Annotated in this window: 61 protein-coding genes, 1 tRNA gene and 2 pseudogenes (1 of these 64 cut by a window edge); 43 read left to right on the top strand and 21 right to left on the bottom strand. The window is 60.6% G+C overall.

The genetic code is table 11. The features are described 5' to 3' along the window. A pseudogene (locus ACP7D4_RS03310) lies at positions 1-371 on the bottom strand (IS4 family transposase); the annotation flags it as partial. A gap of 85 nt (positions 372-456) precedes the next feature. Then, positions 457-660, bottom strand: a complete 204-nt coding sequence (locus tag ACP7D4_RS03305; RefSeq protein WP_426207767.1) for a hypothetical protein — start codon at positions 658-660, stop codon at positions 457-459. Positions 661-1,382: 722 nt separating this feature from the next. Here ACP7D4_RS03305 and ACP7D4_RS03300 point away from each other — a divergent pair. From ACP7D4_RS03300 to ACP7D4_RS03265, 8 genes are all read left to right on the top strand, one after another. Next, positions 1,383-2,417 carry an NAD(P)H-dependent flavin oxidoreductase gene (locus ACP7D4_RS03300; protein WP_426207766.1) on the top strand — a complete coding sequence of 345 codons (1,035 nt, stop codon included), beginning with the start codon at positions 1,383-1,385 and terminating at the stop codon, positions 2,415-2,417. Between the two features lie 28 nt (positions 2,418-2,445). Continuing rightward, a complete protein-coding gene (locus tag ACP7D4_RS03295) occupies positions 2,446-4,068 on the top strand; it encodes a GMC family oxidoreductase (RefSeq protein WP_426207765.1) in 1,623 nt (540 codons plus the stop codon). A gap of 126 nt (positions 4,069-4,194) precedes the next feature. Further along, a complete protein-coding gene (locus ACP7D4_RS03290) occupies positions 4,195-4,962 on the top strand; it encodes an ABC transporter ATP-binding protein (RefSeq protein ID WP_426105863.1) in 768 nt (255 codons plus the stop codon). After that, a complete protein-coding gene (locus ACP7D4_RS03285; RefSeq protein ID WP_426105861.1) occupies positions 4,962-5,669 on the top strand; it encodes an ABC transporter ATP-binding protein in 708 nt (235 codons plus the stop codon). The genes ACP7D4_RS03290 and ACP7D4_RS03285 overlap by 1 nt, the downstream gene beginning before the upstream one ends. 161 nt (positions 5,670-5,830) lie before the next feature. Continuing rightward, positions 5,831-7,039: an ABC transporter substrate-binding protein gene (locus tag ACP7D4_RS03280; protein ID WP_426105859.1), complete on the top strand. Its 1,209-nt coding sequence runs from the start codon at positions 5,831-5,833 to the stop codon at positions 7,037-7,039. Between the two features lie 99 nt (positions 7,040-7,138). Next, a complete protein-coding gene (locus ACP7D4_RS03275; protein ID WP_426105858.1) occupies positions 7,139-8,017 on the top strand; it encodes a branched-chain amino acid ABC transporter permease in 879 nt (292 codons plus the stop codon). Positions 8,018-8,051: 34 nt separating this feature from the next. Beyond that, on the top strand, positions 8,052-9,038 hold the full coding sequence (locus ACP7D4_RS03270; protein ID WP_426207764.1) for a branched-chain amino acid ABC transporter permease: 987 nt from the start codon (positions 8,052-8,054) through the stop codon (positions 9,036-9,038). A 259-nt stretch (positions 9,039-9,297) separates the two neighbouring features. Then, a complete protein-coding gene (locus ACP7D4_RS03265; RefSeq protein ID WP_426207763.1) occupies positions 9,298-9,510 on the top strand; it encodes an alpha/beta fold hydrolase in 213 nt (70 codons plus the stop codon). 3 nt (positions 9,511-9,513) lie between these two features. On the opposite strand, the gene ACP7D4_RS03260 is transcribed toward ACP7D4_RS03265, so the two are convergent. Further along, the gene (locus tag ACP7D4_RS03260) at positions 9,514-10,671 is read right to left on the bottom strand and encodes an iron-containing alcohol dehydrogenase (protein ID WP_426207762.1); all 1,158 of its coding nucleotides are present in this window, start codon (positions 10,669-10,671) and stop codon (positions 9,514-9,516) included. Positions 10,672-10,806: 135 nt separating this feature from the next. On the opposite strand from ACP7D4_RS03260, the gene ACP7D4_RS03255 reads away from it, so the two are divergent. The 23 genes from ACP7D4_RS03255 to ACP7D4_RS03145 all read left to right on the top strand — a co-directional run bounded on the left by ACP7D4_RS03255 (position 10,807) and on the right by ACP7D4_RS03145 (position 32,033). After that, entirely contained in the window at positions 10,807-11,577 is a 771-nt protein-coding gene (locus ACP7D4_RS03255) for a sulfite exporter TauE/SafE family protein (RefSeq protein ID WP_426207775.1), read from the top strand. Between the two features lie 155 nt (positions 11,578-11,732). Next, positions 11,733-13,664, top strand: coding sequence for a tRNA uridine-5-carboxymethylaminomethyl(34) synthesis enzyme MnmG (mnmG, locus tag ACP7D4_RS03250; protein WP_426207761.1), 1,932 nt, complete (start codon positions 11,733-11,735; stop codon positions 13,662-13,664). After that, entirely contained in the window at positions 13,661-14,308 is a 648-nt protein-coding gene (gene rsmG, locus ACP7D4_RS03245) for a 16S rRNA (guanine(527)-N(7))-methyltransferase RsmG (protein ID WP_426207760.1), read from the top strand. The genes mnmG and rsmG overlap by 4 nt, the downstream gene beginning before the upstream one ends. A 114-nt stretch (positions 14,309-14,422) precedes the next feature. Continuing rightward, complete coding sequence (locus ACP7D4_RS03240; protein ID WP_426105850.1) at positions 14,423-15,193, top strand: ParA family protein; 771 nt, start codon at positions 14,423-14,425, stop codon at positions 15,191-15,193. Between the two features lie 31 nt (positions 15,194-15,224). Then, positions 15,225-16,109: a ParB/RepB/Spo0J family partition protein gene (locus ACP7D4_RS03235; protein WP_426207759.1), complete on the top strand. Its 885-nt coding sequence runs from the start codon at positions 15,225-15,227 to the stop codon at positions 16,107-16,109. A 528-nt stretch (positions 16,110-16,637) separates the two neighbouring features. After that, complete coding sequence (locus ACP7D4_RS03230) at positions 16,638-16,976, top strand: ATP synthase subunit I (RefSeq protein WP_426105848.1); 339 nt, start codon at positions 16,638-16,640, stop codon at positions 16,974-16,976. After that, positions 16,973-17,848, top strand: coding sequence for a F0F1 ATP synthase subunit A (atpB, locus tag ACP7D4_RS03225; protein ID WP_426207758.1), 876 nt, complete (start codon positions 16,973-16,975; stop codon positions 17,846-17,848). Before ACP7D4_RS03230 ends, atpB begins: the two co-directional genes overlap by 4 nt. 79 nt (positions 17,849-17,927) lie before the next feature. Then, a complete protein-coding gene (gene atpE / locus ACP7D4_RS03220; RefSeq protein ID WP_426105845.1) occupies positions 17,928-18,170 on the top strand; it encodes a F0F1 ATP synthase subunit C in 243 nt (80 codons plus the stop codon). 71 nt (positions 18,171-18,241) lie between these two features. After that, positions 18,242-18,712 (top strand): F0F1 ATP synthase subunit B, encoded by a 471-nt coding sequence (locus ACP7D4_RS03215; RefSeq protein WP_426105843.1) that lies wholly within the window; start codon positions 18,242-18,244, stop codon positions 18,710-18,712. A 2-nt stretch (positions 18,713-18,714) separates the two neighbouring features. Next, positions 18,715-19,248 (top strand): F0F1 ATP synthase subunit delta, encoded by a 534-nt coding sequence (locus ACP7D4_RS03210; RefSeq protein ID WP_426207757.1) that lies wholly within the window; start codon positions 18,715-18,717, stop codon positions 19,246-19,248. Between the two features lie 68 nt (positions 19,249-19,316). After that, positions 19,317-20,858 (top strand): F0F1 ATP synthase subunit alpha, encoded by a 1,542-nt coding sequence (gene atpA / locus ACP7D4_RS03205; protein WP_426105841.1) that lies wholly within the window; start codon positions 19,317-19,319, stop codon positions 20,856-20,858. Between the two features lie 62 nt (positions 20,859-20,920). Beyond that, positions 20,921-21,796, top strand: a complete 876-nt coding sequence (atpG, locus tag ACP7D4_RS03200) for a F0F1 ATP synthase subunit gamma (RefSeq protein WP_426207756.1) — start codon at positions 20,921-20,923, stop codon at positions 21,794-21,796. Positions 21,797-21,828: 32 nt separating this feature from the next. Beyond that, positions 21,829-23,229: a F0F1 ATP synthase subunit beta gene (gene atpD, locus ACP7D4_RS03195; protein WP_426105838.1), complete on the top strand. Its 1,401-nt coding sequence runs from the start codon at positions 21,829-21,831 to the stop codon at positions 23,227-23,229. 22 nt (positions 23,230-23,251) lie between these two features. Then, positions 23,252-23,677 carry a F0F1 ATP synthase subunit epsilon gene (locus tag ACP7D4_RS03190; RefSeq protein ID WP_426105837.1) on the top strand — a complete coding sequence of 142 codons (426 nt, stop codon included), beginning with the start codon at positions 23,252-23,254 and terminating at the stop codon, positions 23,675-23,677. A gap of 178 nt (positions 23,678-23,855) precedes the next feature. Further along, positions 23,856-24,446: a hypothetical protein gene (locus tag ACP7D4_RS03185; RefSeq protein WP_426207755.1), complete on the top strand. Its 591-nt coding sequence runs from the start codon at positions 23,856-23,858 to the stop codon at positions 24,444-24,446. Positions 24,447-24,525: 79 nt separating this feature from the next. Further along, a complete protein-coding gene (locus tag ACP7D4_RS03180) occupies positions 24,526-24,900 on the top strand; it encodes a hypothetical protein (protein WP_426105834.1) in 375 nt (124 codons plus the stop codon). A 139-nt stretch (positions 24,901-25,039) separates the two neighbouring features. After that, a complete protein-coding gene (locus ACP7D4_RS03175) occupies positions 25,040-26,707 on the top strand; it encodes a serine hydrolase (protein WP_426207754.1) in 1,668 nt (555 codons plus the stop codon). A 257-nt stretch (positions 26,708-26,964) separates the two neighbouring features. Next, on the top strand, positions 26,965-27,756 hold the full coding sequence (locus ACP7D4_RS03170; RefSeq protein ID WP_426105831.1) for a DUF2726 domain-containing protein: 792 nt from the start codon (positions 26,965-26,967) through the stop codon (positions 27,754-27,756). Between the two features lie 346 nt (positions 27,757-28,102). After that, a complete protein-coding gene (locus tag ACP7D4_RS03165) occupies positions 28,103-28,774 on the top strand; it encodes a hypothetical protein (RefSeq protein WP_426207753.1) in 672 nt (223 codons plus the stop codon). A gap of 131 nt (positions 28,775-28,905) precedes the next feature. Then, positions 28,906-29,325 (top strand): CoA-binding protein, encoded by a 420-nt coding sequence (locus tag ACP7D4_RS03160; RefSeq protein WP_426207752.1) that lies wholly within the window; start codon positions 28,906-28,908, stop codon positions 29,323-29,325. 15 nt (positions 29,326-29,340) lie between these two features. Next, a complete protein-coding gene (locus ACP7D4_RS03155) occupies positions 29,341-30,177 on the top strand; it encodes a PPK2 family polyphosphate kinase (RefSeq protein WP_426105827.1) in 837 nt (278 codons plus the stop codon). A 92-nt stretch (positions 30,178-30,269) separates the two neighbouring features. Continuing rightward, positions 30,270-30,857: a glutathione peroxidase gene (locus tag ACP7D4_RS03150; protein ID WP_426207751.1), complete on the top strand. Its 588-nt coding sequence runs from the start codon at positions 30,270-30,272 to the stop codon at positions 30,855-30,857. Between the two features lie 3 nt (positions 30,858-30,860). After that, positions 30,861-32,033, top strand: a complete 1,173-nt coding sequence (locus ACP7D4_RS03145; RefSeq protein ID WP_426207750.1) for an esterase/lipase family protein — start codon at positions 30,861-30,863, stop codon at positions 32,031-32,033. Here the strand turns inward: ACP7D4_RS03145 and ACP7D4_RS03140 are convergent. Beyond that, positions 32,030-32,425, bottom strand: coding sequence for a rhodanese-like domain-containing protein (locus ACP7D4_RS03140; protein ID WP_426105822.1), 396 nt, complete (start codon positions 32,423-32,425; stop codon positions 32,030-32,032). The genes ACP7D4_RS03145 and ACP7D4_RS03140 overlap by 4 nt on opposite strands. A gap of 92 nt (positions 32,426-32,517) precedes the next feature. Between ACP7D4_RS03140 and ftrA the strand changes: the two genes are divergently transcribed. After that, entirely contained in the window at positions 32,518-33,480 is a 963-nt protein-coding gene (gene ftrA, locus ACP7D4_RS03135; protein WP_426105821.1) for a transcriptional regulator FtrA, read from the top strand. An 85-nt stretch (positions 33,481-33,565) separates the two neighbouring features. Here ftrA and pabB read toward each other — a convergent pair whose 3' ends face one another. From pabB to ACP7D4_RS03120, 3 genes are all read right to left on the bottom strand, one after another. Next, on the bottom strand, positions 33,566-35,377 hold the full coding sequence (pabB, locus tag ACP7D4_RS03130) for an aminodeoxychorismate synthase component I (RefSeq protein ID WP_426207749.1): 1,812 nt from the start codon (positions 35,375-35,377) through the stop codon (positions 33,566-33,568). 53 nt (positions 35,378-35,430) lie between these two features. Next, positions 35,431-36,009 (bottom strand): nucleoid occlusion factor SlmA, encoded by a 579-nt coding sequence (slmA, locus tag ACP7D4_RS03125; RefSeq protein WP_426105819.1) that lies wholly within the window; start codon positions 36,007-36,009, stop codon positions 35,431-35,433. 78 nt (positions 36,010-36,087) lie between these two features. Further along, the gene (locus ACP7D4_RS03120; protein WP_426207748.1) at positions 36,088-36,816 is read right to left on the bottom strand and encodes a pyrimidine 5'-nucleotidase; all 729 of its coding nucleotides are present in this window, start codon (positions 36,814-36,816) and stop codon (positions 36,088-36,090) included. A 41-nt stretch (positions 36,817-36,857) separates the two neighbouring features. Between ACP7D4_RS03120 and ACP7D4_RS03115 the strand changes: the two genes are divergently transcribed. Further along, positions 36,858-37,745, top strand: coding sequence for a TraB/GumN family protein (locus ACP7D4_RS03115; RefSeq protein WP_426207747.1), 888 nt, complete (start codon positions 36,858-36,860; stop codon positions 37,743-37,745). Between the two features lie 26 nt (positions 37,746-37,771). On the opposite strand, the gene ACP7D4_RS03110 is transcribed toward ACP7D4_RS03115, so the two are convergent. Next, positions 37,772-37,846: transfer RNA gene (locus tag ACP7D4_RS03110), tRNA-Thr, on the bottom strand. A gap of 40 nt (positions 37,847-37,886) precedes the next feature. Further along, positions 37,887-38,813: an acetylglutamate kinase gene (gene argB / locus ACP7D4_RS03105; RefSeq protein ID WP_426105816.1), complete on the bottom strand. Its 927-nt coding sequence runs from the start codon at positions 38,811-38,813 to the stop codon at positions 37,887-37,889. A gap of 325 nt (positions 38,814-39,138) precedes the next feature. Between argB and ACP7D4_RS03100 the strand changes: the two genes are divergently transcribed. Genes ACP7D4_RS03100 through ACP7D4_RS03085 form a run of 4 tightly spaced genes read left to right on the top strand, consistent with a single transcriptional unit; the run spans position 39,139 to position 40,132 of the window. Beyond that, entirely contained in the window at positions 39,139-39,333 is a 195-nt protein-coding gene (locus tag ACP7D4_RS03100) for a cysteine-rich CWC family protein (RefSeq protein ID WP_426207746.1), read from the top strand. Positions 39,334-39,391: 58 nt separating this feature from the next. Next, positions 39,392-39,652, top strand: a complete 261-nt coding sequence (locus ACP7D4_RS03095; RefSeq protein WP_426207745.1) for a DUF29 family protein — start codon at positions 39,392-39,394, stop codon at positions 39,650-39,652. Beyond that, positions 39,567-39,824 (top strand): DUF29 domain-containing protein, encoded by a 258-nt coding sequence (locus ACP7D4_RS03090; protein WP_426207744.1) that lies wholly within the window; start codon positions 39,567-39,569, stop codon positions 39,822-39,824. The genes ACP7D4_RS03095 and ACP7D4_RS03090 overlap by 86 nt, the downstream gene beginning before the upstream one ends. Positions 39,825-39,862: 38 nt before the next feature. Beyond that, positions 39,863-40,132, top strand: a complete 270-nt coding sequence (locus ACP7D4_RS03085) for a SemiSWEET transporter (RefSeq protein WP_426105812.1) — start codon at positions 39,863-39,865, stop codon at positions 40,130-40,132. Between the two features lie 36 nt (positions 40,133-40,168). Here the strand turns inward: ACP7D4_RS03085 and ACP7D4_RS03080 are convergent, their stop codons facing one another. Beyond that, positions 40,169-41,446 carry an extracellular catalytic domain type 1 short-chain-length polyhydroxyalkanoate depolymerase gene (locus ACP7D4_RS03080; RefSeq protein WP_426207743.1) on the bottom strand — a complete coding sequence of 426 codons (1,278 nt, stop codon included), beginning with the start codon at positions 41,444-41,446 and terminating at the stop codon, positions 40,169-40,171. A gap of 22 nt (positions 41,447-41,468) precedes the next feature. Next, the gene (locus ACP7D4_RS03075) at positions 41,469-41,882 is read right to left on the bottom strand and encodes a CopG family transcriptional regulator (protein WP_426105810.1); all 414 of its coding nucleotides are present in this window, start codon (positions 41,880-41,882) and stop codon (positions 41,469-41,471) included. Positions 41,883-42,016: 134 nt separating this feature from the next. Between ACP7D4_RS03075 and ACP7D4_RS03070 the strand changes: the two genes are divergently transcribed. The 6 genes from ACP7D4_RS03070 to ACP7D4_RS03045 all read left to right on the top strand — a co-directional run bounded on the left by ACP7D4_RS03070 (position 42,017) and on the right by ACP7D4_RS03045 (position 45,407). Next, positions 42,017-42,379: a VOC family protein gene (locus ACP7D4_RS03070; protein ID WP_426105809.1), complete on the top strand. Its 363-nt coding sequence runs from the start codon at positions 42,017-42,019 to the stop codon at positions 42,377-42,379. Further along, complete coding sequence (locus tag ACP7D4_RS03065) at positions 42,376-42,798, top strand: thioesterase family protein (RefSeq protein WP_426105808.1); 423 nt, start codon at positions 42,376-42,378, stop codon at positions 42,796-42,798. Before ACP7D4_RS03070 ends, ACP7D4_RS03065 begins: the two co-directional genes overlap by 4 nt. Next, positions 42,795-43,004 carry a DUF1289 domain-containing protein gene (locus ACP7D4_RS03060; RefSeq protein ID WP_426105806.1) on the top strand — a complete coding sequence of 70 codons (210 nt, stop codon included), beginning with the start codon at positions 42,795-42,797 and terminating at the stop codon, positions 43,002-43,004. Before ACP7D4_RS03065 ends, ACP7D4_RS03060 begins: the two co-directional genes overlap by 4 nt. Continuing rightward, positions 43,001-43,444 (top strand): hypothetical protein, encoded by a 444-nt coding sequence (locus ACP7D4_RS03055; RefSeq protein WP_426105805.1) that lies wholly within the window; start codon positions 43,001-43,003, stop codon positions 43,442-43,444. Before ACP7D4_RS03060 ends, ACP7D4_RS03055 begins: the two co-directional genes overlap by 4 nt. Beyond that, the gene (locus ACP7D4_RS03050; protein ID WP_426207742.1) at positions 43,441-44,361 is read left to right on the top strand and encodes an MBL fold metallo-hydrolase; all 921 of its coding nucleotides are present in this window, start codon (positions 43,441-43,443) and stop codon (positions 44,359-44,361) included. Before ACP7D4_RS03055 ends, ACP7D4_RS03050 begins: the two co-directional genes overlap by 4 nt. A 92-nt stretch (positions 44,362-44,453) precedes the next feature. Further along, on the top strand, positions 44,454-45,407 hold the full coding sequence (locus tag ACP7D4_RS03045) for an NAD(P)H-dependent flavin oxidoreductase (RefSeq protein ID WP_426105803.1): 954 nt from the start codon (positions 44,454-44,456) through the stop codon (positions 45,405-45,407). Positions 45,408-45,785: 378 nt separating this feature from the next. Here the strand turns inward: ACP7D4_RS03045 and ACP7D4_RS03040 are convergent, their stop codons facing one another. From ACP7D4_RS03040 to ACP7D4_RS02995, 10 genes and pseudogenes are all read right to left on the bottom strand, one after another. Further along, positions 45,786-46,781, bottom strand: coding sequence for a cupin-like domain-containing protein (locus ACP7D4_RS03040; protein ID WP_426207774.1), 996 nt, complete (start codon positions 46,779-46,781; stop codon positions 45,786-45,788). A gap of 112 nt (positions 46,782-46,893) precedes the next feature. Further along, complete coding sequence (locus ACP7D4_RS03035; RefSeq protein ID WP_426207773.1) at positions 46,894-48,153, bottom strand: glycoside hydrolase family 18 protein; 1,260 nt, start codon at positions 48,151-48,153, stop codon at positions 46,894-46,896. Between the two features lies 1 nt (position 48,154). Then, entirely contained in the window at positions 48,155-48,337 is a 183-nt protein-coding gene (locus ACP7D4_RS03030) for a hypothetical protein (RefSeq protein ID WP_426207776.1), read from the bottom strand. A gap of 50 nt (positions 48,338-48,387) precedes the next feature. Further along, positions 48,388-48,549, bottom strand: a pseudogene (locus tag ACP7D4_RS03025) (glycoside hydrolase family 19 protein); the annotation flags it as partial. Positions 48,550-48,881: 332 nt separating this feature from the next. Continuing rightward, the gene (locus tag ACP7D4_RS03020; RefSeq protein WP_426207741.1) at positions 48,882-49,463 is read right to left on the bottom strand and encodes a hypoxanthine-guanine phosphoribosyltransferase; all 582 of its coding nucleotides are present in this window, start codon (positions 49,461-49,463) and stop codon (positions 48,882-48,884) included. Positions 49,464-49,573: 110 nt separating this feature from the next. Next, on the bottom strand, positions 49,574-50,845 hold the full coding sequence (locus ACP7D4_RS03015; protein WP_426207740.1) for a phenylacetate--CoA ligase family protein: 1,272 nt from the start codon (positions 50,843-50,845) through the stop codon (positions 49,574-49,576). After that, a complete protein-coding gene (locus tag ACP7D4_RS03010) occupies positions 50,842-51,195 on the bottom strand; it encodes an MmcQ/YjbR family DNA-binding protein (RefSeq protein WP_426105799.1) in 354 nt (117 codons plus the stop codon). The genes ACP7D4_RS03015 and ACP7D4_RS03010 overlap by 4 nt, the downstream gene beginning before the upstream one ends. Positions 51,196-51,227: 32 nt before the next feature. Continuing rightward, positions 51,228-52,046, bottom strand: coding sequence for an ABC transporter ATP-binding protein (locus tag ACP7D4_RS03005; RefSeq protein ID WP_426207739.1), 819 nt, complete (start codon positions 52,044-52,046; stop codon positions 51,228-51,230). 7 nt (positions 52,047-52,053) lie between these two features. Beyond that, positions 52,054-53,358 carry an ABC transporter substrate-binding protein gene (locus ACP7D4_RS03000; RefSeq protein ID WP_426105796.1) on the bottom strand — a complete coding sequence of 435 codons (1,305 nt, stop codon included), beginning with the start codon at positions 53,356-53,358 and terminating at the stop codon, positions 52,054-52,056. Between the two features lie 20 nt (positions 53,359-53,378). Next, a protein-coding gene (locus tag ACP7D4_RS02995) for a branched-chain amino acid ABC transporter permease (protein ID WP_426207738.1) crosses the window boundary here: on the bottom strand, positions 53,379-53,584 show its final stretch. Its footprint extends 853 nt past the window's final position; the window shows 206 of its 1,059 coding nt (coding positions 854-1,059); the start codon falls outside the window, past its right edge; it ends in the stop codon at positions 53,379-53,381.

Here is a 53,584-nt window from a genome sequence, read left to right as displayed (position 1 = left end):
CCATCGGCGGCGACCAGGCGCAGGCCGCGCCAACGCGGCACAAAGCCATCCTGCTCGGCGCGTGCAATCAGCCAGTCGTTGAGTCCCGGAATAGCAACCAGGGACAGCTTGGCGCGCGCCTGCGCGAAGGCCTGTTCGGATACCTCGTGGACCAGCTGCGCCTGCAGACGCAGATGCGCAAAAAAGGTGTCCAGTTCGGCCTGAACGCTCATGCGCATGCCAGTCAGCATGATAGCGACCAAGGTCGCCAGCGGCAGCTTGCGGCAGCGGGAAAACGCTGTGGGGTGATCCGGATGGCGGGCATCGCGGAGAAATTCTGTTGAGCATAGGCGCGCGGCGAAATCTTGGAACAGCGTGGTCAGAACGGACATGGCAGGCAGGGATAGTAAAAATCCATGCTGGACGCCGCGATTTTAAGGTGATGTCAAGTGTTATTGTGAAAAAATTGATAATAATTTACTGAAATGCACGCCAACTGCTAACTTGGGTGGATTGGGTCATCAAGGCCATTGCAGTGACGATGAGCAACACCAGCGGCAGCCAGGCGTGGCGCTTGGGTTCCAGCATGGCAAAAGCGCGGCTTGGATCATAAAACATCGTACCCAGGGCACTCACAGGAGAAGCATTGCTTGCGGTATCTGTCGACTTGGTCAATTCCATTGTTTGCTCGCTTGAAAGTGGCCGTTTTGTAAAAGTGTTTCGATCAGGAATCGCAGAATAGCATAGGCATTAGCAAGAATATCAACTTTGATGCTCATGCATATCAAAGTTTTTTTGTAGAGGCTTTTTCTTTTTGTTCGCCTGGTTTACTGTTTTATATAAAGGTATGTATACAAAATTAGTAGTGATAGTAAACAAGAGAAAAATTGTGGATAAGTCTGTTTACCCGAAGATTTTCAACGACTTGGGTGACCTTGAACTAGCTGTACAAGTTTTGTATCAAAGAGGGATGACTGTTGGATAGATTTTTGACTGTACTCAAGTAGCGCGGTTTTGCACAACGAGTCCTGTGGATATCCAATGACTTATCCACAGCTGGCGCTTGGTGTCTGCTTGTTGTTTTTTTGTTGTGCAAAAAAGGAAACTTGCTGCCGGTGACTTTTTTCGGTGTTTTTTGCGTCTCGGATTTTTTTTTCGGTCTTTGTTTGTTTACTTAAAAAGGTAATATATATCTTTAATAGTAGTTGTTAACGCAGGCACATTTCTGTGGATAAGCCATTTTTTTCCTTTGTAAACAAGCGCTTGCAAGAAGTATAAAGGGGAAAGTAAGCCTGTATCCGGCTGGGGCCAATTCTGGACAAAAATGAGCCTGTGCATAAAACCGACTTTATCCACAATCGACACCTGTGGATATCCAAACACTTATCCACAGGGGTATCACCATGAAACTGCATGAGCTGTTCAAGTTCCCCATCATCCAGGGACCGATGGCCGGAGGCGCTTCCGGGCCTGCCCTGGTTGTCGCTGTTTCCAACGCGGGCGGGCTTGGTTCCTTCGCTGCCTCGTTGCTGACGCCGTCTGTGCTGCGCGACCAGGTCGCCGTCATCCGCAACTTGACCGACCAGCCTTTCTTGCTGAACTTGTTCGTACAAGAAACGCCGGCGCCGTCCGCGGCCGAGATCGACGCGGCGGTCCAGTTGCTCGCACCTATTTACAAGAGCCTGGGCTGGGACAGCTTGCCCATGCCTGAAAAATGGTGCGAAGACTTCCATGCCCAGTTCGATGCTTTGATCGCGCTGCGTCCCGCAGCTGCCAGCTTTACTTTTGGCATATTGACGCCGGCTCAGGTCGAGCGGCTGCACGATGCGGGCATCTTTGTCATCGGCACCGTCACCAGCGTTGCCGAAGCGCTGGCCTGGGAGAGCGCTGGCGCCGATGCCGTGGTTGCTTCCGGTATCGAAGCGGGCGGCCACCGCGGCACCTTTATTGGCGCCCAAGAAGATTCCATGCACCCGTCAAGGGAGTTGTGGCCGCAAGTAGCCGCATCGGTGGGCATACCCGTCATCGCCGCCGGTGCCATCATGACCGGGATCGATATCAATGAAGCGCTCGCACAAGGTGCCCAGGCAGTACAGATGGGCAGCGCGTTCCTGGTGTGCGACGAATCCGGCATCAACACGACCTACCGCCGGGCCTTGATCGATGCCGACGATACGCCCACTCGGCTGACCCGCGTTTTTTCCGGGCGCTATGCGCGCGGACTGGAAAACCGTTTCATGCGCGAAATGCAGGACCTCGAAGCGCGCGTTCCCGCGTATCCTGTTCAAAATGCGTTGACGACGGCAATTCGCGCCGCCGCCGCCAGCCGGGGCGATCCTGAACTGATGTCGCTCTGGGCTGGCTCGGAGATAAAACGTGCGCGGCCCTTGCCTGTTGCCAGGCTGATGCAAACGCTGGTGGCTGAAATGCGTCACTAGCGTTATCACAATGAGATGAGGAGTGAGTTTGGAATCTGCCGGTGAATACGATTACATCATTGTCGGGGCTGGCACTGCCGGCTGTGTGTTGGCCAACCGCCTGAGCCGCAACCGCGACGTCGACGTGCTGCTGATTGAAGCGGGCGGACGCGACGATTACCTGTGGATTCACATTCCCGTGGGCTACCTGCATTGCATCGGTAATCCGCGCACTGACTGGCTTTACCAGACTGAACCGGACGCCGGATTGGCCGGAAGAGCGCTGATCTATCCGCGCGGCAAGGTGCTGGGCGGCAGCTCATCCATCAACGGCATGATCTATATGCGCGGCCAGTCGCACGACTATGAACGCTGGGCCGACGCCACGGGCGATGGATCCTGGTCCTGGGACCACGTCTTGCCGATGTTCATGAAAAGCGAAGACTATTACGGCGGCAGCGGTCCCGTCCACGGAACAGGCGGCGAATGGCGGGTGGAAAAGCAGCGCCTGTCGTGGCCGATCCTCGACGCCTTTCGCGATGCGGCCGAGCAGGTCGGCATTCCCAAGACGAGCGACTTCAATGGCGGCGACAATTTCGGCTGTAATTATTTCGACGTCAACCAGAAGCGCGGCATTCGCTGGAACACGGCCAAGGCCTTCCTGAAACCGGCGGCATCGCGCCCGAACCTGACGATCATGACCGGCTGCCACGTGGAACGGTTGATCATCGACGATGGCGAGCAGGGCAAGGTGTGCAGTGGCGTTCAATTCACCGGCGGTGGCACCGCGTGGACGGCGCGGTCCCTGCGCGAGACTATCCTGACTGCGGGCGCCATCGGCTCGCCGCAACTATTGCAATTGTCCGGCATTGGACCGGCGGGGGCATTGCAGCAGCATGGCGTCAAGGTCCATGTCGACGCGCCCGGCGTTGGCGAAAACCTGCAAGACCATTTGCAACTGCGGATGATTTTTAAAGTCAGCAACGCCAAGACGCTCAACACCAGCGCGGCAACTTGGTACGGCAAGATGAAAATCGGGCTCGAGTATGCCATGTTCCAGAGCGGACCCATGTCGATGGCGCCGTCGCAACTGGGCGCCTTTGCGCGCTCCGATCCCGGCCAGGCTACCCCCGATTTGGAATACCACGTGCAACCGCTGTCGCTGGAAAAATTCGGCGACCCGCTGCATGCGTTTCCGGCGTTCACGGCCAGCGTGTGCAACCTGCGGCCCACGTCACGCGGCCATGTGCGCATTGCCTCGAACGATTCCTACGCGGCGCCGAAAATCACGCCCAATTACCTCAGTACGCCTGAAGACCGCAAGACAGCCGTGGCCGCACTGACGCTGACCCGCGCCATCTCCGCCGCCCCGGCGCTGGCGCGCTATGCGCCGGTCGAATTCACGCCAGGCATTCATTACCGGACGCAAGAAGAATTGGCCGAAGCGGCAGGGCTGATCGGCACGACCATTTTCCACCCGGTAGGCACGTGCAAGATGGGAAAAGCGAACGATGCGATGGCCGTCGTCGACAGCCAATTGCGCGTGATCGGCGTGCAGCGCCTGCGCATTGTGGACGCGTCGATCATGCCGTTCATCACGTCCGGAAACACGAATTCGCCGACGCTGATGATTGCTGAAAAGGCCGCCCAAATGATCGTCAATACGCCCTGAAAATGGTGCGAGTTTCCCTATACGGAAAGGTAGTTATACCGTATTGTGAGCAAAAACCAATCTGTGTATTATCTGTTTAAAATTATTTTTCAAGTGCGCAGTCAAGCTTAGAAAAACGGAGACACGATGACAGACGTCATTCTGGAAACACGAAACCTGACCAAGGAATTCAAGGGTTTCACCGCAGTCAGTGACGTTAGTTTGCAGGTGCAGCGCGGCCATATTCACGCGCTGATCGGCCCCAATGGGGCCGGTAAAACCACCTGCTTCAACTTGCTCACCAAGTTCCTGGTGCCCACTTCCGGCCAGATCATTTTCAACGGCAAGGACATCACGGCGGCCAAGCCGGCGCAGATCGCACGCATGGGCGTCATCCGGTCGTTCCAGATATCGGCTGTGTTTCCGCACCTCACCGTTTTGCAGAATGTGCGTATTGGGCTGCAGCGCGAGCTTGGCACGTCTTTCCATTTCTGGCAGAGCGAACGTTCGCTGTCGCGGCTCGACGAGCGCGCCATGGAATTGCTGACCGAAGTCGATCTGGCGTCCTTTGCCGACACCGTCACGGTGGACATGCCCTACGGGCGCAAGCGGGCGCTTGAAATTGCCACCACGCTGGCGATGGAACCGGAGCTGATGCTGCTCGATGAACCGACGCAAGGCATGGGCCACGAAGACGTGCACCGCGTCACTGAGCTGATCAAAAAAGTGTCCGCCGGCCGCACCATCCTGATGGTTGAACACAATATGAGCGTGGTCGCCGGCTTGTGCGACAAGATTTCAGTGCTGCAGCGCGGCGCCATGCTGGCCGAAGGCACGTATGCCGAGGTATCGAAAAATCCGCAAGTCATGGAAGCGTACATGGGAACAACGGACGTGTTGGAAGGAGCGCACTGATGGCGGCGGCGCTCGAGATAACAAACTTGCAGGCGTGGTACGGCGAGTCGCATATTTTGCACAATGTGAACCTGAGCGTGAACCAGGGCGAGGTGGTCACGCTGCTTGGCCGCAATGGCGCCGGCCGCACCACCACACTGCGCGCCATCATGGGCTTGACCGGCGCGCGCAAGGGTTCCATCAAGGTCAACGGCGTGGAGGCGATCGGCCTGCCGACCCACAAGATTGCCCACCTCGGCATCGGTTACTGCCCGGAAGAACGGGGCATTTTTTCCTCGCTGTCGACCGAAGAAAACCTGATGCTGCCGCCGCAACTGAGCGGCGCGGAGAAGGGCATGTCGGTAGCGGAAATCTACGAGATGTTTCCCAACCTGCAGGAGCGCCGCAACAGCCAGGGAACGCGATTGTCGGGCGGCGAACAGCAGATGCTGGCCGTGGGCCGGATTCTGCGTACCGGCGCGCGCCTGCTGCTGCTGGACGAAATTTCCGAAGGGCTGGCGCCCGTGATCGTGCAAGGTCTTGCCCGCATGATTACCACGCTCAAGTCCAAGGGCTACACCATCGTCATGGTGGAACAGAATTTCCGCTTCGCCGCACCGTTGGCGGACCGGTTTTACGTGATGGAGCACGGTCAGATCGTGGAGACCTTCGCTTCGTCGGAATTGAACGCCAAGATGCCGGTCTTGACCGAGCTGCTGGGCGTGTAATTGGATCGACACGTTGCACCCATAAGTTGCACCTATAAGTTGCATCCACGAGTTGTACCCATGAGTTGTACCCATGAGTTGTACGCATGAGTTGTACGCATGAGTTGTACGCAGAAGCGCAACCCACAATAAGACAAACCCATCCTTAAAACGGAGACAATATGAAACGTACTGTTCTCGCCATTGCGGCTACCGCCGCGTGCGCTATCGGTTTTTCCATGCCTGCTCAAGCGCAGGTTTCGGGCAACACCATCAAGATTGGCTTGATCACTGACTTGTCGGGCGTGTATTCGGACGTCGACGGCCCCGGCGGCGCGGAAGCGGTCAAGATGGCGATCGCCGATGCCGGCGGCATGATCGACGGCAAAAAAGTCGAATTCATCGTGGCCGACCACCAGAACAAGGCCGACATTGCCGCCAGCAAGGCGCGCGAATGGTTCGACCAGCAAGGGGTCGACATGCTGATCGGCGGCACCAATTCCGGTGCCAACCTGGCCATGGCCAAGGTTGCAGCGGAAAAGAAAAAAGTATTCATTTCCATCGGTGCAGGTTCGGCCCGCCTGACCAATGAGGAATGCAGCCCGTTCACCGTGCACTACGCGTATGACACCGTGGCATTGGCGCGCGGCACGGGCGGGGCGATCGTCAAGCAGGGCGGCAAGAGCTGGTTCTTCCTGACGGCCGACTACGCTTTTGGCCAGTCGCTCGAAAAAGACACGACCGACGTCGTCAAAGCCAACGGCGGCACGGTGGTGGGCAGCGTCAAGCACCCATTGTCGGCGTCGGACTTTTCGTCCTTCCTGCTGCAGGCACAGTCGTCCAAGGCGCAAATCCTGGGCCTGGCGAATGCCGGCGGCGACGCCATCAATGCGGTCAAGGCGGCCAATGAATTTGGCATCACCAAGAACATGAAGCTGGCCGGCTTGCTGGTTTTCATCAACGACGTGCACACGCTGGGCTTGAAAACCACGCAAGGCATGTACCTGACCGACGGCTGGTACTGGGATCAAAGTCCGGAGAGCCGCGCCTGGTCCAAGCGCTATTTTGCCAAGATGAAGAAAGAGCCGTCGATGCTGCAGGCGGCCGACTACTCGGCAACCGCCAACTACCTGGCAGCCGTCAAGGCGATCAAGACCGATGAAGGCGACAAGGTCATGGCGCAAATGAAAAAAACCAAGATCAACGACATGTTCACCAAGAACGGCGAGATCCGGGGCGACGGACGGATGGTGCACGATATGTACCTGATGGAAGTCAAAAAGCCGGGCGACTCCAAGTATCCATGGGATTACTACAAGGTCGTCCAGACCATCCCTGGCGCGCAAGCCTATACCACCAAGGCTGAAACCAAGTGCGCGGCGTGGAAATAATGTAAGCCGGCAAAGCAGGGCAGGCCGCGGCCGCCCTGCCTGTTGCGTTCCTCTTTGTACTCACCGGCACGCCGGTGCATTCTTTTGTACTGTGAAGCCATGGAAAACTTCAACGTTGCGGGGCTGATGAGTCAGCTCCTGCTCGGGCTTGGCAACGGCTCGTTTTACGCGATGCTGTCGCTGGGACTGGCCGTCATCTTCGGCCTGCTCAATGTCATTAACTTCTCGCACGGCGCGCTGTACATGATGGGCGCTTTCCTTGCGTGGATGGGCTTGCAGTATTTCGATCTCAATTACTGGGTCATGCTGGCACTCGCGCCGGTGCTGGTGGGATTGTTCGGCATCATTATCGAGCGCACCATGCTGCGCTGGCTGTACAAGCTCGATCACTTGTACGGGCTGTTGTTCACCTTTGGCGTGACGCTGGTGCTCGAGGGCGTGTTTCGCTCTTTCTACGGCGTGTCCGGTCAATCCTACGCGGTACCCGAAGCTTTGCAGGGTGTTACCGACCTCGGCTTCATGATGTTGCCTAATTATCGGGCCTGGGTGGTCGTGGCCTCGCTGGTGGTCTGCTTCTCGACCTGGTTCGTTATCGAAAAAACAAAACTTGGCGCGTATCTGCGTGCCGGCACCGAAAACCCCAAGCTGGTCGAAGCCTTCGGCATCAACGTGCCGCTGATGGTCACGCTGACCTATGGCTTTGGCGTCGCTTTGGCGGGCTTTGCAGGGGTGCTGGCGGCCCCGATACAGAATGTGACGCCCCTGATGGGGGCGGACCGGATTATCGTCGTGTTCGCCGTTGTGGTGATCGGCGGCATGGGTTCGATCATGGGTTCCATCCTGACCGGACTCGGTTTGGGGCTGATCGAAGGCTTGACCCGCTATTTTTACCCGGCCGGGTCGGAAGTGGTGGTGTTCGTCATGATGGTGATCGTGCTGTTGCTGCGCCCTGCCGGCTTGTTCGGCAAGGAAAAATAATGACATCGCCGCAGACAACCATTGGAGCATCGACATGAATAGACGACCTATCTTGTACCTCGTGGTGCTGGCCGTAGCGCTGGCGGCGCCTTTCGTCGGCTATCCCGTTTTCCTGATGAAGCTGCTGTGCTTCGGCCTGTTCGCGTGCGCGTTCAATTTGCTGATCGGCTATACCGGGTTGCTTTCGTTTGGGCATGCCGCGTTTTTCGGCTCGGCCGGCTACGTGGCCGGCTATATGCTGCGCGACCAGGGCTGGCCGATCGAACTGGCGATTCTGGCGGGGGTGGGCGCGAGTGCGCTGCTTGGCCTGGTGATTGGCGCCCTGGCCATCCGCCGCACCGGCATTTATTTCTCAATGATCACCCTGGCGCTGGCGCAGATGGTGCACTTTGCCGCCTTGCATGCGCCGTTCACGGGTGGCGAGGATGGCTTGCAGGGCGTGCCAAAAGGCAAGGCGCTCGGCTTTATCGACCTCTCCAATGACGTAAATATGTATTTCTTCGTGCTGGTCATTGCCATCGCCGGCTATGCGCTGATCAACCGCACCATCCATTCGCCTTTTGGCCAGGTCCTCAAGGCGATCAAGGAAAACGAGCCGCGCGCCATCTCGCTGGGCTTTAACGTCGACCGCTACAAGCTGATGGCTTTTGTGCTGTCGGCCGCGCTGGCGGGCCTGGCAGGCGCGACCAAAACGGCCATGATGGGTTTCGCCACGCTTACCGATATCAACTGGACCATGTCCGGGCTGGTGATTTTGATGACCCTGGTGGGCGGCATGGGAACGCTGACCGGACCGATCATCGGCGCCGTCATCATCATCTCGCTGGAAGAGAAAATGGGCGAAATCGGCGCTTACCTCGCTACCCATACCGGCGTCGAGTGGTTCAACACCCTGGGCGAATCGGTCGGCATGGTGACCGGACTGATCTTCATCGCCTGCGTGTTGTTGTTCCGTCGCGGCATCGTTGGAGAAATCGGCGCGGCGCTGGCCAATGCAGGGCGCACTAAAAAACCAGCCTGAGAGTCAGCCTGAGCGCCATACAATTGCACCAGGAAATCATCCGGACGAACGGCATTGCGCTCAATGTCGCCAGTGCAGGTCCTCGCACCGGCCGGGTGGTCCTGTTGCTGCACGGCTTTCCTGATACCCATGCCGAGTGGCGCAAGCATACGGCAGCCGCCCCATTGGCGGTCTGGCGCGCCAACTTTGCGCGCAAGGGCAGACCGGCAGCGGCTCTGCATTACTATCGCGCCAATGTGACGTTGCCAGGAACGGCCCAATGCACACCCTTGCCCGGTCCGATCCTGGCATGTGGGGCGAGGGTGACCCGGCGCTGACCGAAGCGCAGATGCGCGACTCCGCGCGCTATGTTGGCGGCAGCTTTCGGTACGAGCGCATCGAAGGCGCTGCCGGACACTGCTTGCAGCTAACCGAGCCCGACCGCATCAACGCCTTGCTGATCGGCTTTGGCCGCGTCTCTGACGTTCCCTAAATCTTAAAAGGCTGCGGCGTAGATAGCGCGGGCGTCTGTCCGTGTGACCTCGCGCGGATTGTTGCCCAGCAGACGAGTTTGCAGCATTGCGTCGTCCGCCAGGCGGTCCAGGTCGACTTCACTGACACCAACTTGCCGCAGCGTCGTTTGAATCCCTGTAACTGTGGCGATATGCTGCATCGCAACAATCAACGCCTCGGCGCGCGCTTCGATACTTCCCTGCGCATGCGGGGCCACAATGGCCGCCAAGGCCGCATAGTGTTCCATCGCTTCGGGCAAGTTGAAACGCAGCACGTGCGGCAAGACCAGTGAATTCGACAGGCCGTGCGGGACGTGGAAGATGCCGCCGATCGGGTAGGCCAGCGCGTGCACGGCGGCGACGGGCGCGTTTGAAAATGCCTGGCCGGCAAAATAGGCGCCCAGCAGCATGTTCTGGCGCGCGGCCAAGTTGGCGCCGTCTTCGCATGCGGTGAGCAGGTTGGCCGACAGCAGTGTCAGTGCCTGGCGCGCCAGCAGGTCGGACAGGGGATTTTTCTTGTGGCGGCTGGTGAACGCTTCGATGGCATGAACCATGGCATCGATGCCCGTTGCGGCCGTGACCAGGGGCGGCAAGCCCAGCGTGAGGGTCGCGTCCAGTACGGCCAGGTCCGCATACAGCTGCGCCGACACGACTCCTATCTTGCTGGTCTCGCCTGTGGTGACGATGGCGATGTTGGTGACCTCGGACCCCGTGCCAGCAGTGGTTGGCACCTGCACTAGCGGCAGGCGCGATCCCTTGACATTGCCGATGCCGTAAATGTCGGACAGTTGCTGGGTGCTTGCCGCCAGTACGGCGATCAGCTTGGCCACATCCATGGAGCTGCCGCCGCCCAGCCCGATGACGATGTCGATGTCTTTGCTGCGCGCAAATTCCACTGCCCGCAAGACCACGCGTTCCGGCGGATCGGCAACCACGTCAGCGTAGATGTGGGCCGTAATGCCCGCTTCCTGCAAGCTGGCTGCGGGCGCCTCGACGAGGCCGGTTTTCAGGAACCCGGGATCGGTGACGATCAGTGCGTGGCGCACCAGCGGGAAGTGTTGCCGCACGTGCTCGCCAAGGTTGGCGGCAGCGCCTGGCTGGGAAACCAGGTGCGGGACGGTGCTGAAGCTAAATGGATTCATGGCGGGAGCGAAGGCTGGTCGGAAGTAAAGCTTACACCAATCTGGCGACGGCGAAAGGCGAGGGCACGCACAAGCGGTTTGCATTTCTTCCGTACAATAGTCGGGCTTGCTGGCGAACGTTTCCTGGGCCTGACGATGATCGATGTTGCTTTACTTGTTGGTGCTGCCTTTCTGGCCGGCTTGGTCGATGCGGTGGTTGGTGGGGGAGGGCTGATCCAGATACCGGTGCTGTTCTCCGTCTTTCCACGTGAAATTCCCGCGACGCTGCTTGGCACCAGCAAGCTGGCCGGGATCTTTGGCACCGGCGCGGCGGCAGTCAACTATGCGTGGCGCGTCCGCGTGGCCTGGAGTGCGGCGGCGCCGGCTGCCGCTGCAGCCTTTGCCCTGTCGTTCGCCGGCGCGTACACGGTAACCAAAGTGCCGGCCGATTTTGTCAGGCTGCTGTTGCCCTGCGTGCTGGTCGCCGTGGCGTTCTATACCTTCAGGAAAAAAGACTTTGGCAGCGTCCATGCACCCGTCCATAGCGGCAATGCCGAACGCTTGCTGGCGATTGGCATGGGTGCTTGCATTGGTTTTTACGATGGCTTTTTCGGGCCCGGTACCGGCAGTTTCCTGATTTTTCTGTTCGTTCGTTTTTTTGGCTTCGATTTCTTCAGCGCTTCGGCGGCAGCCAAGATCGTTAATGTCGCGTGCAACTTTTCGGCGCTAATATGGTTTGGTTACAGCGGCCATCTTATGTGGCAGATTGGTCTGTTGATGGCCGTGTGCCAGGTAGCCGGCTCGCTGGTCGGCACGCGGCTGGCGATCAAGCACGGCAGTGCCTTCGTGCGCAAACTGTTCCTTGTGGTCGTTAGCGGGTTGATCGTCAAGACCGGGTTTGATGCCATTTCCAGACTTGGCGTGTGAATTTGTTCCACGTGAAACAATTCTGAACTTCGTTCAAGGATGTTCCACGTGGAACAATGGCGGGGGGACGAGGCCTAAATCTGCCAGCAAAAGAGTTTGTTGGACGAAAAGACTCTATAATCGGGCCTCATATCGTCGCTCCAACATTCCAAATCATGCTATTTCCAACTGAATTTGACGTCATCGTCGTCGGCGGCGGCCACGCCGGCACCGAGGCCGCTCTTGCTTCTGCCCGCATGGGGCAGAAGACTTTGCTGCTTACTCATAATATCGAGACGCTGGGGCAGATGTCCTGCAACCCTTCCATCGGCGGCATCGGCAAGGGTCACCTGGTCAAGGAAGTCGATGCAATGGGTGGTGCGATGGCGATTGCGACCGATGAGTCGGGGATCCAGTTCCGCATTCTGAATTCGTCCAAAGGTCCCGCTGTGCGCGCCACGCGCGCCCAGGCCGACCGCATTCTGTACAAGCAGGCCATTCGCTCGCGCCTGGAAAACCAGCCCAGTCTGTGGCTGTTCCAGCAGGCAGTTGACGATCTGATGCTCGAGGGCGACCGCGTCGTCGGCGCCGTCACGCAAATCGGCCTGCAGTTTCGCGCGCGAGCGGTTGTGCTAACGGCCGGCACTTTTCTCGATGGGAAGATTCATGTTGGCCTGCAAAACTACTCGGCAGGGCGCGCCGGCGATCCGCCGGCCATCTCGCTCTCGGCCCGCTTGAAGGACATGAAGCTGCCGCAAGGCCGGCTGAAAACGGGCACGCCACCGCGCATTGATGGCCGCAGCATCGATTTTTCGCAGATGCTCGAGCAGCCGGGCGACCTTGATCCGGTGCCCGTGTTCTCGGTCATGGGCAAGCGCGCGATGCACCCACGCCAAGTGCCGTGCTGGGTGACGCACACGAATGCCCAGACGCACGACATCATCCGCGCCGGCCTGGACCGTAGCCCGATGTATACGGGCGTGATCGAAGGCGTCGGTCCCCGCTATTGCCCGTCGATCGAAGACAAGATCCACCGCTTCGCCGGCAAGGATTCGCACCAGATATTCCTTGAACCGGAGGGCTTGACCACCAACGAGTTCTATCCAAACGGAATTTCAACGAGTCTGCCATTCGACGTACAAATTGCGCTGGTGCGCTCGATGAAGGGTATGGAAAACGCCTTCATCATCCGCCCCGGCTACGCTATCGAATACGATTATTTCGACCCGCGCGGCCTGAAAATGTCGCTGGAAACCAAGGCGGTGCAGGGCTTGTTTTTCGCCGGCCAGATCAACGGCACCACCGGTTACGAGGAAGCTGCGGCCCAGGGCATGCTGGCCGGGATCAACGCAGCGCTGCTGACCAAGGGAGAACCGGCCTGGGTCCCGGGCCGCTCGGAAGCCTACCTGGGCGTGCTGGTCGACGACCTGACCACGCAGGGCGTGGCCGAGCCGTACCGCATGTTCACCAGCCGCGCCGAGTTCCGCCTGTCGCTGCGGGAAGATAACGCCGACATGCGCCTGACCGAAATCGGCCGCAAACTCGGCTGCGTCGGCGACGCGCAGTGGGAAGCGTTCGAGCGCAAGCGCGAGGCTGTTGCTGTAGAACTTGAGCGCCTGCGCAGCACCTGGGTGAATCCGCGCATTCTGGCGGCAACAGAGTCGGAGCGCGTGATCGGCCAGAGCATTGAGCGTGAATATTCGCTGGCCGACTTGCTGCGCCGTCCGGGCGTGGAATATGAAAAGCTGATGACGATGGCCGGTGTGGAAGGGCAGGCCTTGGCCGGCCCCGGCGTGGAAGACGCTGCCGTGCGCGAACAGGTGGAGATCCAGCTCAAATACGCGGGTTACATCGACCGTCAGGCAAAGGAAGTCGAGCGTCACGACCACTATGAAAACCTCAAGCTGCCGGACTCCTTCAACTATCTGGAAATTGGCGCCTTGTCGTTTGAAGTGCGCCAAAAGCTCGACAAGCAGCGCCCCGAAACGCTGGGCCAGGCATCGCGAATTTCCGGCGTCACACCGGCCGCCATTTCGCTGTTGCTGGTACATCTAAAAAAGCGCGGTGCAAAAGGCTTTGCCACCCTCAAAGAGGAGTTGGCGCAATGACGTTTTTCGACCGGCCTAAGCTGGCGCTGATCCTGGCCGACGGTGTTAAAGAACTTGAACTCGGTTTGGATGGCAAGCAGCACGAACAATTGCTCGACTATCTCGCGCTGCTGTTCAAGTGGAACAAGGTGTACAACCTGACGTCAGTGCGCGACCCCCTGCAGATGATGACGCACCATCTGCTGGACTCGCTTGCGGCAGTGTCCGCGTTTGCTGGTGCGCGCAATGTGCTCGACGTCGGGGCAGGGGGCGGCTTGCCGGGCATGGTACTGGCAATTGCCTGTCCAGCGATGACAGTGGCGATGATCGACACTGTGCACAAGAAGACTGCTTTCCTGACGCAAGTGAAAGCCGAGCTGGAGTTGGCCAACGTCGCAGTGCATACGATGCGGGTCGAACAGCTGCAGGTGAGCGACAAATTTGACGTCATCACTTCGCGCGCCTTTGCCGACTTGTCGGATTTCGTCAATTGGTCAGGCCACTTGCTGGCGGAGGGCGGTCAATTCATCGCATTAAAGGGCACGGCGCCTCCCGAGGAGCAGGAAAGACTGCCAAAACAGTGGAAAGTGACGAAATTGGTCCCTTTGCGGGTGCCAGGACTGGATGCGGAACGACATCTCGTATTTATCCAGAAATCAAAGTAAATAATATAAACCGTATAAATGGTTTATACCAAATATACTAAATAAATCAATTATACGATTTTTATAGTATAAACGGTATAAACAGTAATTGTTGCGTCCACGATAAGAAGATACATGGCCAAAATATTTTGCGTAGCAAACCAAAAAGGCGGCGTCGGTAAGACTACTACCAGCGTCAACCTGTCGGCAGGGCTGGCAAAGCTCAATCAGCGCGTGCTGCTGGTCGACCTGGACCCGCAGGGAAATGCCACCATGGGCGCCGGCATCAACAAGGCGGGCCTGAAGGCGTCCACGTACGAAGTGCTGCTGGGCGAGGCTGACGTGAACACTGCGCGCCAGCGGTCCGAAGCAGGGCGCTTTGACGTGCTGCCGTCGAACCGCGAACTGGCCGGCGCCGAAGTCGAAATGGTGGAACTGGAAAACCGCGAACGGCGTCTGAAGGATGCGCTGGCCGTAGTGGACCAGGAATACGATTTCATCTTGATCGACTGCCCGCCCGCGCTGTCGATGCTCACCCTCAACGGCCTGTGCGCCGCGCATGGCGTCATCATCCCCATGCAGTGCGAGTATTACGCGCTGGAAGGCTTGTCGGATCTGGTCAACACGATCAAGAAGGTGCACGCCAACCTGAACCACGACCTGAAGATCATTGGCCTGCTGCGCGTAATGTTCGATCCGCGCATGACGCTGTCGCAGCAAGTCTCGGCCCAGCTCGAAGAACACTTTGGCGACAAGGTATTCGAAACCATCATCCCGCGCAACGTGCGCCTGGCCGAAGCACCGTCGTACGGCATCCCCGGCGTGGTGTTCGATCCCGCGTCCAAGGGTGCGCAGGCGTACATCGCCTTTGGCGCCGAGATGGTCAAACGCATCAAGACAATGTAATTAGAAGAGAATTCAGAAAGTAACCCGAATCATGGCAACCAAAAAACTCAAGGGGCTGGGCCGCGGCCTCGAAGCACTGCTCGGTGGCGACGGCGAGATGAACACGCCCGACGCCGGCACGCCATCGTCGCTGCCGGTGGTTCAACTACAGGCCGGCAAATACCAGCCGCGTACGCGCATGGACGAGGGCGCGCTGGCTGAACTGGCCGCGTCGATCAAAACGCAGGGCATCATGCAGCCGGTGCTGGTGCGGCCGGTGGGCAAGGACACGCTGACCGGCGCCATCAAGTACGAGATTATCGCCGGCGAGCGCCGCTTCCGCGCGGCCCAGCTGGCAGGCCTGGAGACGATACCGGTGCTGGTACGCGATGTGGACGACCAGGCCGCCGCTGCGATGGCGCTGATCGAAAACATCCAGCGCGAGGATTTGAACCCGCTGGAAGAAGCGCAGGGCATTCACCGCCTGATCTCGGATTTCAGTTTCACGCACGAGCAGGCGGCCACGGCGGTGGGGCGTTCGCGCAGCGCCGTGTCGAATTTGCTGCGCCTGATGAACCTGGCGGCGCCGGTGCAGACCATGCTGATGGCCGGCGACATCGACATGGGCCACGCGCGCGCCTTGCTGGCGGTCGATTCAGCCAGCCAGATCAACCTGGCCAACCAAGTGGTGGCCAAACGCTTGTCGGTACGCGAGACCGAAAAGCTGGTAACGCGCGCGATGGAAGAGCAGGCCAATCCGCCGAGCGCGCGCCAGAAAGAAAAATCCGGCGATATCGTCCGCCTCGAGGAAGAGCTGTCCGACAAGCTCGCCACGCCGGTTTTGTTCAAGATGGGCGCCAAGGGCAAGGGGCAGATGATTATTGATTTTGCCGATCTTGATATTCTTGACGGCGTCTTGGCGCGCTTGCGGGCGTAATTCCCGTCCATCGCGGCGCGTGGCGGATTGCGCGTGCCGCTTATCCGCCCTACTATTGACCCGGGCGAGTAGGGCAGATTAGCGAATGCGCATTCGGCCACGCGCCGCCCGGAACGCCCCCGGTAGGGCGGATAAGCGCCAGCGCCATCCGCCATGCTCCGCCCGGGACGCTACCCGGTAGGGCGGATAAGCGCCAGCGCAATCCGCCAAGCTCCGCCCGTGACGCCCCCTGGTACGGCGAACAAGCCCATTCCGCCAAGCTCCGCCCGTCGCGCCACCCGGTAAGGCATGCAAGCGCACGCCCAATCCCCATGCGCCTTCCGCAACGTCCCATGCCTGTCTTACACGAACATTACCGCCCCGAATTAGTGCGAAAGCTCGAATAATTCGTGGTTTTTGGACACGAACGGGCTCTGCCGCGGTGCAGCAACGTTTGACGCACATGCGTATATCGCCTTATAATCCCGCTGATTCACGTAATCCCAACACCCGAAACAGTATCCAAACGACTGGCGCGAAGAAGAAAACATGCTGCGCATAGTCTCCCTGCAATTGATGGCAACAGCAGTCGCCGGCGTCATCGCTGCCCTGCTGGGGGGATGGCCTGCGATGTTTTCGGCGGTGTTCGGCGGCTTGTGTGCGGTAGTACCCAATGCCCTGTTTGCGCTGCGCCTGTTTTCATCGGCACAGCGGGGCGCTGCTAATCCGATGACGTTCATGATCGGTGAGTTTATAAAGATTGCACTAACGGTGACGCTGCTTGGCGTGACCGCATGGCTGTACCGCGATTTGAACTGGCTTGCATTAATCTGCGGCTTCATCGTGGCACTAAAAAGTTACATCATTTTATTGTTTAGGCAGACATGACAACAGCGACAGAACACGTGGCAGCGGCCGCCGCTCACGCGCCGACCTCCGGCGAGTACATCAAGCACCACCTGGGTCACTTCCGCTCGGCTGACCAGCCGGGTATCGTCGACTTTTCAGTCATTAACTACGACACGATCTTTTGGTCAGTCGCGATGGCGCTGCTGACCTGCCTCATTCTTTGGGCAGTGACGCGCCGCGTCACCTCCGGCGTGCCGTCGCGCTTCCAGGGTGCGATCGAATCGATCGTGGAACTGGTCGACAACCAAGCCAAGGCCATCGTCCATGGCGATCGCAGCTTCATTGCACCAATGGCGCTGACCGTATTCCTCTGGGTCGCCCTGATGAACTCGATGGACTTCCTGCCAGTCGACCTGTTTGCCACCATCTTCCGCGCGCTGGGCATCCAAGGCGCACATGGCGAACCCTTCTTCCGCGTGGTCCCGACCGCCGACTTGAACGGCACCTTCGGCATGGCCCTGGTCGTATTTGGCGCAATGATTTTTTACAACCTGAAGATCAAGGGTCTGGGCGGCTTCATTCATGAGCTGTTCACTGCACCTTTCGGCGCCCATCCGGCACTGTGGATCTTCAATTTTGGTCTGAACCTCATCGAATTCGCAGCAAAAACCGTCTCGCTCGCAATGCGACTGTTCGGCAACATGTTTGCTGGCGAACTGATCTTCTTGCTGATCGCGCTGCTGGGCGCTACCTGGGTCGGTTTCACCGCCCAAAGCGTCGCACTGGCCGGTCTGCACGTTGCGCTGGGTTCAGTCTGGGCTATCTTCCACATTCTGATCGTGTTCTTGCAGGCGTTTATTTTCATGATGCTCACGCTGGTGTATATCGGCCAGGCTCACGAAGGTCACTAAAAACGCAGCATCGTAGTTGGCAGGTTTTCGCAGTATCTTGATTTTTTAATTTTTCAATTTTTTATATTTAGGAGTTTTCATGACTAACGTCGCTATGGTTGCACTGGCTTGCGGTTTGATTATTGGTTTGGGCGCGATCGGCGCATGTATCGGCATCGGTATCATGGGCGGCAAGTTCATCGAAGCTTCGGCACGTCAGCCTGAACTGATGAACACGCTGCAAACCAAGATGTTCCTGTTGGCTGGTCTGATCGACGCTGCATTCCTGATCGGTGTTGGTATCGCAATGATGTTTGCGTTCTCCAACCCGTTCACCGGCTAAGCGCTGATTCTCAATAGCCGGGCACGCGTTCTTGCCTGCCCGGCGTATGTCATTCTGAGAAGGAAAATGCTGTGAATTTAAATTCTACGATGTTCGTGCAAGCCATCGTGTTCCTGATCCTGGCCTTCGTTGTTTCGAAGTTCTTCTGGCCACCGATCATTGGCGCACTGGATGCACGTGCTAAAAAAATTGCTGATGGTTTAGCTGCTGCCGATCAGGGCAAGCTGGCCATGGCTGCCGCAGAAAAGCGCGTACAGGCTGAACTGGCCGGTGCCCGCGACGAAGGTCAAAAGCGCATCGCTGACGCTGAAAAGCGCGCCCAGATGATCGCCGACGAAATCAAGGCAAACGCCCAGGCTGAAGCGAATCGCATCATCTCGCAAGCTAAAGCCGATGCTGACCAGCAAGTAACCAAGGCGCGCGAAGAATTGCGTTCCCAGGTTGCCGGTCTGGCCGTCAAAGGTGCTGAGCAGATCCTCAAGCGCGAAGTGAACGCAGCGGCTCACGCCGACCTGTTGTCGCAACTGGCTGTCGAGCTGTAATCATGGCGGAACTCGCAACCGTCGCCCGTCCTTACGCCGAAGCCGTGTTTCGCGTCGCCCAAACCGGCGACATGGCTGCCTGGTCTACCCTGATCGACGAACTGGCGCAAATTGGCGCCAATGCCGACGTCAAGGATTTTGCCCGCAATCCGAACGTGACCGAGGCGCAAGTGCTCGACGCGTTCGCATCGCTGGTGAAAGCCCCCTTGACCGCTGAAGCGACCAACTTCGTCACGATGTTGATCGAAAACGGCCGTGTGGCATTGCTGCCTGAAATCGGCGCCCAGTTCGCTGTGCTGAAAAACGCGCAGGAAGGTGCCGCCGATGCTCACATCACGAGCGCGTTCGACATCTCGGCCGAGCAGGTCGCAGACCTCGTAAAGACGCTGGAAAAGAAATTTCGCCGCAAGCTTAACCCGACCGTGACAGTGGATTCTTCGCTCATCGGTGGTGTGCGCGTGGTCGTTGGTGATGAAGTGCTCGATACCTCGGTACGCGCCAAGCTGCAACAGATGAACGTTGCGCTCGCGTCGTAAGACATTCGCATTTCAAGCCGGCGCCTTCGCCCCTTGCTCTACGCATCAAGAAACTATTAGGAGTTAGCATGCAACTTAACCCATCTGAAATCAGCGAACTGATCAAGAGCCGGATTCAAGGTCTCGAAGGTTCCGCTGAAGTTCGCAATCAAGGCACGGTTATCTCCGTAGCCGACGGTATCTGCCGCATCCATGGTCTGTCGGACGTGATGCAGGGCGAGATGCTCGAATTCCCAGGCAATACGTTTGGCCTGGCAATGAACCTGGAGCGCGACTCCGTCGGCGCCGTTATTCTGGGTGCTTACGAGCACATCTCCGAAGGCGACGTTGTCAAGTGCACCGGCCGCATCCTGGAAGTACCGATCGGTCCTGAACTCAAGGGTCGGGTCGTCAACGCGCTGGGTCAGCCGATCGACGGCAAGGGTCCTGTCAACGCCAAGCTGACCGCCGCTATCGAAAAAATCGCACCGGGCGTGATCGCCCGCCAGTCCGTCTCGCAGCCTATGCAGACCGGCCTGAAGTCGATCGACTCGATGGTACCGATCGGCCGTGGTCAGCGCGAGCTGATCATTGGTGACCGCCAGACCGGTAAATCGGCTGTCGCGATCGATGCGATCATCAACCAGAAGGGCCAGAACATGACGTGTATCTACGTCGCGATCGGCCAGAAGGCATCGACCATCAAGAACATCGTGCGCTCGCTCGAGACGCACGGCGCGATGGAATACACCATCGTCGTTGCAGCGTCGGCTTCCGAGTCGGCAGCGATGCAGTACATCTCCCCGTACTCCGGTTGCGCCATGGGCGAATACTTCCGTGACCGCGGCCAGGATGCACTGATCGTCTACGATGATCTGTCCAAGCAAGCTGTTGCCTACCGCCAGATCTCGCTGCTGCTGCGCCGTCCACCAGGCCGCGAAGCGTATCCTGGCGACGTGTTCTACCTGCACAGCCGCCTGCTCGAGCGCGCAGCACGCGTGAACCCTGATTACGTTGAAAAGTTCACCAACGGCGAAGTCAAGGGCCAGACCGGCTCGCTGACCGCACTGCCGATCATTGAAACGCAAGCAGGCGACGTATCCGCTTTCGTGCCAACCAACGTGATTTCGATTACCGACGGCCAGATCTTCCTGGACACCGCACTGTTCAACTCCGGTGTGCGTCCTGCGATTAACGCCGGTATTTCGGTATCCCGCGTCGGTGGCGCTGCCCAGACCAAGGTCATCAAAAACCTGTCCGGCGGTATCCGTACCGACTTGGCGCAGTACCGTGAATTGGCTGCGTTCGCGCAGTTCGCTTCCGACCTCGATGAATCGACCCGCAAGCAGCTCGACCGCGGTGCCCGTGTTACTGAACTGCTCAAGCAGTCGCAGTACTCGCCGCTGCCGATCTCGCTGATGGCCGTGTCGCTGTTCGCAGTGAACAAGGGTTTCTTCGACGATGTTGAAGTCAAGCGCGTACTGGCTTTCGAAGCCGGCCTGCATGGCTACATGAAGACCAAGCAAGCTGCCCTGCTGTCCAAGATTGAAGAGACGAAACAGCTGGACAAGGATGGCGAAGCTGCCATGGCTGCCGCTGTTGCTGACTTCAAGAAATCCGGCGCATATTAATTGACTGACGGCGCCGCCAGCAGGTAGGGCGGCGCCCGATAGCGCATAAGGGGTAAGGACTCATGGCATCAGGCAAAGAGATACGAGGCAAGATCAAGAGCGTAGAAAATACGAAGAAGATCACGAAGGCGATGGAAATGGTCGCCGCATCGAAAATGCGCAAAGCGCAAGATCGCATGCGGGCAGCCCGTCCCTACAGTGACAAGATTCGTAATATCGCCGCCAATCTTGCTGGCGCGAATCCGGAATACACGCACCCGTTCATGGCGCAAGCCAAGACCGTGCAAGCAAAAGCAGTTGGCTTCATCGTCGTCACGACCGACAAGGGTCTGTGCGGCGGCATGAACACCAACATTTTGCGGATGGTGACGCAAAAAACGCGCGAGCTGGAAACAGCTGGCAACAAGGTTGAAGCAGTTGCCATTGGCAACAAGGGTTTGGGTTTTATGAATCGGGTTGGTGTCCGGGTCGTGTCGCATGCGATTCAGATCGGCGACACCCCGCACCTGGAAAAGTTGATCGGACCTGTCAAGGTCATGCTCGACGAGTACCAGGAAGGCAAGCTCGACGCAGTCTACATCTGCTACACCAAGTTTATCAACACGATGAAGCAAGAACCGATCGTGCAGCAATTGCTGCCGCTGTCGGCCGACAAGTTAGAAGGCGACAAGGGGAATCACTCTTGGGACTATATCTACGAGCCGGAAGCGCAAACCGTGATCGATGAACTGCTGGTGCGTTATGTAGAAGCACTGGTGTACCAGGCGGTTGCTGAAAATCTGGCGTCCGAGCAATCGGCGCGGATGGTCGCGATGAAAGCGGCAAGCGACAACGCCGGTAGTGTTATCGGTGAACTGAAGCTGGTCTACAACAAGACCCGCCAGGCTGCGATTACCAAAGAACTCTCCGAGATCGTCGCCGGTGCGGCAGCGGTCTAACCCGTTTTTAAATATATATAGAAGGAACGAACATGGCTGATGGCAAAATCGTTCAGTGTATTGGCGCTGTTGTTGACGTTGAGTTTCCACGCAACGCAATGCCTAAGGTTTTCGACGCACTGAAAATGGCAGGCTCCGAACTGACCCTGGAAGTACAGCAGCAGCTGGGCGACGGCATTGTCCGTACCATTGCACTGGGTACCTCCGACGGCTTGCGTCGCGGCATGGCAATCCAGAACACCGGCAAGCCAATCATGGTACCGGTCGGCAAGGCTACCCTGGGCCGTATTCTGGACGTGCTGGGCAACCCGATTGACGAATGCGGTCCTGTATCGCACGAGCAAACCGCATCGATCCACCGCGTGGCCCCTGCGTACGACGAACTGTCGCCATCGCAAGAGCTGCTGGAAACCGGCATCAAGGTGATTGACCTGGTGTGCCCGTTTGCAAAAGGCGGTAAAGTCGGCCTGTTCGGCGGCGCCGGCGTGGGCAAGACGGTCAACATGATGGAACTGATCAACAACATCGCTAAAGCTCACTCGGGTGTTTCCGTGTTTGCCGGTGTGGGTGAGCGTACTCGTGAAGGTAATGACTTCTACCACGAGATGGCTGATGCCAAGGTTGTCGATCTGGAAAATCCAGAGAACTCCAAAGTAGCGATGGTCTACGGCCAGATGAATGAGCCGCCAGGTAACCGTCTGCGCGTGGCGCTGACCGGCCTGACGATCGCTGAATCGTTCCGTGACGAAGGCAAAGACGTGCTGTTCTTCGTGGACAACATCTACCGCTTCACGCTGGCAGGTACCGAAGTATCCGCACTGCTGGGCCGTATGCCATCGGCCGTGGGTTACCAGCCAACGCTGGCCGAAGAAATGGGCCGTCTGCAAGAGCGCATCACTTCGACCAAGACCGGTTCGATTACTTCGGTGCAAGCCGTGTACGTTCCAGCGGACGATTACACGGATCCGTCGCCAGCAACCACCTTTGCTCACTTGGATTCGACCGTTGCACTGTCGCGTGACATCGCTTCGCTGGGTATCTACCCTGCGGTCGATCCACTCGACTCGACCTCGCGCCAGCTGGACCCGCTCGTCGTCGGCCAGGAACACTACGACACCGCGCGCGCTGTCCAGGGCACCCTGCAGCGCTACAAGGAATTGCGTGACATTATCGCGATTCTGGGCATGGACGAATTGGCGCCTGAAGACAAGCTGCTCGTTTCCCGTGCACGTAAGATGCAGCGTTTCCTGTCGCAGCCGTTCTTCGTTGCTGAAGTGTTTACCGGCGCGCCAGGCAAGTACGTTTCGCTGAAAGACACGATCAAAGGCTTCAAGATGATCGCATCGGGCGAACTGGACCACCTGCCGGAGCAAGCGTTCTACATGGTTGGCACGATCGAAGAAGCAATCGAAAAAGCCAAGAAGCTCAACTAAGTAAGAGCCGATAGGACACCTTATGGCAAACACAATTCACGTTGACGTGGTATCGGCCGAAGAGCTCATCTTTTCGGGCGAAGCCGAATTCGTCGCGTTGCCGGGTGAAGCGGGTGAGCTGGGGATTTATCCCAAGCACACCCCGCTGATTACCCGCATCAAGCCGGGTGCTGTACGGATCAAGGTTGTCGGCCGTGACGAAGAAGAGTTCGTCTTCGTCGCCGGCGGCATCCTGGAAGTACAGCCGAACGGTGTGACGGTTCTGGCCGACACCGCAATTCGCGGTCAAGACCTGGACGAAGCAAAAGCAATGGCCGCCAAAAAAGCTGCTGAAGAAAACTTGGTCAACAAGGATTCCAAGGTCGACTACGCGATGGCGCAAGCTGAACTTGCCACGGCGATCGCGCAACTGGCGGCAATCGCCAAGCTGCGCAGCACCAGGCGTTAAGCTGGCAATACATGCAGTACAAGAAAGGCAGCTTCGGCTGCCTTTTTTTATTCGCGGCATCCGATGGCAGCGACACCGTAGTCCTTGCCCAGCATTTTTGTTTAAATGTTTACCAAGGGCATTGTCGGGTACCTCATAATGAGTCGTTATTCTTTCGCTACCACCGCCAAGGCCACCCATGAAATTTGCCGTATTGCCTATCGCGTTAATCTGTCTCCACACCACAGTCGCCAGCGCACAAACGCCGAATGACTGGTCGCTCGTGATACAGCAACAGGGCAAGCAATTCAGTATTCAATCGCCGATCAAACTGAAGAAGGCACCTTTTGAATTTGTCTTCCAGGGTCCGAACGAGATGGCCTACGGCATCCTGGCGTCCAGCCAATGCGAAGAGCTCGTAGCGCTCAAAACCGAGGCGCAGATCGCAGCAGCAATTCGGCCGACAAATATCGGGGCTGAATCGAACGCCCGGAACGATCGCTTTTTGGTAGTCAATGTAGCTGGGGAAGTCCAATCCGGCGACAACACCGCGCATGTGTGGCGTGAAGACAAGGACAACCAGCAATACAGCTTTCAACGCTACGTACCGACGCCAAAGAGCGGTGCGAACGCGACACGGGAGGTCACGACGTTTATGTTCCAGACCTCCGACATGATGGCAATGAAGCAGTATCCTGAGCCACTGCTGTGCGTGCTGGTCACAGGATTGCCGCCGGTCGGCCACATGGCCCACGTTAACCCAAAGCTCGTCCAGATTGTCTTCAAGTGATCCCCTCGCCTTGCGAGCAACAGAATATCCCGATCCCGACAGTCCATACCGCGCACGCAAGCAACACCACGGAGCAACCATGATCGATCTTCAGGCAAGCGATATTCGTCCATTCCTCCCTGCGCGGGACTTTGAAATGTCCAAGGCGTTCTATGTCGGTCTGGGTTTTACCATTCCCTGGTCGGACGCCAACATGGCATTGCTGGAAGTGGGCAACCAGCGTTTTTACCTGCAGCGCTATTCGGTCAAGGATTGGGCGGACAACAGCATGCTGCACATTACCGTGGCCGACGCCCAGGCCTGTTACACCCAGATCACCGCGCTGCTGGCCACTGGCAAGTTTCCCGGCGCCCGCGTGGCGGAGCCCAAGCAGGAACAGTACGGCGCACTGGTCACCTACGTGTGGGACCCGAACGGCGTTCTGTTACACCTGGCGCAGTGGGACAAGCAATAGCGGGCGAGAAATGCACGCCGCTCGCAGCACCTGCGTGTACGTTCATCGGTAGAAATCGACTGTCCGTCGCATTGGCGGGGCCATCCTCACGGCGCGGGAATATAGTCAGGGCTGCTTAATTCACACATTAGGGATAGACATGCTCAAACTTTCGCCGCTGTGCCTCGCCGCGCTTTTACTGCTTCAGTTGCCGCTTGCCGCGGTCCACGCCGCACCGGTCGCCGCTGTCGTCGATCAGGCGCTGGCCGCGCGTATCGATGCGCTCGTGGCGCCCTACTACAAGCCGGGCCAGCCGGGAGCGACCCTGATTGTCGTCAAGAACGGCAAAACGCTGTTGCGCAAGGCCTACGGCATGGCGGACGTCGAGCACCAGGTCGCAATGCGGCCTGAGGCCACGCTGCGACTGGGATCGATCACCAAGCAATTCACCGCCGTGGCCATCATGATGCTCGCTGACGAAGGCAAGCTTGCCACAACGGACCCGATCACTAAATTTTTGCCCGACTACCCGACCCAGGGCAAAGTGATCACCATCGAACACTTGCTCACGCATACATCGGGCATTGTCAGCTATACCGGCAAACCGGACTTTCGCACCCAGTCGCTGCGCGACGTGACGGTGCCGCAGATGATCGACTATTTCAAGAATGATCCCATCGAATTTACTCCCGGAACCAAGCACGAGTACAACAATTCCGGCTACTTCCTGCTCGGCGCAATCATCGAAAAGCTGTCGGGACAGTCGTACGCCAAGTTTGTCGAACAGCGTATTTTTATTCCACTAGGCATGACCCACACTGCCTACGAAGGCCATGAGCGCGCCGTCGTGCTGCGCGCCGCAGGACATGAACAAACCCCTGCAGGCTTCGGGCCGAGCCAGCCACTGAGCATGAGCCAGCCCTACGCGGCCGGCTCGCTGGTATCGACCGTGGACGACCTGGCCAAGTGGGATGCAGCCATCAGCGCCGGCACGCTGCTTAAACCTGCAAGCTGGAAACAGGCATTCACCCCCTATATCCTGGCCAATGGCACATCGACCGGCTATGCCTATGGCTGGGCAGTGGGCAAGTTGCGCGGCAGCCAGGCCGTGTCGCACGGCGGGGGCATCAATGGCTTTTCTACTTACGCCGTGCGGCTGCCCGCCGAAAAAGTGTATGTTGCCCTGTTGACCAACAGCGACAGCGGCATGCCGGCGCCAAGTCTGGTGGCGCGCCAGGCAGCGGCCGTGGCCATTGGCAAGCCGTTCCCCGAGTACAAGGCCATTGTGCTGGGCACGGCCGCGCTCGACGCCTTTGACGGCAGCTACAAGGTGGACGAAAAATCGAGCCGGGTAGTGCGACGCGAAGGTGATCGCCTGCTCATGCAGCGCACCGGCCGCAGGGCGGTGGAACTTATTCCGTTTTCACCAGACAATTTTTTCGTCAAGGAATCGACCGATACCTTCACCTTCCATCGCAACGCCCAGGGCCAGGTCGACCAGGTCACGCTACATGCTGACGACGCCGACATCGTCTTCCCCAGGACGGGTGCGGCGCCGGCGCCGCGCGTGAGCGTCACGCTCGGCCAAGCCGCGCTCGACACGTTTGTCGGGCGCTACGAGTTAAAGCCAGGTTTTGTCCTGGCGTTGACGCGCGATGGCGATCAACTGTTCGGCCAGGCCACGGGGCAACCCAGGTTGTTGTTGACGCCAGTGTCGCGTAGCACTTTTTACGTCAAGCAAATCGACGGCGAGATTCGTTTCGACGCAGGCAATGCCCAGTTGACGCTGCTGCAAGGGGTGCGCACGGTGGTGGCCAAGCGCCTGTAATGGTCGCCCGCCGCTTTAGCCAGGAGCGGCGTTGGCCGCGAAACGCAAGCGCGTGATCCTCGTCCCAGCGGCACCATCTTTTTATCAAGAAATATCGCCACAGGAAAACAATGTCGGCAGGCGTCCAGCTGGGCGCGGCCGCCCACGAAAGCGTATTCATATTGCAACGGATGATGTAATTTTATCTTGCTTGATGAGCAATCTGAACGCACACTGATCCCTTATGTCGAATTGCATCAGGAAATGGGGCGCACATCATGCTATCTCGCTTGCTCAAAAAGTCGCAGCAGCTGGGTCCGGCCTACGGAAAAAAGCCTTATATCAATGCCGAGCAACTGGCGTTTTACCAACGCTTGCGCCAGGCGCTGCCTAATTGCACTGTTTTCCCCGATGTCGCCCTGTCCGCCCTGATCAAACCCCTCGCCGACGATACCCGCCAGTTACGCCAGCAACAGGAAAAACTGGCCGGACGCCGCCTTGCCTATGGCGTGTTCACCGATATGCTCGAATTACTGTGCGTAATAGAACTGACCAGCGCCGGCGAGCAGTCCGAGGAGCGAGCACTCACTCTGGCGTGCCTGCAAGATGCCGGCATCCCTTGTTTTAGTTGGGAGCAAGCAAACTTGCCGTCGCGCGACCAGATTTTGCGGACCATGGCGGCGTTCACCGACATCGCGCCCGCCAGGCTCCAGCCTGCTGCCAACAGCGTCATGCGCAGCGATTTCCCGGCGCCCGACAGTGTCTTGCCGGTGCGCGGCCCGGCGGTTTTCTCGCTGACGGTCGAGGAGCTGCAAAAGCTCACGCCCAACGGCCACGTCAAGGCAGCCTATCCCCACATCTGGGAGCGCATTTGCCTGTTCTGCCCGGAGCCGCGCCATCTTGAGCAGTACCTAAGCTCGCTTTCGCTGCAAGACCGCAGCAGCAAGCGCACGGGCTTTTCGGAAAGCGTGATCGTTGAACTGGCCGACCTGCAAGGCGCCAACGCGCGCTTCATTCCCACCCAGGTCCGCGTGCGCGGGGCCTGGAACGATATCTTCGAAAACCGCTGAGCACCAATAAAGCAGCCGGGGCCGCCTTAACCGCCGGGCTTGCTTGTAAGTTGCGCTCAGAATCACGCCTGAAAACGGCTGCCCGCTGCCGGAAAACGACAGAGCTAGTGTCCGAGAATGGCGCGCGGATTTTAAATTTGCACAACGCTTGTAGCGGTTTTACTATTTTTTTCTTGTGTTAATTGGATAGAAATCGCACACTAACAGCCCATCCATTAGTTAATAAGCCGCCATGCTTTCGCGCCTGCTGAAGAAAAATACGAGTCCTGAAGCTATCCCGGCCTTTACCAAAAAGCCGTTTTTCAGAAGCGAACAAAAGGCGTTCTATGGCCGTCTGAGACGCGCCTTGCCGAAGTGCTATGTGTTTCCCGACGTGGAATTGCGCGCACTGATGACGCCGATTAGCAACGATACCAAGCAGCGCCGCTCAGAAAAGGAATACCTGGTCGGACGCAAGGTCGACTACGCCGTGTTCGACGCCCGCCTGAGCCTGATCTGCGTGATCGAACTGAAGACCGGCGGCGTGATCGACAATACGCCCGGCTCGAACGCCCAGCTGTTCAAGGGCGCCAGCATCAGGCATTTTTGCTGGGACAAGCAAAAGCTGCCGACCAGCGAGCAGATGATGCGCCTGTTCGGTTCAGTGGTGCTGCCGGCCAAAAAAGATACGGCGGCCGGTGCTGCCGTCTCGAACTCGGAGTTTGGCGGCCCGCACAGCGAAGTGATGATGCCGCGCCGCGCCTCGCTGACCATCGAGGCGCTCGAACAGCTGGCCCCGCTCGGACACACCAAGGCGGCCTACCCGCACGTGTGGGAACGCATCCGCATGTTCTGCACCGAGCCGAACCATCTGGAAGACTATCTGCTGTCGCTGTCGATCCAGACCCGCGCCAGCAAGCGCGCCGGCTTCCCGGTCGAAGTGCTGACCGAAATTAACGACATCGAAGCGGCCAACGCCCCCTTCATCACCCGCCTGCCGGAAAAGCCCAGCTGGAACGACGTATTCGCAAACCGCTGAAAGGCTCGAATGTTGAAAGGCTCGCACGTTAAAAGGCTCGCACGTTTTAGCGCTCGAACGTTTATCCGTTCGCGGTTTTGATGGCAAATCTGCTACTCTGGCAATGACTTAACATTAACCAGGGCAAGACGATGAAAACCGTTCCGCAGATTCTCAAGGACAGCAAGACGATTGCCATCGTCGGCCTGTCGACCAACCCCGAGCGCGCCAGTCACGGCGTGGCGCATTACCTGCAGCAGCACGGCTACCGCATCGTGCCCGTCAACCCCACGTATGCGGGGCAGGACATCCTCGGTGAAAAAGTCCACGCCGGCCTGCAGCAGGCGGCCGACGCGCTGGCCGCGAGCGGCGCGCGCATCGACGTCGTCGACTGCTTCCGCAAGTCCGAAGACATGCTGCCGGTGGCGCGCGAAGCGGTGGCCGTTGGCGCCGGCTGCCTGTGGATGCAGATCGGCGTGGTCAACCAGGAGGCCGCCGACCTGGCCGCAGGTGCGGGACTCGATGTCGTGATGGACCAATGCATGAAGGTCCAGCATGCAGCGATGCAGTAAGTCAAAGGAGAAAATGTGAAAGCACGTGAACGGTTCAGGGCGGGTGCCGACGTCAAGCTACGCGAAGGCGATGCCGGCAGCACCCCGCTGCGCGACCCCAAGGACCGCGACAAGCTGTCCAAGGACGAGATCAAGCAGCAGGAGCGCGACACCACCGCGCAACTGACGGCGCACATCGCGCAATGCCAGGAGATGCTGTATGCGCAGCGCCAGCGCAAGCTGCTGATCGTGCTGCAAGGGATGGACACGTCCGGCAAGGACGGCACCGTGCGCGCGCTGTTTAGCCAGATCAATCCCATGGGCCTGCGCGGGGTGACTTTCAAGGCGCCCAATCCGCAGGAACTGGCGCACGACTATTTGTGGCGCGTGCACCAGCAAGTGCCCACCAAGGGCGAAATCGCCATTTTCAACCGCAGCCATTACGAAGACGTCCTGATCACCATCGTGCAGGACATGATCGACGAAAAGGAATGCAAGCGGCGCTACGCGCATATCCGCGATTTCGAGCGCATGCTGGCCGAAACAGGGACCGTGATCGTCAAGATCTTCCTGCACATTTCGCGCGACGAGCAGCGCAAGCGCCTGCAGGAGCGGCTGGACGACCCGGACAAGCAATGGAAATTCGACGAGGGCGATCTGGTCCAGCGTCTGAAGTGGGACGACTACCAGCGCGCCTACGAGCGCGCCATCATGGCCACCGATGCCGACCACGCGCCGTGGTACATCATCCCGGCCGACTCCAAGACCCACCGCAATCTGCTGATCTCGACCCTGCTGCTCGAGATCATGCAGGGCTTGAAGCTGTCGTTTCCGGAACCTGATCCGCGGCTGACCAAGATGAAGGTCGTTTGACGGGACCTGCAGCCGCTTTTCCTGGCAACGGGCAGTTGCGCCCGAATTGGCATAGAATGAACCTCCACCTTCGTCATTGCCAGGAATCGCCCATGCTCAACACTTCCGCCATCCTGCGCGCCACTTTCGGCGCCACCGTCCTGGCCAGCACCTGCGCCATGGCGCAGACACCGGCGCCGGCTGCGCCGGCGGCCCAGGGTTGCCCCGCGTTGCTCAATCAATCCTTCAAGCGCCTGCAGGACGACGCGCCCCAGAACCTGTGCCAGTACGCGGGCAAGGTGGTCCTGGTGGTCAACACCGCCAGCTACTGCGGCTACACCAAGCAGTACGAAGGCCTGGAAAAATTGTATGCAAAATACGGCGGCAAGGGACTGGTCGTCCTGGGCTTCCCGTCCAATGACTTCGGCAAGCAGGAGCCGGGCAATGCCAAGGAAATCGCCGACCTTTGCTACAACACCTACGGCGTCAAATTCCCCATGTTCGCCAAATCCGTAGTCAGTGGCGCCGCCGCCAATCCGCTGCACGCGCAGCTGATCAAGGCCACCGGCGAAGAGCCGAAATGGAACTTCACCAAATACCTGATCGACCGCAAGGGCAAGGTCATCGGACACTTCCCGAGCAAGGTCACGCCGGAAGACGCCAAGCTCGTGGCCAAGGTCGAACAGGCGCTCGGTTCCTAGGTCATGGCCGCCAAACGCGCCATCGGCGCCGACCTGGCCGGCGCCTCGCGCCTCGCGATCGAAGCGCTGACGGGCGTGACCGAGCTGGTCGAAGCGGTGCACATGAATGTACTGAACAAGGCCATCGGCACGGGCGTGGTGCGGCCCGTGGCGGGCGTGACGTCGCTGGTGTACCGCAGCGTCAAGGGCGTCACGCGCCTGGTCGGCGGCTCTCTCGATGCGGTGCTGGCCAGGCTGGTGCCCGACCTTGGCGAACCGGCCGCCTGGGCCGGGCGCGACGCGCTGCTGGCCGCCCTGAATGGCGTGCTGGGTGACCGCCTGGCAGCGAGCGGCAATCCACTGGCAATTCCCATGCGCTTGCGGCAGGGCGGCAAACCGCTCGCGCTGCATGCCCTCGCCGCGCCGTCGGGGCGCATCCTGGTGCTGGCCCACGGCCTGTGCATGAATGACCTGCAGTGGCAGCGCGACGGCGTCGACCACGGCGCCATGCTGGCCGCCGAAGGCGGCTACACGAGCGTCTACCTGCACTACAACAGCGGGCGCCACATCTCCGTCAACGGACGCGAATTCGCGCAGCAACTGCAGGCGCTGGTCGATGGCTGGCCGGTGCCGGTGGCCGAACTCGTCATCCTTGGCCACAGCATGGGCGGCCTGCTGGCGCGCAGCGCCTGCCATTACGCTGCCCAGGCACAGCAGGGCTGGCTTGGCCACCTGAGCAAAATGGTTTTTCTCGGTACGCCGCACCTGGGCGCCCCACTTGAACGGGGCGGCAACTGGGTTCACCTGTTCACCGATCTGTCAGCCTACAGCGCGCCGTTTTCGCGTCTGGCCAAAATCCGCAGTGCCGGCATTACCGACCTGCGCCACGGCAGCGTGCTCGATGACGACTGGGATGGCCAGGACCGGTTTGCGCATGGCACGCCGCTGCCGCAGCATGTGCCGCTGCCGGAAGGGGTGCGCTGTTATGCGCTTGCGGCCACCATCGGCAAGCGCGAAGGCGACCTGGCCGACCGTTTGCTGGCGGGCGATGGCCTGGTGCCTGTATCGAGCGGTCTGGCCGAGTCCGACGATCCTGCTCGCAGCCTGGCGTTTGAGCGGCATGTGGTGTACCAGACCAATCACATGCAGCTGCTGTCGTCCCCGCAAGTGAGCGAGCGCCTGCTGGCGTGGCTTTAAGCGCCCGTCGCCAACGCAAATCCTTCGTCGATCCAGCCGGTCACGCCACCCGCCATCATCTTGACCGGCTTGCCAAGCTTGGCCAGGCGAATCGCCGCGCGCGCCGCGCCGTTGCAATGCGGGCCGGCGCAATACGTGACGAAGAGCGTGCCTGGCGAAAATTGTTCAAGCCTCGATCCGATGATTTTGCGCTGCGCCATATCGACCGCTCCCGGCACATGGCCGGCGGCGAATTTCTCGCTGCCGCGCACGTCGAGCAGCACGAAGTCAGGCTCGCCGCAGTGCAGGCTGTGGTGCACATCCCAGCAATCGGTCTCGAAGGCGAGGCTGCTCTGGAAATGGGCCAGCGCGGCGGCGCTGGGCGCTGGTGGGACTTCGGTGACGATGGACATGGTGGAGCTCCGTGGTTGGCGAGTTCTCATTGTCGTGCGCCTGCGCCTGGGCCGGCAGTGGCGCAAACGCCATTGTGCGGTAAGATCGCGCCATGAAAAAGCATCTTGTCGTTGTCCTTGCCTATGACCGCCTGTGCACCTTCGAGTTCGGCTGCGCGGTGGAACTGTTCGCGCTCGAGCGTCCCGAGCTTGGCGTCGAGTGGTACCAGTTCGCCGTGTGCGCGATCGAACCCGGACCAATCCGCGCCGCCGGCGGTATCACCATCGTTGCCCCGCATGACGCCACGCTGCTGGCGCTGGCCGACACCATCGTCATTCCCGGCTGGCGCGATGCCGACGAAGCGCCGCCGCCGGCCTTGCTGCAGCAGCTGCGCGACGCACACGCGCGCGGTGCGCGCCTTTGCTCGATCTGTTCGGGCGTCTTCATTCTGGCCGCCGCCGGCCTGCTCGATGGCCAGCGCGCCACCACGCACTGGCGCTACGCCGACAAGCTGGCCCGCCGCTATCCGGCCATCGATGTGCAGAGCGACGCTTTGTATGTCGATGCCGGCCAGCTGATTACGTCGGCCGGGTCGGCCGCGGGGCTCGACATGCTGCTGCATCTGGTGCGGCGTGACTATGGCGCGCATGTGGGCAACCTGGTGGCGCAGCGGCTGGTGGTGCCGCCGCATCGCGAGGGCGGCCAGGCGCAATTTCTGCCGCGCCCCATGGCCCATGACGAGAAAGGGCGGCTGACCCGCTTGATGGATTGGGTGCGCAGCCATCCGGCCGAGCGGCATAGCGTGGCCAGCATGGCCAGCCGCGCGGCAATGAGTGTGCGCACCTTGCAGCGCCAGTTCCAGGAAGCGACCGGGTTCGGGCCGGCGCAGTGGGTCACGCGCGAGCGCATTGCGCTTGTGAAGGATTTGCTCGAGACCAGTGAACTGCCGCTGGCGCTATTGGCCGAGAGGGCGGGGTTTGGGTCGGAGGAATCGCTGCGGCATCATTTCAGGCGGCTGACGTTGACCACGCCCGCGGCCTATCGGCGCCAGTTTGCCGAGGCCAGCGCTGTGTAGCTTGGACAAGGCCGAAGGCGCCTGGGTGGCCCCTTTTTCGACAAGCGCCGAGACGCGCAATGCGGGCGGCCTGCTCTCTTCGGCGCTACAGTGTGGCGGGAATCGCGCCTCTGAGGGAATTGCACACGATGATGCGGGTGGCGCGGGCGAACATCGCTTTCGTGATCACGCGCTCCTCTGCCTGCCACGCGGGGTCGGCCAGCATGGCGGCGCGCATGATCCCGGGCAGCACGCCCGCCGACAGGGGCGGCGTGCACCATACCCCGTCCAGCATCACGAACACATTGCTGCGCCCACCCTCGGTCAGCTCACCGCGCTCGTTGAAGAACAGGCAGTCGAAGCCGCCGCGCGCCTCCGCCTCGCGCCACGCCGCGTCGTAAAGCGCGCGCACACTGGTCTTGTGGCGCAAGAAAATATCGTCCGCACGGGTGACATGGTCGCTGACGAATACCTTCACCGGCCCGGCCGGAACGATCAGCGCGCCGCTGCAGATGGCCAAGCTCCCATCGGGCCCCAGCCCCAGGCGCAGCCGGAACAGTGCGCCCGGCGCAAACTGCGCGCATGCGCCTTCCAGCGCCTCTCGGGCCTTTTCCACCTCGAACGGGTAGCCGAAATAACGCGCCGACGCCTGCATGCGCGCCAGGTGCGCCTGCACGCGCGCGCACCCGTTCACGCTGGCCTGCATCGTCTCGAAGATCTCGAACTCGTTCGCCAGCCCCGTCAAGAAGCGCGCCTTGAGCTGGCATTCCGCGTATTCGTCCTGCGCGTCGCTGTCGAACACGATGCCCGCGCCCACGCCCATTTCGCCGCGCCGCGCGCCGCCTTGTTCGCTCTGCAGTGCAAGCGTGCGGATCGGCACCGACAGACAAAAATCACCCACGGCCTGCCCCTGCCCGGACGGGTCGAACCAGCCAATTGCGCCGGTGTAGAGGCCGCGCGCGGCCGGTTCAAGCTCGCCGATGATCTCCATCGTGCGCCGCTTGGGCGCGCCGGTGATCGAGCCGCACGGGTACAGCGCTGCGAACACTTCGGCCAAGGTGACGCCGGGCCGCAGCTGCGCGCGCACGGTCGACGTCATCTGCAGCACGCTGCTGTAGCGCTGCACGTCGAACAGCGCCGGCACCTGCACGCTGCCGGTCAGCGCAATGCGCCCCAGGTCATTACGCAGCAGGTCGACGATCATCACATTTTCGGCGCGGTTCTTGGCATCTGCGGCCAGCGCGGCGGCGCGGCGCGCGTTCTCGGCCTCGTTGTCGCTGGCCGGGGCGGTGCCTTTCATCGGCCGCGTCACCAGTTCGCCGCCGGCGTGGCGCACGAACAGTTCGGGCGACAGCGACAGGATGGCGCCGCCGTCAGGCAGGCCGACCAGCGCGCCATACGGCACCGGCTGGCGCGCGCGCAGCCGCGCATACAGCGCATGCGGCGAGCCGAAGGCGTCAAAACGCAGCCGGTACGTGTAGTTGACCTGGTAGGTGTGTCCAGCTTCGATGTAGGCGTGGATGGCGCCGAGTGCGCGCGTGAACTCGGCCTGGTCGATATTCGCATGCACGTTGGCGATGCCGGCCGGGGCTGCGCCGGCGCCGGCAGCTGACTCCAGCCACGCCTTCACTTCAGACGGGGACAGGTGCGTGCACTGTTCGAACAGCAGCACTTGCGCCAGCGGGCCTGGCAGCGGATGGGCGTCAAGCCCCATCAGGTGGCAGCCCAATTCATACGTCAGTAGCGGCACTGCGAACAGGCCGCGCTGCAAGGCCGCCTGCATCTCGGCCAGCAGCTGCGGCCAGCCGGCGCCGTCATGGCAGGCGAGGGTGCCGGCATGCGCGCTGTACAGGCGCGAGCGCGCGTGGCGCGGGTCGAACGCGCTGGCGTCGTCCAGCAGGGCAAAGCAGGCGCTCATTGCGGGCAGCATCGGGTGGCGAGCATTAGGCGGCGAGCATCAGGTGGCGAGCATCAGGCGGCCAGCATGAGCGCCAGGTGCAGCGCGCTGCCTTCGCCCGGCTGGTGCCGAAAGCCGCTCTTGGCAAAGCGGTGCCAGCGGCCTGTCACGTAGCTCACCAGCAGGCCCGCGCGCGCGGTCACGTCGGCTTCCTGGCCGTGGCCCTGGGTGACGGCCAGGCGCAGCGACTGCTTGCAGGCCAGTTCCACCTTGTCGTAGAACTGGTTCATGCGCAGCTGCAGGCGTTCGTCTTCGCCCACCAGCGCGTCGCCGATCAATACCCGCGTCATGCCCGGGTTGTTGGTGGCAAAGCTCAGGAGCATCTGCAAGGTCGCATGCAGCTGGTCGACGCCGCCCGCTTCGCGCTCCGCGATCTGGTTGATCAGACCGAACACGCTCGACTCGATAAAGTCGATCAAGCCTTCGAACATCTGCGCTTTGCTGGCGAAGTGGCGGTACAGCGCGGCCTCCGATACCTCGAGCCGCCGGGCCAGCGCCGCGGTGGTGATTTTTTCGCCCTTGGGCTGCTCCAGCATCGCCGCCAGGGCCTGGAGGATTTGGAGTTTGCGCTGACCCGGCTTGGTGCTTGCCATGTAATCTCGATGGTGAAGGGGGAGGGATCTTCAGTTGCTACTTCAGTTTCAACTTCAGTTTCAACTTCAGTTTCAACTTCAGCGCAGCCGGTGCAGACGGGCAGGCAGCTGGCGTAACGATTTTACTTTGACATCCACGAATGCGGGGCGCTTTCGCATCCGGGGCAAGGTGGCGCTGCCGATCGGGTCGCTCATCTGCAGGTACTGCGTGACCCACACGGTGCGCAGCCCGACTTGTTTGGCGCTGCGCAGGTTGGCCAGCGTGTCTTCGACCAGGATGCAGCGGCGCGCGCTGGCGCCATGCTTGCGCATCAGGCGGCGCAGCATCAGCTTGGACGGCTTGGGCCGCAGCTGGCCGTGCACGCGCATGTCTTCGATGGCGATGTGGTGGCTGAAGTGCCGTTGCAGGCCGAGGTGGCGCAGCACTTCGCGCGAATAGCGCGTCGGCGCATTGGTCAGCAGGATTTTGCGGCCGGGCAGGCGCCTGAGCATGCGGCCCAGGCCACGCTCGAAGCGCATCATGGCGCGCAGGTCGGCCAGGTCATGGGTCTGGTGCAGAAAATCGGCGGCGCTGACGTTATGATGCTTGATCAGGCCGAGCAGCGTGGCGCCGTAGCGCTTCCAGTAACCGATGCGCGCCGCGTCGACCTCCGCCTGGCTGGCCTCGGTCACGCCGTCGCCCAGCAAGCGCGCGATAAAGGTGTTCATGTTGGCGCTGATGCTGGGGAAGATCGCGTGCGAGGCGTCGTGCAGGGTATTGTCCAGATCAAACAGCCACAGGGGGGGGGACGCGGTAATATTCGGCACAGGTTACGCTTTAGGCAAAGATTGTTCATCAAGGAAATTGCATGCGACGTCAGATTATAGTGGTGTTCTTCAGTCTGCTCTGCCTGGCGCTGCCGCCGACATGGGGCGCGGACCGCGGAGCGTTGTTCAAAGTCACCGCGTATAACCACACCATGTATCTATTTGGCACCATGCATGTCGGCACGCCGGAATTTTACCCGCTCGAGCCGCGCATTGCCGATGCCGTCAAGGGCGCGTCGACACTGGCCCTCGAAATCGATCCGGGCCTGGATCCGGCCATCGCCGCCCACGCGCTCAAGACGTACGGCATGACCAGCCCCGGCGCCACCCGCCAGGCCCTGGCGCCGGCCATGCGCGCCCGGCTCGACCGCGCGCTGGCCAAGGCCCACATCGATCCCGAAGCGGTGGTGCCGCTCAAACCGTGGCTGGTGGCCACGGTGCTTGCCATGGCCGAGTACGCCCGCCAGGGTTACCGCACCGACCTGTCGGTCGACGCCCACCTGGCCCAGCTGGCGCGTGCAAGCAAGGTGCCGGTGGTGGGTCTGGAGTCGGCCGGCTCGCAAATGAGCTTGTTCAATCGCCTGACCATGGCCGAGCAAGTGGGTTTTCTGGAAGAGAGCATCGGCCTCATCGAATCAGGCAAGCAGGGCGTGGAAGTGAGCAAGATCGTCAACGCCTGGCGCACCGCCGACCAGGGAGCGTTCGACGAGATCGCGGCGCGCGCGTCGAGAGACACCAGCGTGTCGGGAAAGTTCGTCAAGCATATTTTGCTGGAGGAGCGCAACAATGCACTGGCGGAAAAACTGGCGCAATTGCTCGAGCGCGAAGCCAGCACGGTCGCCGCCATTGGCGTATTGCATTTGATAGGAGAAAACAGCGTACCGTCGCTGCTGGGCGAGCGCGGCATGTCGGTGGAGCGGGTGTATTAAAGCGGAGGGAAGGAGGCAAAAGCAGTTGGTGCCCTTTACGTGGATTGAACACGTGGCCTCTCCCTTACCAAGGGAGTGCTCTACCACTGAGCTAAAAGGGCGGTACCGGTGCGGCGCGGTTTGGCTGCGCCGCCGAAAATATTAGTGCGACCGGATCATAGTTCCAAAAGCTTGTTCGGTCAAGACTTCGAGCAGTAAAGAGTGCTCGATGCGACCGTCGATAATGTGCACCGTGTTCACGCCCGACTTGGCAGCGTCCAGCGCGGACGAGATTTTTGGCAGCATGCCGCCGGAAATTGTTCCATCAGCAAACATCTCATCGATCTCGCGGGCCGACAGGTCGGTCACGAGGTTGCCTTTTTTATCTTGCACGCCGGCGATGTTGGTCATCATGATCAACTTTTCAGCTTTCAGGATTTCCGCAATTTTGCCTGCAACTACGTCGGCATTGATGTTGTACGCCTGGCCGTCTTGGCCGAAACCGATGGGCGAAATGATCGGAATGAACGCGTCGTCCTGCAGCGCCTTGACCACGGCCGGGTTGATGGCGTCGATCTCGCCGACAAAACCGATGTCGAGAAACTCGCCCGGGTTTTCCTTGTCGGGCATCGCCATTTTGCGCGCGCGGATCAGGCCGCCATCTTTGCCGGTCAAGCCCACGGCCTGACCGCCGTAGTGGTTGATCAGCATCACGATATCCTGTTGAACTTCACCGCCCAGTACCCACTCCACCACTTCCATGGTTTCTTCGTCGGTAATGCGATGGCCTTGCACGAAGGTGCCTTGCTTGCCGATTTTTTTCAGGGCATTGTCGATCTGGGGGCCGCCGCCGTGTACCACGACCGGGTTCATGCCGACCAGTTTGAGCAAAATGACGTCGCGCGCGAAGCCGTGCTTGAGGCGCTCGTCGGTCATCGCGTTACCGCCGTATTTGATGACAATCGTCTTGCCATGGAAATTGCGGATGTAAGGCAGCGCCTCAGCCAGGATCTGCGCCTTGATCTGCGGAGAGACCTTGGTCAAGTCGTCTGTCTGGTCGTTGGGTACAGCGGGCAAAGGTGCGGTCATGGCGGGTCCGTTTTGGAAATTTTGCGAGATTTTACAGGCATAGGGCGAACCCCGTAGGCATTATAGGGCCTAGCAGTCTGTCGGACTAAACGCAGGCGGCCGAGAAATCCACCTGACCGGGCCATATTTCACCGCTTTTTCGGTCAATAGAACCACTATTGACCTTCAAAATCGTCGAAATCTGTCCTCGGCCAGCTGAATTTCCGGCTCGCCTCGTTTAGACCGACAGACTGCCAGTTGTTGTATTTTAATTCTTGATCCGTTAGGCTGAACTTCACATGACTACAACCGTCCCTCCAAAGGCCCTTTTCCCAAGGGCTGCGCAATGAGCACCTGCCCCCGCTGCGGCGCCACCTTCGGCTGCGCGATGGCCGACGCGCTTGACGCTCCTTGCTGGTGCACCGCCTTTCCCGCCGTGGTGGCGGTGCCCGGCGTGGATGCCAGTTGCTGGTGCCCTGCCTGCCTGAAACTGCACATCGGCGCGCAGGAAAGTTCGCCGGAAACGCCACCGCGCGATTGAGGGCGGGACTGGTGTTCCCTTGTCTGCGACATGCAATGCGTTTCGGGAGGTAGCTGGAATGGGCAAACTATACAACACCGATATCGTCGCCTGGGCAGAGGAGCAGGCTGCCTTCCTGCGACGCGGGGAGTGGTCCAGCCTCGACATTGCCAACCTTGCCCAGGAGATCGAGGACGTGGGCAAAAAGCGAGCAGCGAGAACTGAACAGCCGGCTGGCCGTTCTGCTGAGCCAATTGCTCAAGTGGCAGTTCCAGCCTGGGTTGCGCGGCAAGCGCTGGCGTTCCACCATGACAGTTCAGCGGCGCTTGATCGCGCGTAGACTGCGTAAAGCGCCGAGCTTGCGGCGTTCGCTGTCGGACGAGGAATGGCTGGAAGACGCATGGGACGACGCCATCGGCCTGGCCATCGGCGAAACTGGTCTGCACGAATTCCCTGACGAGCCAATCTGGCGCTTGACTGACATCCTTGATCCAGCATTTTTGCTAGACTGAACTATAATTGGGCCTATGCCAGTTATTGAAAGTTCGGGATGAATTTGGATGTGAACCACCTCGGTTTTGCCGCTGCGGTGTGCACCACAGGTGCGTTTGTTCCACAGGTGCTGATGGTATGGCGCGAACGCGGCGCACCGGGCGTATCCATCGGCATGTACCTGATGTTCATCGCTGGCATTGCATTATGGTTTCTCTACGGCCTGGCGCTGCGTTCGTGGCCAATGGTCATCGCCAACGGCATCACGCTGTTGCTGGCCTCTTGCGTACTGGGCATGAAACTGTATTTCGAGCGCGCCGGCCGGTGAGCCGGCGCGCATCGGCTACGCCGTGGGTTAAACCACTTAGGCCCGCTTGGTCTGGAAAAACCGCATCATTTCCCGGCTAGCATCCGGCCCCTTGCCGTCGGTATAGCTGCCGTGCGCGCTGCCGCCCGACCAGGCATGCCCGGCGCCATGGATTAGCCACTGCTCGGCCTGCGGCGAGCCGTCGGCGCGCTGGTGCACGGTACGGGTATAGGCGTGCCCGTCCGGAACTCGCCCCGGCTCGACCACGATCTCCTTGGATGCCGCATGTGCGCCCCGCTTGATGATTTCCTCGCCGCAGGCCGGGTGCACGGTCGTGTCCTTGTCGCCGTGGAAAACAATGATCGGCACCGACTTGGCGCCCGGCTTGCCGGGAGCAAAACTGCCCTTCATCGCCGCCAGCGCCGACGGCAAGTCCTTGGCCGACGCAAACGGCAAGCCCGAGTGCACGCCGACGGCCGCATACAGCTCCGGATACAGCGTGCCCATGATGGTCGCCATCGCCCCGCCCGCCGACAGCCCGGCCACATACACCTGGTCGCGGTCGATGGCATGCTCGTGCATGATGGTTTCGGTAATGCCCGCGATGATGGACGGCTCGCCCTGGCCGCGCGTCTGGTCGACCGCGCTGAACCAGTTCCAGCAGCGCGAGGCATTCGCCTGCTGCGACTGGGCAGGATAAACCACCAGGCAACCCATTTCCTCGGCCAGCAGGTTCATCTGCGTGCCGTTGGCGAAATCATCCGGATCTTGCGTGCAGCCGTGCAGCATGACCACCAGGGGCACCTTGGCGCCGCTGTGCGTGCTGGGAATATACAGCTTGTAGGTGCGCGTCCCGGCGGCATTGGTAAAACTGCCGTCGATAAACTTGCCGGGCAGGGCAGGCGCGGGCGTACGCACTCCGGCCATTCCACCAGGCAAATCAAAATCGGGCATCTTGAACTTCTTGAAGCTGCCCGCGCCGCCCGCGCGGTCCAGATTGGCCATCATCTCGGGCATCAGGCTTTTCAGCTTTTCCGTCATTTCTTCCATTGGCGTGCGGGCGGCCGGCGGCGCGCTTTCCGCCTGGGCTTGCGGTGCCGGTTTAGCGCTGGCTTGCGGGGCCGCTTTGGCGCCGGCTGGCGGCGGATTGATGTCGCGCATGGTCGGTCCGGGCGGCGCCTGCGCCGCTGGCGCGGCCTGCGCAGGTGCGGCATTATTAGGCTGCAATATCTTTAAGGCATCCTGGATCACGGCAGTCGCTGCTTGCGGCCCCTTGCCAGACAAGGCCCGGGTTGCCGCGCGCATGCGGTCCATCAGTTTTTCATTGAATTTCATGTGTGTTCCTTCCTTGGGCAGTTCACAAAATGCGTCCCGCCAGTGCAGTCTTGATGACATTGCTTGCTTGTAGCGAGCCAAGCACGAAAATGGAGTCGATGGTGGCCAGCGCCAGTTCCACCGATACGTCGTTGGCGATACTGGCCAGGCCCAGCACCTGGATCTGCAAGCGCTCGCCCGCTTTTAAAGCGGCCTCGAGGTCTGCCCGGGAATAATGATGCATGCCCAGCACTAGGCTCTTGCGTGCAACCGTCTGGCGCACCACGTCCGCGTGCGTGTTGAGCAAGTTGCGAATTGCCGTGCGGATCAGATCGGTACGATTCGAATAAAACCCTTCATTGACCAGCAAATCAATCTGGCCCAGGTCAATCAAACCCAGGTTGATGGTGATCTTTTCCGATTCGGAAAATTTCGGTTTCAAGTCGTGGGCGTTCATATATCTCCAAATAACATCCTTGTGGCATCCGTACGCCATCTGTATGGATGGTAGTGTACCTGTTTGGGTCATCAGGTCAAGCGTGATTCGCTTGAATGCGATAATGTGGCATTCGAGTCACAGCGGAGCGGCAGATGGCATTTATCACAGGAATCGATCACGTCCAGCTGGCCATGCCCGTCGGCGCCGAAGACATTGCGCGCCGCTTTTACAGCGGCGTGCTGGGGCTGGCCGAAATCCCCAAGCCGGCGCTGCTGGCCGTGCGCGGCGGCGTCTGGTTCGCGTGCGGGAGTGCGCAATTGCACCTGGGCGCTGACCCCCACTTCCAGGCTGCGCGCAAGGCCCATCCGGCGCTGCTGGTGGCCGACTTTGACGCCTTTGCCGAGCATCTGGCCAGCCACGGCGCGCAGCTCAAGCCTGAAGAAGAGGTAAGCGGGCGCCGGCGCGCCACCTTGGCCGACCCGTTTGGCAACCGCCTTGAACTGATCTGCGCATGAGTCCAGAACTGAAACCCGGCCTGCGCTTTGACTGGACCTACGTGGTGCCCGCGCGCGCCACCGTGCCGCAGCTGTATCACGACACCGCGTTTTGCCTCGACATGCCCGACGTGCTGGCCACCGGCTACATGGTCGGCATGATGGAACTGGCCTGCGTGCACGGCATGATGCCTTTCATGGACTGGCCGCGCGAACAGAGCGTCGGTACACAAGTCGACTTTGCCCACTTCGCCCCCACGCCGCCCGGCATGAAGCTGCGCATCGCAGGCGAAGTGCTAGCAGTGGAAGGGCGGCGCGTCAAGTTCAAGATCGAGGCGTGGGACGACCTGGAACGCATCTGCGAAGGCACGCACGAACGGCAGGTGATCGACCCGCAGCGCTTTGCGGCGAAGGTCGCACAAAAGAAGGCTGCCGCATGACGCGCCAGGTCCTCGCGCCCGAACTGCAAACGCCGGTGCCCTCGCCTTGCATCAGCATGTGCAAGATGGCGCCCGATACGGGCTTGTGCGAAGGGTGCCTGCGCACCATCGACGAAATCATCGGCTGGGCGTCGCAGCCGGACGACTACAAGCGCGCGGTGTGGGCCGAGATCCGGCGCCGTGAAGCGGCAACGGACTTCACATGAGTTTTTACCAGCCCGCCAAGGCGGTTACCGGCCCCGCCTATGGCGCCGGTTTCAAAGGAACCGCAACGACCATCACGCTGGCGCTGGTGGCCTACACCGCCAGCGTGTTGTGGCGCTTTCCGCTGCTCTCGTTCGGCCTGGGCGTCAAGGCCCTGCTGCTGGGCGCGGCCGTCATGCTCGGCGTGAGCTATTACTGGTTTTTGCGCGCCCAAGTGACGATCGACGCCCGAGGCATTCGCCAAAGCTGGGTGGTCGACAAGCAGGTGCTGTGGGACGAAGTGCGCGGCGCCAAGATGATCGGCATTCCCTATCTGTCGTGGCTGTTCCCGCCGCGACTGGTGGTGCGCACCGGCAGCGCGTTCATGACCTTCAATGGCGGCTCGCCCAAGGTGCTGATCGAGTTCGCCAAAATTTCGCTGGCCTTCCAGATGAAGAAATGAGCGCCATCAGCCTGCCTGCGACGATCCGCGTGTTCGAACGCGGCTGGCTCTCGTCGAACAACATCCTGTTCACCGGTCCCGGGCCCGCCACGCTGGTCGACAGCGGCTACCTGATTCACGCCGCGCAGACGCTGGCGCTGGTCGAACACGTGCTTGGCGAGCGTCCCCTTGAACGGCTGATCAACACCCACCTGCATTCCGACCATTGCGGCGGCAACGCGGCGCTGCAGGCGCGCTACGGCTGCCGCACCTTGATCCCGGTCGCCGAAGCGGACAAGGTGCGCGCCTGGGACGAGGCGGCGCTCAGTTTCCAGGCCACCGGCCAGCAGTGCGAGCGCTTCGGCTTTGACGGCACGCTCGCGCCGGGCGACCCGCTCGAGATGGGCGGCATGCACTGGCAAGTGCTCGGCGCGCCAGGGCACGACCCGCATTCGCTGATTTTTTACTGCCCCGCCGAAGCTATTCTGATCTCGGCCGACGCGCTGTGGCAGCACGGCTTTGGCGTCATCTTCCCCGAGCTCGAAGGCCAGTCCGGCTTTGCCGAAGCGCGCGCCACGCTGGCGCTAATCGACGCGCTCGACGTGCGTCTCGTCATTCCCGGCCATGGCGCGCCGTTCACCGACGTCAAGCCGGCGCTGGCGCGCGCCTTTTCACGGCTCGACTTCCTGCAGGCCGACCCGGTGCGCAACGCCGAAAACGCGATCAAGGTCATGCTCAAGTTCCTGCTGCTCGAGCGCCAGCAGTTTGCGCTGGACGCGCTGCCGGCGATGTTCGCGCACAATCCCGTGATCGAAAGCGCGCGCCGGCGCTACCTGGACAAAACGCCGGCCGAGCTGGCCGCATGGGCGGTGCAAAGTCTGGTGCGCGCCGGCGTGGCGCGGCGCGACGGCGGGCAGCTGGTCAATCACGACCTGTAAATATCGCGGCCTTTTTCTGGCACGATCGTTCTTTTTCCGAACTATAATGGGCAGGAATTGTTCCCTTTCATTTTTTTCGATTGTGAGATGTCATGGCCCTGCCTGTCGCGCTGCAAAACCTCTTCCTTCCCGTCATCGCCTCGCCCATGTTCATTGCCAGCGGACCGGCTTTGGTGGCGGCGCAGTGCAAGGCTGGCATTGTCGGCTCCTTCCCAGCGCTCAACGCGCGTCCGGCCGAATTGCTCGACACCTGGCTCACTGACCTCAAGCAAGAGCTGGACGACTACCAGGCCGCCCATCCCGGCAAGCGCGTGGGTCCGATTGCCGTGAACCAGATCGTGCACCAGTCAAACGACCGGCTCGCGCACGATGTCGAGATGTGCGTCAAGCACCAGGTGCCGATCATCATTTCATCGCTTCGCGCGCCGCCCAAGGAAATGATGGACGCGATCCACAGTTACGGCGGCATTGTGCTGCATGACGTGGTGTCGATCCGGCACGCGCAAAAGGCGCTGGAAGCCGGTGTGGACGGCCTGATCCTGGTGGCCGCCGGTGCGGGCGGGCACGCCGGTCCTTTGTCGCCGTTCGCGCTGGTCGGTGAAGTACGCAAGTTTTTCAGCGGCCCGGTCGCCTTGTCCGGATCGATCGCCAGCGGCGACGGCATCCTGGCCGCGCAAGCGATGGGCGCGGACTTCGCCTACATTGGCTCGCGCTGGCTGGCAACGAAAGAATCGAACGTGACGGACGCGTACCGTGACGCGATCGTCGACGCGTCGGCGGCGGACATCGTCTACACCAACCTGTTTACCGGCGTGCACGGCAACTACCTGAAAAAATCCATCGTCAATGCCGGGCTCGACCCGGACGCCTTGCCCGAGTCGGACAAATCAAAAATGAGTTTTGGCTCCGGCAGCGCCAAGGCCTGGCGCGACATCTGGGGCGCGGGGCAGGGCGTCGGCATGATGGACGACGTGCCCACGGTGGCCGAGATGGTCATGCGCCTGAAAGCCGAATACGACGCCGCCCGCGCCCGCCTCGCCTTATAGCAATAAAGAAACCGCCGTGCAACCCGGGTCAGCCCGATTTTGCCCACGCAATCGGGGTCAGACCTCCAGATTCGCGCAATTGTTTCTGGAAGCCAGAGGTCAGCTTCCATGGTTGATTCGCTCAAACCGGCAATAAACCATCCGAACTTCTTCCGGAGCGGCATCCCGCCGAATGAAAAAGTTGGAAAATTGGGGTCAGACCTCGCGATTTGAGTAATTGTTTCCCGAATCGCGAGGTCTGACCCCGGGTTTGATTTGATAAAGCCCGTCTTTGGCCGAATGAAATCTGTAGTATCCGGCGTATCGCAAATTAAAAAAATCTTTCCACCGTGGCGCTGTGGAAAACAATTACTTCATGACGGAGGTCTGACCCCGAGGTTAGAAGTCGTGGTTGGCGGGGTAGTTGGTGTAGAAGTCGTTGGGCCACAGGAAGTTGGTGGAGGCGAGGGTGACGGAGATGTCGAGCGCTTCGACGTGGTGCCACCAGCCGACCGGCAAGAACAGGATTTCGCCCGGGGCCAGGATGCAGTCGTGGATCTTGACGCCGGCCATCGCGGGAAAGCGCGCCAGGTCGATATTGCGCGCGTCCAGCTCGGTAAAGCAGTGGCGGTGGTTGTAGACCTTGGCCAGCTCGCATGGCGCCACCAGCCGCACCCGCTTGCGCCCCATGATCTGCGCCATGAAGTTGTTGGTCAGGTCGTGATGCAAGGGGGTGATGGTGCCCGCCGGACCGAACCAGAAAAAGCCGCGCCGCGCCGGGTCGTCGTCCAGGTACTCGGGCAGCGCGCCAACGTCGTCCCACAGTTCTTTCAGCGCCGCGTGGTTGTGCGAGTCGTTGTTGGCCGTCATGTAAAAGTCGTTGCTGCTGCCGCTGTTGCGCACCAGCGCAACATAGTCGTCAAACTTGAGCTGGCGCTTGTGGGCAATGCTGTTGAGCTCGTATTGGGGATCGGCATCGCGCCCAAACTGCACTTCTACCATGCGTTCGCCAAAACGCTCGGCAAAGTAGTCGAGCGTCCATGTTGTGCGCGCAGGGTAGTGTTCCAGCATGCCGGTGATGATCACCGGACGATTCATGCGGTAGTGCTGCTGCAGAAACTCGGCGCCGGACAATTTGTCGCGCCGCGGTATGGCGTCGTCGCCCAGACGGTTCAGCGTTGACTGGATCTCCAGCACCCAGTCGCGCTTGGCCACTTTGTTGGCCAGGCGTCGCGCGCCTTGCAGATAGGGACTGCGCGCCGCCGCGTCGATTTCGCCATGCGCTTCGGCGCGGGCAATGCCATTGTTGACCAGGATCGTGGCCAGCGCCTCGGGCGCCGCGCCCAGCATCAGGTTCTCGGCGATCCAGCGCCGCCAGTCGTCGTTCACCTTCATGATCGGCCGTGCTTGTGCTTGTGCTTGTGCTTGTAGCTTCACAGGGTCTGCTCCCGCCAGTTGATGGTAAAAAAGCGCCGCCGGCTTGTCGCCGGCGGCGCCCGTCAAGCGCTTACCGTCCTTGCCAGACGGCGCTGGTCAGCTCGCCGCTGGCGTCGCCGTCCAGCTCCCACGAGAAGGCGCCGCGCAGGCTTTGGTCGCGCACGTATTGCATCTTGGTGCGGATCACGGTCGGGTCATCGTAGCTCCACCATTCACCCGTGCCGGTCAACAAGAACAATTGTTTCGTGGATGGATGATACCAGCGCTGCCCGGTCTTGGCCTTCAACAGCTTGTAGTCTTCGATGCCGCTTTCGTAGGCACCCGTCGCGCCGCCAGTGCCGGCCTGGTACAGACCGTTTCCGGCAGGACCTGCCGCCACGCCTTTCCAGCCACGTCCATAAAACGGTACGCCCAGCAAGATCTTATTGCGCGGCATGCCGGCGGTGACCAGCGCGCTGATCGCATCATGCGCGTTGTACTTGGCCACGTTGCCGGTCGATGGATCGGCGGCGTCGTGGAACAGCGCGGAGTGGAAGTTGGTCGTCGTTTCCCACGCACCGTGGAAGTCGTACGTCATCACGTTGACCCAGTCCATGTACTGCCCGTACTGCGCCGGCTCGGTCTGTGCGATCTTGTCGGGACCGGCGCCAATGGCCGCCGTCAGCGCATACCGTTTGCCGTCGAGCGTGCCTTGCGCATTCAATTGCGCGCGGAACTCGGCCATCAAGAGCGTGAAGTTGTGCTTGTCGTTGACCGCATCGACCGTGTTGTAGGCCATGCCGCCGCCGCCCGGGTATTCCCAGTCGATGTCGATGCCGTCGAAGACGCCCTTGCCCGCGCCCGGACCGCCGCGCCCATCCTGCACCGGCAAATCGCCCGCGATGAACAGCTTGACGCACGAACGCACCAGTTGCTTGCGCAGGGCATCAGTCTTGGCTGCAGCCGAGAAGTTTTTGGACCAGCTCCAGCCGCCGAGCGAAATAAAGATCTTCAGCTTGGGGTGGGCCGCCTTGAGCAGCTTGAGCTGGGCAAAATTGCCCGACAGCTTGGCGTCCCAGGCAATTGCCTTGCCATCGACCGTGCGCACCGGCGAGCGCTGGTAGTCGGAATAGGCGTCGCCGCCATTGCCGTTGCCGCTTTCGGCCGCACTGAGCATGTCGCACTCGTAGCCGCCGTTTTTGGCATAGGTGTTGCCAAAGGCGTAGTTGATGAAGGTCAGCTGGTCGGCCACGCTGGTTTGCACGCCAGCCACCGGGGTCTTGGTGGTGTGGATGTCTGCCACTTCGTAGTTGCGGCCATACACGCCCCATTGCGCGAAGTAGGAGCCGATTTCACGGGTGCCGACCGGTGTCGGCGTTGGCGTTGGCGTCGGTGTTGGCGTAGGTGTCGGTGTCGGCGTAGGTGTTGGTGTCGGCGTTGGTGTCGGCGTTGGTGTTGGTGTAGGCGTTGGTGTTGGTGTAGGGGTCGGCGTCGGCGTAGGTGTCGGCGTCGGCGTGGCCGTCGTCAGTTTCCACGGCCCCCATTCTTCGGTTCCGGGTACATTCCCTTGGGTCCACCATTTTGCCTCATAGCCCTTGCCTTGATAAGTAACGCAATTGCCTACCGTGTAAATCTGCGTCGAATTCCATTCCGCGCATGCAGCGAGCGTGCTGACCGTGGTGGCCAGCGCCTTGGGCTGCGCAGCGGGGCCTGTTCCCGCGTCGCCGCTGCCGCAGCCTGCGAGCATGGTGCCGATGAGGGCGACCAGCAAGCCGCCTTTTCCTGAAGTGTGCATTGTCTCTCCTGTTAGTTGTTCTTGGTTTGGTGCCAGGTGAGGATGCGACCGTAAAAATTGGTAGTCAAGTGGTTTTATAATATTGGAAAAAGCAACAGACCAGTTGCTTGAACGGGAAAGGCCGTCAGCCCGTTATCTCGCAGCGGGAAAGGCTTCCAATAGACGCAAAATCAGGTAATACCAATTTAGTGCCAATAAGCACTGGTATGGCTGCGAAAAATAACAGAACAGTAAAGCAATGGCGCTGCATGCTCCGTGCGGCGCCCGTTGTGCGAGATCGCGCCTTAGCGCGGCGCGAGGTCTTCCGGCCGGACCGCCCACAGCGCGGGCAGGTTGCGCCAGTAGCCATACACGTCCATGCCGAAGCCGATCACGAACTTGTCGGGGATGGTGAGGCCAACAATGTCGGCCTGCACCGGCTTGCTGCGTTTGAGCGCCTTGTCGGCGAACACGGCGATGATGACTTCGGCCGCGCCCATGTCGAGCAGGCGCTGCTTGACATGCGCCAGCGTCTCGCCTTCGTCAAGAATGTCGTCGAGCACGATGATGGTGCGCCCTGCAACGTTGGCGCGCGGGATCACTTTCCACACGACCTTGCCGCCCTGGTCGTCGTCGCCATAACGGGTGACGTGGATGTAGTCAAATTCGAGGGGGAACTTCAGCTGCGGCAACAGTTGGCCGACAAACACGACGGCCCCGCCCATGACGCCCAGCACCAGCAGAAACGTCTCGTCGCCCGCTGCATTGAAGCGCTCGTTGAGCTTGTCCGCAACGAGCGCGACGGCGCGCGTGACGGCCGCTTCATCGACAATCTGCTCCGCATTTTCCAGCAGTGAACGGGCGCGCTCGACATGAAAGGTTTGCATAATGTTCGGCTCAGAAAAGTACACAAGGCAATTATCGTGCATATCGCACTGCAGCATTGCCGCGCACCGTTGCTTTTCTACGCCAAATGCACAGCGCCGCGGCGATTCGTCTAGCGGTAGTCGCGCAGGTCTTCGATCAGCACGCCGTCGTCGGCCAAGGTGCCGCGCGCGACCAGTTCAACCTCGCCGCGCAGCTTGGTTACTTCGCGAATCGTGTGCACGATGGCGGCCGTCATGCCGGCCATGGTCCCGGCCGAGGGCAGCGCATCGACTTCGCAGCGCAGCGTCATCATGTCCTGCGCCATGCTGCCCGACACCACCAGGCGCGCCTTGACGATGTGCGGGTGGCGCCGCGCGATGTTGTCGACCTGCGACGGATGGACGAACATGGCGCGCACCTTGGTGGTCTGGTCGGCCCGTCCCAGCCAGCCGCGAATGCGCCCGTTGGTGCGCCCGCAAGGCGAGGGCGGCGCCTCGTGCAGCATGGCCGACATGTCGCCGGTGGCAAAGCGGATCAGCGGATAGTCGTCGTTGAACAGCGTGACGACCACTTCGCCGATGTCGCCCGGCGCGACCGGCTCGCCACTGCCGGGCCGCACGATTTCGACGATCACGTCTTCATCGAGCACCATGCCGGGGTTGATGGCGCCGTCGGTGGCCGTTTCGTAGGCCACGCTGCCCAGGTCCGCCGAGGCGTAGGTCTGGAACACCTGCGGCACGCCGTTCGCGCGCAGCCAGGCGCGCAGCGATTCGGGCAGCGCCTCGGCGCCCATCAGGGCCCGCTGCAGGCTGCTGATGTCGGCGCCCATCTCGCGCGCCTTGTCGATGATGATGCGTAAAAAGGAGGGCGTGCCCACGTAGGTGTCCGGGCGCAGGTCGGCAATTGCCTGCACCTGCATCTCGGTCTGCCCGGCGCCGGCGGGAATGACGGCGCAGCCGATGCGCCGCGCCCCGCCTTCAACCATGAAGGCGGCCGGCGTGAAGTGATACGAAAAGCAGTTCTGCAGCAGGCCGCCGGAGCGAATGCCGGCCGCGTACATGGGCCGCGCAAAGCGCCACCAGTCCAGGCCGCGCCCTTCCGGATCGAAGATCGGCCCGGGCGAGACGAACACGCGCGAGAGCTGGCCCACGCCGGTTGCCGCCAGGCCGCCGAAGGGCATGGCGATCGCCTGCAGCGCTTTCAGGTCGGCCTTGCGCGTGATCGGCAGCTGCGCCAGCGCGGCGCGGCTGTTCACCTGCCGCGCGTCCACGCCAGCCAGGATCGCCGCCCAGCCGGGGGCGCCCTGCGCGCGCGCCACCAGCGCCGGCAGGTGCGCCATCAGGTCGCGTTCGCGCTCTTGCGGGTCGCGCCGTTCCAGCGCATCGAAGGTGTCGTCGTTCATTGGGCCTCTAGAATTTCGCGCTGCAGTTTTTTGGTCAGTTTGGCAAACACCAGCTCGTAGGACCGGCGCAGCAGCGCGCCCGCTTCCTTGTCGCTGAGCGCTTTTGCGTTCTCCACATACACCCACTTGGCGCGCGCGAGGTAGGGCGCCGGGATGATGCCCGGACGGTCCGTCAGTTCCAGGAAGCGCTCGTCGTCGACCTTGAAACTCATGCTCTTCGCAGGCACCTCGGCGACGGTAACGGCGAACATTTTCAGGCCGACCGAAAAGACCAGGTCGGCGCCCCATTTGGTGTCTTCGGTGCAGCCGGGGAAAGTGCGGCACAGCGCCTTGGCTGCTTCAAAATCCATCTCGGTTCCTATGTCCCAATGTCCCAATGTTCCTACGCCAGCCAGCGTTTGCGGCGGCGGTAAAATTTCATGTCGCGAAAGCTGGTGCGCCCGGCGCCCGAGACGCCCAGATAAAATTCCTTGACGTCTTCGTTGGTGGCCAGTTCGCTGGCGGCGCCTTCCATCACGACCCTGCCGTTTTCCAGGATGTAGCCAAAGTCGGCGTAGCGCAAGGCGACGGCCGTATTCTGTTCGGCCAGCAGGAAAGACACGCCTTCCCTCTGGTTCAAGTCCTTTACGATGCCGAAAATTTCTTCGACAATCTGCGGCGCGATGCCCATCGACGGTTCGTCCAGCAGGATCATCGACGGCTTGGCCATCAGCGCGCGGCCAATGGCGCACATCTGCTGTTCGCCGCCGGACGTGTAGCCGGCCTGGCTGGCGCGCCGGTCGCGTAGGCGCGGAAAATACTGGTACACCGCCTCCAGCGACTGCTTGATCTCGGCGCGCGACGCCTTGCGCGTGTAAGCGCCCGTCAGCAGGTTTTCCTCGATGGTCAGATGGCCGAAGCAGTGGCGCCCTTCCATCACCTGCGACAGGCCGCGCCGCACCAAATCGCTGGGCGTGAGCTGGTCTACGCGCTCGCCCTTGAACATCACCTCGCCCTTGGTCACGTCACCGCGCTCGCCGCGCAGCAGCGTCGAAATGGTTTTCAGCGTGGTCGACTTGCCGGCGCCATTGGCCCCGAGCAGGGCCACGATGCGCCCTTTCGGAACCTTGAGCGACACACCTTTCAGGACCAGGATCACGTGGTCGTAAATGACTTCGATGTTGTTGACCGACAGGTAGTCGGCGCCGGCGGCGATGTTCATCATGTGCTTACTGTTTCATGCACGCCGGCGTGATCTTCTTGTCGGCCGCATACGCCGCCGACGATTCCTCGACCAGCCTGCGCGTGAGCGCCTTGTCGCCCACCACCCAGTTCGGCGTGACGGCCACCCATTTCTTGCCGTCCCACTGCTGCACCTTGACCGCGCCCGAACCTTCATGGTCGTCGCAGCTGGTTTTCACCGGCGGGAACATGCCCAGTACGCCCAGCGCCTTCTGGCGCGCTTCGTTGACGTCCAGGTTTTCCAGGCCCCAGCGCACCTGCTCGCCCGTCATGGTTTTGCCCTTTCCGAATTTTTCCTGCGCCTTGCGGATCGCCTCCACCCACAGCACGCCCATCGTCAGCCCGCGCATGTGGTACACCGAGCCGATCCGGGCCGGATCGGCCAGGTTACCCTTGCCGGCGGCGTAGACCTTTTTGCGGATGTCGTCGATCAGCGGGTAGTTACCCGGGGTGTTGAAGGTCATCGCGCTGTAGCCCTTGGCAGCTTCGCCGGACGGAATCATGTCTTCTTCGGAGCCGGCCCACCACACGCCGAGCATTTTCTCGCGCGGGAAGCCGTTGCGCTGCGCGGTTTTGATGGCGACCGAATTCATCACGCCCCAGCCCCACAGGATCACGTAGTCGGGCTTGGCCTGGCGGATTTGCAGCCACTGCGACTGCTGCTCGCTGCCCGGCGGCGCCACCGCGATCTTGATCAGCTCAAAACCGTACTGCTTGGCCTGCGCTTCGAGCACCGGCAACGGCTCCTTGCCGAACGCCGAGTCGTGGTACAGGTGGACGATTTTTTTGCCTTTAAGTTTGTCGTAGCCGCCGCTCTTGTCGGCCAGGTACTTGATCATGGCCGCGGCCTGGTTCCAGTAGCCGGTCACCAGGGGAAAGGTGTACGGGAAGACCTTGCCGTTGGCCGCGTCCGAGCGCCCGTAGCCGAGCGTGGTGAGCGGAATTTTATCGCTGCCGACGCGGTCCATGATGCCGTATGCGATGCCGGTCGAGAGCGGGTCAACCAGGGTGGCGCCGCCGTTCTTGGTTTTCAGACGCTCGTAGCATTCGATGCCGCGCGACGGGTTGTATTCGGTCTCGCATTCTTCCCAGGCGATCTTGACGCCATTGACGCCGCCGTTCAAGTTGACCAGGTTGAAGTAGTCGATCGCGCCGCCGTAAAAGCCGGAGCCGCCGGCCGCGTAGGGACCGACGCGGTAGGATGGCAGCGCCACGAACTGGTCGGCCGCCTGGACCTGCGCAAAGGCGCCCAAGAGCGCCGCGCCGAGCATGATTTTTTTAATTGTATTCATGAAAATCGTCTCCTCGATAGTTAATGCGGGAACGGCCACAGCCGTAGTTTTTCCTTGCCTACTTGCCACAAGCGCGCCAGCCCGTGCGGCTCCACGATCAGGAAAAAAATGATCAGCGCGCCAAACACCATCAACTCCAGATTCGATGCAACCGAGGTGGGCAGCGACAAGGCGTGCGCCAGAATATTCAGAAACACCGGCAGCAGCACGATAAAAGCCGCGCCCA

It is taken from the genome of Massilia sp. TWP1-3-3 (assembly GCF_049897805.1).
Taxonomy (GTDB): domain Bacteria; phylum Pseudomonadota; class Gammaproteobacteria; order Burkholderiales; family Burkholderiaceae_D; genus Telluria_A.
Note: the sequence above shows the minus strand (reverse complement) of the source record. Positions and strands in the feature narration are given on the sequence as shown.

Coding starts and splice junctions, on each gene's coding strand:
- ACP7D4_RS03305 (WP_426207767.1), bottom strand. CDS start 660: ATGGAATTGACCAAGTCGACAGATACCGCAAGCAATGCTTCTCCTGTG.
- ACP7D4_RS03300 (WP_426207766.1), top strand. CDS start 1,383: ATGAAACTGCATGAGCTGTTCAAGTTCCCCATCATCCAGGGACCGATG.
- ACP7D4_RS03290 (WP_426105863.1), top strand. CDS start 4,195: ATGACAGACGTCATTCTGGAAACACGAAACCTGACCAAGGAATTCAAG.
- ACP7D4_RS03285 (WP_426105861.1), top strand. CDS start 4,962: ATGGCGGCGGCGCTCGAGATAACAAACTTGCAGGCGTGGTACGGCGAG.
- ACP7D4_RS03280 (WP_426105859.1), top strand. CDS start 5,831: ATGAAACGTACTGTTCTCGCCATTGCGGCTACCGCCGCGTGCGCTATC.
- ACP7D4_RS03275 (WP_426105858.1), top strand. CDS start 7,139: ATGGAAAACTTCAACGTTGCGGGGCTGATGAGTCAGCTCCTGCTCGGG.
- ACP7D4_RS03270 (WP_426207764.1), top strand. CDS start 8,052: ATGAATAGACGACCTATCTTGTACCTCGTGGTGCTGGCCGTAGCGCTG.
- ACP7D4_RS03265 (WP_426207763.1), top strand. CDS start 9,298: ATGCACACCCTTGCCCGGTCCGATCCTGGCATGTGGGGCGAGGGTGAC.
- ACP7D4_RS03260 (WP_426207762.1), bottom strand. CDS start 10,671: ATGAATCCATTTAGCTTCAGCACCGTCCCGCACCTGGTTTCCCAGCCA.
- ACP7D4_RS03255 (WP_426207775.1), top strand. CDS start 10,807: ATGATCGATGTTGCTTTACTTGTTGGTGCTGCCTTTCTGGCCGGCTTG.
- mnmG (WP_426207761.1), top strand. CDS start 11,733: ATGCTATTTCCAACTGAATTTGACGTCATCGTCGTCGGCGGCGGCCAC.
- rsmG (WP_426207760.1), top strand. CDS start 13,661: ATGACGTTTTTCGACCGGCCTAAGCTGGCGCTGATCCTGGCCGACGGT.
- ACP7D4_RS03240 (WP_426105850.1), top strand. CDS start 14,423: ATGGCCAAAATATTTTGCGTAGCAAACCAAAAAGGCGGCGTCGGTAAG.
- ACP7D4_RS03235 (WP_426207759.1), top strand. CDS start 15,225: ATGGCAACCAAAAAACTCAAGGGGCTGGGCCGCGGCCTCGAAGCACTG.
- ACP7D4_RS03230 (WP_426105848.1), top strand. CDS start 16,638: ATGCTGCGCATAGTCTCCCTGCAATTGATGGCAACAGCAGTCGCCGGC.
- atpB (WP_426207758.1), top strand. CDS start 16,973: ATGACAACAGCGACAGAACACGTGGCAGCGGCCGCCGCTCACGCGCCG.
- atpE (WP_426105845.1), top strand. CDS start 17,928: ATGACTAACGTCGCTATGGTTGCACTGGCTTGCGGTTTGATTATTGGT.
- ACP7D4_RS03210 (WP_426207757.1), top strand. CDS start 18,715: ATGGCGGAACTCGCAACCGTCGCCCGTCCTTACGCCGAAGCCGTGTTT.
- atpA (WP_426105841.1), top strand. CDS start 19,317: ATGCAACTTAACCCATCTGAAATCAGCGAACTGATCAAGAGCCGGATT.
- atpG (WP_426207756.1), top strand. CDS start 20,921: ATGGCATCAGGCAAAGAGATACGAGGCAAGATCAAGAGCGTAGAAAAT.
- atpD (WP_426105838.1), top strand. CDS start 21,829: ATGGCTGATGGCAAAATCGTTCAGTGTATTGGCGCTGTTGTTGACGTT.
- ACP7D4_RS03190 (WP_426105837.1), top strand. CDS start 23,252: ATGGCAAACACAATTCACGTTGACGTGGTATCGGCCGAAGAGCTCATC.
- ACP7D4_RS03185 (WP_426207755.1), top strand. CDS start 23,856: ATGAAATTTGCCGTATTGCCTATCGCGTTAATCTGTCTCCACACCACA.
- ACP7D4_RS03180 (WP_426105834.1), top strand. CDS start 24,526: ATGATCGATCTTCAGGCAAGCGATATTCGTCCATTCCTCCCTGCGCGG.
- ACP7D4_RS03175 (WP_426207754.1), top strand. CDS start 25,040: ATGCTCAAACTTTCGCCGCTGTGCCTCGCCGCGCTTTTACTGCTTCAG.
- ACP7D4_RS03170 (WP_426105831.1), top strand. CDS start 26,965: ATGCTATCTCGCTTGCTCAAAAAGTCGCAGCAGCTGGGTCCGGCCTAC.
- ACP7D4_RS03160 (WP_426207752.1), top strand. CDS start 28,906: ATGAAAACCGTTCCGCAGATTCTCAAGGACAGCAAGACGATTGCCATC.
- ACP7D4_RS03150 (WP_426207751.1), top strand. CDS start 30,270: ATGCTCAACACTTCCGCCATCCTGCGCGCCACTTTCGGCGCCACCGTC.
- ACP7D4_RS03145 (WP_426207750.1), top strand. CDS start 30,861: ATGGCCGCCAAACGCGCCATCGGCGCCGACCTGGCCGGCGCCTCGCGC.
- ACP7D4_RS03140 (WP_426105822.1), bottom strand. CDS start 32,425: ATGTCCATCGTCACCGAAGTCCCACCAGCGCCCAGCGCCGCCGCGCTG.
- ftrA (WP_426105821.1), top strand. CDS start 32,518: ATGAAAAAGCATCTTGTCGTTGTCCTTGCCTATGACCGCCTGTGCACC.
- pabB (WP_426207749.1), bottom strand. CDS start 35,377: ATGAGCGCCTGCTTTGCCCTGCTGGACGACGCCAGCGCGTTCGACCCG.
- slmA (WP_426105819.1), bottom strand. CDS start 36,009: ATGGCAAGCACCAAGCCGGGTCAGCGCAAACTCCAAATCCTCCAGGCC.
- ACP7D4_RS03115 (WP_426207747.1), top strand. CDS start 36,858: ATGCGACGTCAGATTATAGTGGTGTTCTTCAGTCTGCTCTGCCTGGCG.
- argB (WP_426105816.1), bottom strand. CDS start 38,813: ATGACCGCACCTTTGCCCGCTGTACCCAACGACCAGACAGACGACTTG.
- ACP7D4_RS03100 (WP_426207746.1), top strand. CDS start 39,139: ATGAGCACCTGCCCCCGCTGCGGCGCCACCTTCGGCTGCGCGATGGCC.
- ACP7D4_RS03095 (WP_426207745.1), top strand. CDS start 39,392: ATGGGCAAACTATACAACACCGATATCGTCGCCTGGGCAGAGGAGCAG.
- ACP7D4_RS03085 (WP_426105812.1), top strand. CDS start 39,863: ATGAATTTGGATGTGAACCACCTCGGTTTTGCCGCTGCGGTGTGCACC.
- ACP7D4_RS03080 (WP_426207743.1), bottom strand. CDS start 41,446: ATGAAATTCAATGAAAAACTGATGGACCGCATGCGCGCGGCAACCCGG.
- ACP7D4_RS03075 (WP_426105810.1), bottom strand. CDS start 41,882: ATGAACGCCCACGACTTGAAACCGAAATTTTCCGAATCGGAAAAGATC.
- ACP7D4_RS03070 (WP_426105809.1), top strand. CDS start 42,017: ATGGCATTTATCACAGGAATCGATCACGTCCAGCTGGCCATGCCCGTC.
- ACP7D4_RS03065 (WP_426105808.1), top strand. CDS start 42,376: ATGAGTCCAGAACTGAAACCCGGCCTGCGCTTTGACTGGACCTACGTG.
- ACP7D4_RS03060 (WP_426105806.1), top strand. CDS start 42,795: ATGACGCGCCAGGTCCTCGCGCCCGAACTGCAAACGCCGGTGCCCTCG.
- ACP7D4_RS03055 (WP_426105805.1), top strand. CDS start 43,001: ATGAGTTTTTACCAGCCCGCCAAGGCGGTTACCGGCCCCGCCTATGGC.
- ACP7D4_RS03050 (WP_426207742.1), top strand. CDS start 43,441: ATGAGCGCCATCAGCCTGCCTGCGACGATCCGCGTGTTCGAACGCGGC.
- ACP7D4_RS03045 (WP_426105803.1), top strand. CDS start 44,454: ATGGCCCTGCCTGTCGCGCTGCAAAACCTCTTCCTTCCCGTCATCGCC.
- ACP7D4_RS03040 (WP_426207774.1), bottom strand. CDS start 46,781: ATGAAGGTGAACGACGACTGGCGGCGCTGGATCGCCGAGAACCTGATG.
- ACP7D4_RS03020 (WP_426207741.1), bottom strand. CDS start 49,463: ATGCAAACCTTTCATGTCGAGCGCGCCCGTTCACTGCTGGAAAATGCG.
- ACP7D4_RS03015 (WP_426207740.1), bottom strand. CDS start 50,845: ATGAACGACGACACCTTCGATGCGCTGGAACGGCGCGACCCGCAAGAG.
- ACP7D4_RS03010 (WP_426105799.1), bottom strand. CDS start 51,195: ATGGATTTTGAAGCAGCCAAGGCGCTGTGCCGCACTTTCCCCGGCTGC.
- ACP7D4_RS03005 (WP_426207739.1), bottom strand. CDS start 52,046: ATGAACATCGCCGCCGGCGCCGACTACCTGTCGGTCAACAACATCGAA.
- ACP7D4_RS03000 (WP_426105796.1), bottom strand. CDS start 53,358: ATGAATACAATTAAAAAAATCATGCTCGGCGCGGCGCTCTTGGGCGCC.